This window comes from Salmonella sp. 32031103-2018-00083-FB-01-SM-01, assembly GCF_017571995.1.
Taxonomy (GTDB): Bacteria; Pseudomonadota; Gammaproteobacteria; order Enterobacterales; family Enterobacteriaceae; genus Salmonella; species Salmonella enterica.
Map to the genome: position 1 here is coordinate 57672 of NZ_JAGEQL010000001.1, position 57265 is coordinate 114936.

General features: G+C 51.3%; 52 protein-coding genes, 1 tRNA gene and 2 pseudogenes (2 of these 55 only partly in view). 27 read left to right on the top strand and 28 right to left on the bottom strand.

The genetic code is table 11. From position 1 onward, the window contains the following. From mukB to J4614_RS00240, 4 genes are all read left to right on the top strand, one after another. Positions 1-227 carry the 3' end of a chromosome partition protein MukB gene (gene mukB / locus J4614_RS00225; RefSeq protein WP_023203506.1) on the top strand. 4240 nt of this gene lie to the left of the window's left edge, so the window shows 227 of its 4467 coding nt (coding positions 4241-4467); its start codon lies off the left edge, out of view; its stop codon occupies positions 225-227. Between the two features lie 344 nt (positions 228-571). Continuing rightward, positions 572-2419, top strand: coding sequence for a L,D-transpeptidase (gene ldtD, locus J4614_RS00230; RefSeq protein WP_023215057.1), 1848 nt, complete (start codon positions 572-574; stop codon positions 2417-2419). A gap of 260 nt (positions 2420-2679) precedes the next feature. After that, positions 2680-3228, top strand: coding sequence for a YcbK family protein (locus J4614_RS00235; protein ID WP_000357052.1), 549 nt, complete (start codon positions 2680-2682; stop codon positions 3226-3228). Positions 3229-3255: 27 nt separating this feature from the next. After that, positions 3256-3903, top strand: a complete 648-nt coding sequence (locus J4614_RS00240) for an MBL fold metallo-hydrolase (RefSeq protein WP_001109471.1) — start codon at positions 3256-3258, stop codon at positions 3901-3903. A 61-nt stretch (positions 3904-3964) separates the two neighbouring features. On the opposite strand, the gene aspC is transcribed toward J4614_RS00240, so the two are convergent. The 4 genes from aspC to pncB all read right to left on the bottom strand — a co-directional run bounded on the left by aspC (position 3965) and on the right by pncB (position 9808). Continuing rightward, the gene (aspC, locus tag J4614_RS00245; protein ID WP_000462653.1) at positions 3965-5155 is read right to left on the bottom strand and encodes an aspartate transaminase; all 1191 of its coding nucleotides are present in this window, start codon (positions 5153-5155) and stop codon (positions 3965-3967) included. A 184-nt stretch (positions 5156-5339) separates the two neighbouring features. Beyond that, positions 5340-6431: a porin OmpF gene (gene ompF / locus J4614_RS00250; RefSeq protein WP_000977709.1), complete on the bottom strand. Its 1092-nt coding sequence runs from the start codon at positions 6429-6431 to the stop codon at positions 5340-5342. Positions 6432-7036: 605 nt separating this feature from the next. Continuing rightward, complete coding sequence (gene asnS / locus J4614_RS00255) at positions 7037-8437, bottom strand: asparagine--tRNA ligase (RefSeq protein WP_000117867.1); 1401 nt, start codon at positions 8435-8437, stop codon at positions 7037-7039. 168 nt (positions 8438-8605) lie between these two features. Beyond that, positions 8606-9808, bottom strand: a complete 1203-nt coding sequence (gene pncB, locus J4614_RS00260; protein ID WP_079944631.1) for a nicotinate phosphoribosyltransferase — start codon at positions 9806-9808, stop codon at positions 8606-8608. A 266-nt stretch (positions 9809-10074) separates the two neighbouring features. Here pncB and pepN point away from each other — a divergent pair, with 266 nt between their 5' ends. From pepN to zapC, 3 genes are all read left to right on the top strand, one after another. Further along, positions 10075-12687 carry an aminopeptidase N gene (gene pepN / locus J4614_RS00265; RefSeq protein WP_023215054.1) on the top strand — a complete coding sequence of 871 codons (2613 nt, stop codon included), beginning with the start codon at positions 10075-10077 and terminating at the stop codon, positions 12685-12687. Between the two features lie 207 nt (positions 12688-12894). Further along, positions 12895-13905, top strand: a complete 1011-nt coding sequence (pyrD, locus tag J4614_RS00270) for a quinone-dependent dihydroorotate dehydrogenase (RefSeq protein WP_000291723.1) — start codon at positions 12895-12897, stop codon at positions 13903-13905. Positions 13906-14070: 165 nt separating this feature from the next. Continuing rightward, entirely contained in the window at positions 14071-14613 is a 543-nt protein-coding gene (zapC, locus tag J4614_RS00275; RefSeq protein WP_001220671.1) for a cell division protein ZapC, read from the top strand. On the opposite strand, the gene J4614_RS00280 is transcribed toward zapC, so the two are convergent. Next, the gene (locus J4614_RS00280; protein WP_000224062.1) at positions 14610-15719 is read right to left on the bottom strand and encodes a YcbX family protein; all 1110 of its coding nucleotides are present in this window, start codon (positions 15717-15719) and stop codon (positions 14610-14612) included. The two genes, zapC and J4614_RS00280, sit on opposite strands and share 4 nt — an antisense overlap. 98 nt (positions 15720-15817) lie before the next feature. On the opposite strand from J4614_RS00280, the gene rlmKL reads away from it, so the two are divergent. The 6 genes from rlmKL to rmf all read left to right on the top strand — a co-directional run bounded on the left by rlmKL (position 15818) and on the right by rmf (position 23742). After that, the gene (gene rlmKL, locus J4614_RS00285; RefSeq protein WP_001086481.1) at positions 15818-17926 is read left to right on the top strand and encodes a bifunctional 23S rRNA (guanine(2069)-N(7))-methyltransferase RlmK/23S rRNA (guanine(2445)-N(2))-methyltransferase RlmL; all 2109 of its coding nucleotides are present in this window, start codon (positions 15818-15820) and stop codon (positions 17924-17926) included. 12 nt (positions 17927-17938) lie between these two features. Then, complete coding sequence (locus J4614_RS00290; protein ID WP_000053043.1) at positions 17939-19846, top strand: ABC transporter ATP-binding protein; 1908 nt, start codon at positions 17939-17941, stop codon at positions 19844-19846. A gap of 14 nt (positions 19847-19860) precedes the next feature. After that, entirely contained in the window at positions 19861-21114 is a 1254-nt protein-coding gene (pqiA, locus tag J4614_RS00295; protein ID WP_000333143.1) for a membrane integrity-associated transporter subunit PqiA, read from the top strand. Between the two features lie 4 nt (positions 21115-21118). Beyond that, positions 21119-22759 carry an intermembrane transport protein PqiB gene (gene pqiB / locus J4614_RS00300; protein WP_000433412.1) on the top strand — a complete coding sequence of 547 codons (1641 nt, stop codon included), beginning with the start codon at positions 21119-21121 and terminating at the stop codon, positions 22757-22759. Further along, positions 22756-23319: a membrane integrity-associated transporter subunit PqiC gene (gene pqiC / locus J4614_RS00305; protein ID WP_000759136.1), complete on the top strand. Its 564-nt coding sequence runs from the start codon at positions 22756-22758 to the stop codon at positions 23317-23319. Before pqiB ends, pqiC begins: the two co-directional genes overlap by 4 nt. Before the next feature lie 255 nt (positions 23320-23574). Continuing rightward, the gene (rmf, locus tag J4614_RS00310) at positions 23575-23742 is read left to right on the top strand and encodes a ribosome modulation factor (protein ID WP_001537784.1); all 168 of its coding nucleotides are present in this window, start codon (positions 23575-23577) and stop codon (positions 23740-23742) included. Between the two features lie 99 nt (positions 23743-23841). Here the strand turns inward: rmf and fabA are convergent, their stop codons facing one another. After that, positions 23842-24360 carry a bifunctional 3-hydroxydecanoyl-ACP dehydratase/trans-2-decenoyl-ACP isomerase gene (gene fabA, locus J4614_RS00315; protein WP_000227928.1) on the bottom strand — a complete coding sequence of 173 codons (519 nt, stop codon included), beginning with the start codon at positions 24358-24360 and terminating at the stop codon, positions 23842-23844. 68 nt (positions 24361-24428) lie between these two features. After that, a complete protein-coding gene (locus J4614_RS00320) occupies positions 24429-26189 on the bottom strand; it encodes a Lon protease family protein (RefSeq protein WP_000156463.1) in 1761 nt (586 codons plus the stop codon). A gap of 185 nt (positions 26190-26374) precedes the next feature. Between J4614_RS00320 and matP the strand changes: the two genes are divergently transcribed. Continuing rightward, positions 26375-26827, top strand: a complete 453-nt coding sequence (matP, locus tag J4614_RS00325) for a macrodomain Ter protein MatP (protein WP_000877172.1) — start codon at positions 26375-26377, stop codon at positions 26825-26827. 71 nt (positions 26828-26898) lie between these two features. On the opposite strand, the gene ompA is transcribed toward matP, so the two are convergent. Both ompA and sulA read right to left on the bottom strand, forming a co-directional pair. Continuing rightward, entirely contained in the window at positions 26899-27951 is a 1053-nt protein-coding gene (gene ompA, locus J4614_RS00330) for a porin OmpA (protein WP_001562588.1), read from the bottom strand. A 356-nt stretch (positions 27952-28307) separates the two neighbouring features. Next, entirely contained in the window at positions 28308-28817 is a 510-nt protein-coding gene (sulA, locus tag J4614_RS00335; protein ID WP_000288730.1) for an SOS-induced cell division inhibitor SulA, read from the bottom strand. A 216-nt stretch (positions 28818-29033) separates the two neighbouring features. On the opposite strand from sulA, the gene J4614_RS00340 reads away from it, so the two are divergent. Beyond that, complete coding sequence (locus J4614_RS00340) at positions 29034-29639, top strand: TfoX/Sxy family DNA transformation protein (RefSeq protein WP_001202375.1); 606 nt, start codon at positions 29034-29036, stop codon at positions 29637-29639. Here the strand turns inward: J4614_RS00340 and yccS are convergent. Both yccS and J4614_RS00350 read right to left on the bottom strand, forming a co-directional pair. Continuing rightward, complete coding sequence (yccS, locus tag J4614_RS00345; RefSeq protein WP_000950869.1) at positions 29626-31779, bottom strand: YccS family putative transporter; 2154 nt, start codon at positions 31777-31779, stop codon at positions 29626-29628. The genes J4614_RS00340 and yccS overlap by 14 nt on opposite strands. 18 nt (positions 31780-31797) lie before the next feature. Continuing rightward, positions 31798-32244: a YccF domain-containing protein gene (locus J4614_RS00350; RefSeq protein WP_001261222.1), complete on the bottom strand. Its 447-nt coding sequence runs from the start codon at positions 32242-32244 to the stop codon at positions 31798-31800. A 123-nt stretch (positions 32245-32367) separates the two neighbouring features. On the opposite strand from J4614_RS00350, the gene helD reads away from it, so the two are divergent. Beyond that, complete coding sequence (helD, locus tag J4614_RS00355; protein WP_079822307.1) at positions 32368-34422, top strand: DNA helicase IV; 2055 nt, start codon at positions 32368-32370, stop codon at positions 34420-34422. A 35-nt stretch (positions 34423-34457) separates the two neighbouring features. On the opposite strand, the gene mgsA is transcribed toward helD, so the two are convergent. Both mgsA and J4614_RS00365 read right to left on the bottom strand, forming a co-directional pair. Continuing rightward, the gene (gene mgsA / locus J4614_RS00360; protein WP_000424187.1) at positions 34458-34916 is read right to left on the bottom strand and encodes a methylglyoxal synthase; all 459 of its coding nucleotides are present in this window, start codon (positions 34914-34916) and stop codon (positions 34458-34460) included. 94 nt (positions 34917-35010) lie between these two features. Beyond that, the gene (locus tag J4614_RS00365) at positions 35011-35673 is read right to left on the bottom strand and encodes a DUF2057 family protein (protein ID WP_000847732.1); all 663 of its coding nucleotides are present in this window, start codon (positions 35671-35673) and stop codon (positions 35011-35013) included. Positions 35674-35846: 173 nt separating this feature from the next. Between J4614_RS00365 and J4614_RS00370 the strand changes: the two genes are divergently transcribed. Further along, complete coding sequence (locus J4614_RS00370) at positions 35847-36260, top strand: CoA-binding protein (protein WP_001537782.1); 414 nt, start codon at positions 35847-35849, stop codon at positions 36258-36260. A 44-nt stretch (positions 36261-36304) separates the two neighbouring features. Here J4614_RS00370 and hspQ read toward each other — a convergent pair whose 3' ends face one another. After that, the gene (hspQ, locus tag J4614_RS00375) at positions 36305-36622 is read right to left on the bottom strand and encodes a heat shock protein HspQ (protein ID WP_000561983.1); all 318 of its coding nucleotides are present in this window, start codon (positions 36620-36622) and stop codon (positions 36305-36307) included. A 57-nt stretch (positions 36623-36679) separates the two neighbouring features. Beyond that, on the bottom strand, positions 36680-37891 hold the full coding sequence (gene rlmI, locus J4614_RS00380) for a 23S rRNA (cytosine(1962)-C(5))-methyltransferase RlmI (protein ID WP_000140476.1): 1212 nt from the start codon (positions 37889-37891) through the stop codon (positions 36680-36682). Positions 37892-38105: 214 nt separating this feature from the next. Between rlmI and J4614_RS00385 the strand changes: the two genes are divergently transcribed. From J4614_RS00385 to yccX, 3 genes are read left to right on the top strand one after another with little or no spacing between them, the layout of a single operon-like run. Continuing rightward, complete coding sequence (locus tag J4614_RS00385; protein WP_001529183.1) at positions 38106-38654, top strand: YbhB/YbcL family Raf kinase inhibitor-like protein; 549 nt, start codon at positions 38106-38108, stop codon at positions 38652-38654. A gap of 25 nt (positions 38655-38679) precedes the next feature. Further along, on the top strand, positions 38680-39459 hold the full coding sequence (locus J4614_RS00390) for an AraC family transcriptional regulator (protein WP_000548087.1): 780 nt from the start codon (positions 38680-38682) through the stop codon (positions 39457-39459). Positions 39460-39507: 48 nt separating this feature from the next. Then, on the top strand, positions 39508-39789 hold the full coding sequence (yccX, locus tag J4614_RS00395) for an acylphosphatase (protein WP_000072884.1): 282 nt from the start codon (positions 39508-39510) through the stop codon (positions 39787-39789). Here yccX and tusE read toward each other — a convergent pair. Both tusE and yccA read right to left on the bottom strand, forming a co-directional pair. Then, positions 39786-40115 (bottom strand): sulfurtransferase TusE, encoded by a 330-nt coding sequence (gene tusE, locus J4614_RS00400; RefSeq protein ID WP_000904446.1) that lies wholly within the window; start codon positions 40113-40115, stop codon positions 39786-39788. The two genes, yccX and tusE, sit on opposite strands and share 4 nt — an antisense overlap. A gap of 86 nt (positions 40116-40201) precedes the next feature. Then, the gene (yccA, locus tag J4614_RS00405; RefSeq protein ID WP_000374046.1) at positions 40202-40861 is read right to left on the bottom strand and encodes an FtsH protease modulator YccA; all 660 of its coding nucleotides are present in this window, start codon (positions 40859-40861) and stop codon (positions 40202-40204) included. A 394-nt stretch (positions 40862-41255) separates the two neighbouring features. On the opposite strand from yccA, the gene J4614_RS00410 reads away from it, so the two are divergent. Further along, positions 41256-41343: transfer RNA gene (locus tag J4614_RS00410), tRNA-Ser, on the top strand. Positions 41344-41478: 135 nt separating this feature from the next. On the opposite strand, the pseudogene pipA reads toward J4614_RS00410, so the two are convergent. Next, positions 41479-41979: pseudogene (pipA, locus tag J4614_RS00415) on the bottom strand (type III secretion system effector protease PipA); the annotation flags it as partial. A 169-nt stretch (positions 41980-42148) separates the two neighbouring features. Continuing rightward, positions 42149-43024 (bottom strand): SPI-2 type III secretion system effector PipB, encoded by an 876-nt coding sequence (gene pipB, locus J4614_RS00420; RefSeq protein WP_001123030.1) that lies wholly within the window; start codon positions 43022-43024, stop codon positions 42149-42151. A gap of 217 nt (positions 43025-43241) precedes the next feature. Between pipB and J4614_RS21955 the strand changes: the two are divergent. Continuing rightward, a pseudogene (locus J4614_RS21955) lies at positions 43242-43563 on the top strand (hypothetical protein). 9 nt (positions 43564-43572) lie between these two features. Here J4614_RS21955 and sigE read toward each other — a convergent pair. Together sigE and sopB are read right to left on the bottom strand one after the other, a co-directional pair. After that, positions 43573-43914: a type III secretion system chaperone SigE gene (gene sigE, locus J4614_RS00425; protein ID WP_000444724.1), complete on the bottom strand. Its 342-nt coding sequence runs from the start codon at positions 43912-43914 to the stop codon at positions 43573-43575. Between the two features lie 16 nt (positions 43915-43930). Next, the gene (gene sopB, locus J4614_RS00430) at positions 43931-45616 is read right to left on the bottom strand and encodes an SPI-1 type III secretion system effector inositol phosphate phosphatase SopB (RefSeq protein WP_001166958.1); all 1686 of its coding nucleotides are present in this window, start codon (positions 45614-45616) and stop codon (positions 43931-43933) included. Positions 45617-45947: 331 nt separating this feature from the next. Here sopB and J4614_RS00435 point away from each other — a divergent pair, with 331 nt between their 5' ends. Then, complete coding sequence (locus J4614_RS00435) at positions 45948-46118, top strand: YlcI/YnfO family protein (protein WP_001111006.1); 171 nt, start codon at positions 45948-45950, stop codon at positions 46116-46118. Here the strand turns inward: J4614_RS00435 and J4614_RS00440 are convergent, their stop codons facing one another. The 4 genes from J4614_RS00440 to hprR form a co-directional block, all read right to left on the bottom strand. Continuing rightward, complete coding sequence (locus tag J4614_RS00440; protein WP_000174815.1) at positions 46119-46229, bottom strand: hypothetical protein; 111 nt, start codon at positions 46227-46229, stop codon at positions 46119-46121. It abuts the gene before it with no gap. 108 nt (positions 46230-46337) lie between these two features. Next, a complete protein-coding gene (locus J4614_RS00445) occupies positions 46338-47807 on the bottom strand; it encodes a C69 family dipeptidase (protein ID WP_000760232.1) in 1470 nt (489 codons plus the stop codon). Positions 47808-47979: 172 nt separating this feature from the next. Continuing rightward, the gene (locus J4614_RS00450; RefSeq protein ID WP_001529185.1) at positions 47980-49344 is read right to left on the bottom strand and encodes a heavy metal sensor histidine kinase; all 1365 of its coding nucleotides are present in this window, start codon (positions 49342-49344) and stop codon (positions 47980-47982) included. Then, complete coding sequence (hprR, locus tag J4614_RS00455; RefSeq protein WP_001629039.1) at positions 49337-50017, bottom strand: response regulator transcription factor HprR; 681 nt, start codon at positions 50015-50017, stop codon at positions 49337-49339. The genes J4614_RS00450 and hprR overlap by 8 nt, the downstream gene beginning before the upstream one ends. 135 nt (positions 50018-50152) lie before the next feature. Between hprR and hiuH the strand changes: the two genes are divergently transcribed. After that, on the top strand, positions 50153-50563 hold the full coding sequence (hiuH, locus tag J4614_RS00460; protein ID WP_208293021.1) for a hydroxyisourate hydrolase: 411 nt from the start codon (positions 50153-50155) through the stop codon (positions 50561-50563). Positions 50564-50895: 332 nt separating this feature from the next. Here the strand turns inward: hiuH and J4614_RS00465 are convergent, their stop codons facing one another. From J4614_RS00465 to hpaR, 3 genes are all read right to left on the bottom strand, one after another. Continuing rightward, positions 50896-51408, bottom strand: coding sequence for a 4-hydroxyphenylacetate 3-monooxygenase reductase subunit (locus J4614_RS00465; RefSeq protein ID WP_001195556.1), 513 nt, complete (start codon positions 51406-51408; stop codon positions 50896-50898). A gap of 17 nt (positions 51409-51425) precedes the next feature. Next, positions 51426-52988, bottom strand: coding sequence for a 4-hydroxyphenylacetate 3-monooxygenase, oxygenase component (gene hpaB, locus J4614_RS00470; RefSeq protein WP_000801496.1), 1563 nt, complete (start codon positions 52986-52988; stop codon positions 51426-51428). Between the two features lie 217 nt (positions 52989-53205). Beyond that, the gene (gene hpaR / locus J4614_RS00475; protein WP_000543922.1) at positions 53206-53646 is read right to left on the bottom strand and encodes a homoprotocatechuate degradation operon regulator HpaR; all 441 of its coding nucleotides are present in this window, start codon (positions 53644-53646) and stop codon (positions 53206-53208) included. A 274-nt stretch (positions 53647-53920) separates the two neighbouring features. On the opposite strand from hpaR, the gene hpaG reads away from it, so the two are divergent. The 3 genes in view from hpaG to hpaD are tightly spaced (at most 1 nt apart) and all read left to right on the top strand, a layout consistent with a single transcriptional unit that may run on beyond the window. After that, positions 53921-55210: a 4-hydroxyphenylacetate degradation bifunctional isomerase/decarboxylase gene (gene hpaG, locus J4614_RS00480; protein WP_000679210.1), complete on the top strand. Its 1290-nt coding sequence runs from the start codon at positions 53921-53923 to the stop codon at positions 55208-55210. Further along, on the top strand, positions 55207-56673 hold the full coding sequence (gene hpaE / locus J4614_RS00485) for a 5-carboxymethyl-2-hydroxymuconate semialdehyde dehydrogenase (RefSeq protein WP_000723524.1): 1467 nt from the start codon (positions 55207-55209) through the stop codon (positions 56671-56673). The genes hpaG and hpaE overlap by 4 nt, the downstream gene beginning before the upstream one ends. Before the next feature lies 1 nt (position 56674). Then, on the top strand, positions 56675-57265 hold the 5' portion of the coding sequence (hpaD, locus tag J4614_RS00490) for a 3,4-dihydroxyphenylacetate 2,3-dioxygenase (protein WP_000516978.1). Its footprint extends 261 nt past the window's final position; the window shows 591 of its 852 coding nt (coding positions 1-591); the start codon lies at positions 56675-56677; the stop codon falls past the right edge of the window.

The following is a 57265-nucleotide window of genomic DNA, read 5'->3' on the forward strand; positions in this document are numbered from 1 at the left end:
GCTCTATCGCCACGCTGTTTGAACTATGCGAACGTTTGCAGATGCAGCTCATCATCGCCGCGCCGGAAAACATCAGTCCGGAGAAGGGCACGACCTATAAGCTGGTGCGTAAAGTGTTTCAGAATACTGAGCATGTTCATGTTGTCGGGCTGCGTGGCTTTGCGCCGCAGCTTCCGGAAACGCTTCCCGGTACGCAGACGGAAGATACGCCTTCAGAAGCGAGTTAAATACGGCAGAAATAATGAAGTGCTCGATGGCGCCTCGCTTATCAGGCAAGGCCGGATAAGTCGGTTAGGCTGCCATCCGGCGCAACAAGTTCTGCTTTATCATTAGCCTGGGGCGGCGAAAGCCGCCTTTTTCTTTATCTGAAAAATCTCTCCGGGTAGTGCATTTTCTTTAAACTTCTTTACATTAGGTTAGGCAAAAACGTAACGAACTTTATATACTGGAGTTAAGCCTGACGAGTGAGCAGGCTGACTCGTCATACTAAACAAAAGCATTGGTTGCGGTTGACCCGCGCTGCGGGCAGCACAGTCATGCGGAGTATGATAACGAAAACAGGGGGCAAGGGATGTTGCTTAATAAGATGTGTGGTCGTTGTCTGTCGGCAATCAGTTTATGCCTGGCCGTAACATTCGCTCCACTGTTCAATGCGCAGGCCGATGAGCCTGAAATGATACCTGGCGATAGCGCCGTTGCCGCGACGGATCAGGCTGGGCCGCAGAAGCAATCCGCCGCGACGGCGATTATGGCCGGGATTCAGCCGCTGCCGGAGGGCGTTTCAGCCGAGAAAGTCCGGGCTGATTTACAGTCGCAGCTTCCTTCCGGCTATACGCCGGTCTATATGAGCCAGCTGACATTGCTGTATGCCGCGCGCGACATGAAGCCCATGTGGGATAATCGCGATGCGGTGAAAGCCTTCCAGCAACAGTTGGCGGAGGTGGCGATTGCCGGATTCCAGCCGCAGTTTACCGCCTGGGTGGCATTGTTGACCGATCCCGCCGTAAACGGTATGGCGCGCGATGTTGTGTTGTCAGACGCCATGATGGGCTATCTCCATTTCATTGCGAATATCCCCGTCAAAGGCCAGCGCTGGTTATATAGCAACAAACCTTACGCATTGGCGACGCCGCCAGTCTCGGTGATTAACCAGTGGCAAATCGCGCTGGAAGAGGGGCAGTTGCCGATGTTTGTCGCCAGCCTGGCGCCGCAGCATCCACAGTATGCGCCCATGCATGACGCGCTGCTGAAGCTGGTGGCGGACTCTCGCCCGTGGCCGCAGTTGACCAATACCGCGACGCTGCGCCCGGGGCAATGGAGTAACGATGTGCCTGCGCTGCGCGAAATATTACAGCGTACGGGGATGCTGGATGGCGGTCCAAAGATAGCCTTACCCGGCGATAACACTGCTGATAGCGCCGTCGTCAGCCCCTCCGCCGCGGTAGTCGAAACATCGGTGGCGCAGCCGGTCGACGAACCAACGGCCCGCCGTAGTAAGTCGGCTCCGGCGGCACGCGCCTACGATCGTGAACTGGTCGAGGCGGTAAAGCGTTTTCAGGCATGGCAAGGGCTGGGGGCGGATGGCGTTATTGGCCCGGCGACGCGTAACTGGCTTAATATGACCCCCGCGCAACGCGCAGGCGTACTGGCACTGAATATCCAACGTTTACGCCTGCTGCCGGCGGAACTCTCTACCGGTATTATGGTAAACATTCCCGCTTATTCGCTGGTCTACTATCAGAATGGCAACCAGGTGCTGGCTTCGAGGGTGATCGTCGGGCGTCCTGACCGTAAAACGCCGATGATGAGCAGCGCGCTGAATAATGTGGTGGTGAACCCGCCGTGGAACGTTCCGCCCACGCTTGCGCGTAAAGACATTTTACCGAAGGTGTGGAATGACCCAGGCTATCTGGAGCGCCATGGCTACACCGTGATGCGCGGCTGGAACAGCAAAGAAGCGATCGATCCGTGGCAGGTTGACTGGGCCACCATTACGCCATCGAATCTTCCGTTCCGTTTCCAGCAGGCGCCAGGCGCGCACAATTCGCTGGGGCGTTATAAATTTAATATGCCTAGTTCAGATGCTATCTATCTGCACGATACGCCCAACCATAATCTCTTTCAGCGTGACGCCAGGGCGTTAAGTTCCGGCTGCGTGCGGGTCAATAAGGCCTCTGAACTGGCGAATATGCTCTTGCAGGATGCTGGCTGGAACGATGCGCGGATCTCAGGCGCCCTGAAGCAAGGCGACACGCGGTATGTCAATATCCGGCAGAACATTCCAGTAAATCTTTACTATCTGACCGCGTTTGTCGGCGCAGATGGACGTATGCAATATCGTACAGATATTTACAATTACGATCTCACAGCGCGATCCAGCGCACAAATTGTGCCAAAGGTTGAACAATTAATCAGGTAAATGAAGAAGTTCTGGTAAATATGTTGTCCTAATGTTTGGCTTCAACGGGGCGTTTCGCTGTAGACCCCCCGTTGTGGCTGGGGGAGGGCCATCTTGACGCGGGCTTTATCGGCAGTTAAGGTGCCTTTCGTGCGCCAGAAGTGCATATACAACAACCTTTAAGTCGACCGGGCCGTTCAGAAGTCTGTGCCAGCCGGTATCATGTCTGCTTAAAGGTAGAAGTGTATTAACGATAACATTGACCTGTAGACCTGATTATCATGGACAAATTTGACGCTAATCGCCGCAAGCTGCTGGCGCTTGGTGGTGTCGCTCTCGGCGCCGCCATCCTGCCCGCGCCAGCGTTTGCCACACTCTCGACCCCACGCCCGCGCATTTTGACGTTAAACAATCTCCATACCGGAGAGTCAATCAAGGCGGAGTTTTTCGATGGAAGAGCCTATATTCAGGATGAATTAGCAAAGTTAAACCATTTTTTCCGTGACTATCGCGCGAATAAAGTCCGATCAATCGATCCCCGCCTGTTTGACCAACTTTACCGACTTCAGGGGCTGTTAGGGACGCGTAAACCTGTGCAGCTCATCTCGGGCTACCGTTCTCTTGATACCAATAATGAATTACGCGCCCGTAGCAGCGGCGTAGCGAAAAAAAGCTACCATACAAAAGGGCAGGCGATGGATTTTCATATTGAGGGCGTGGCGCTGAGCAATATTCGCAAAGCGGCGTTATCTATGCGCGCAGGTGGTGTAGGATATTACCCACGTAGTAACTTTGTGCATATTGATACCGGGCCGGCGCGGCACTGGTAATCAGCGAGGCTTAATCAAAGGAGCAGTATGAACTATCGTATTATTCCGGTCACCGCGTTCTCCCAGAACTGTTCATTAATCTGGTGCGAACAAACCCGGCTGGCGGCGCTGGTCGATCCGGGCGGCGACGCGGAAAAAATTAAACAGGAAGTGGACGCCAGCGGCGTGACGTTGATGCAAATTTTACTCACGCATGGGCATCTCGATCATGTCGGCGCGGCGAGTGAACTGGCGCAGCATTACGGCGTTCCTGTTATCGGTCCGGAAAAAGAAGATGAGTTCTGGCTGCAAGGGCTGCCGGCGCAAAGCCGCATGTTTGGTCTGGATGAGTGTCAGCCGCTGACGCCTGATCGCTGGTTGAACGACGGCGATCGCGTCAGCGTAGGGAATGTGACGTTACAGGTGTTACATTGTCCGGGACACACGCCGGGACACGTGGTTTTCTTTGATGAACAGTCGCAACTGCTGATCTCCGGCGATGTGATTTTCAAAGGTGGCGTCGGGCGCAGCGATTTCCCTCGCGGCGATCACACCCAGTTGATTGACGCCATTAAGCGTAAATTGTTGCCGCTTGGCGATGATGTGACCTTTATTCCTGGCCACGGCCCGCTCTCTACGCTCGGGTACGAGCGTCTGCATAATCCCTTCCTGCAAGATGAGATGCCGGTCTGGTAAGCAGAATGAAAAAGCCTGCAATGTGCAGGCTTTTTTATCGGTCACGCCAGTCGGCAGCTTTTTACAGTACCGCGACAATGGCTTCGCACAGCGGCGCCATATTATCCGGGGTCATGCCCGCCACGTTTACGCGACCAGAAGCCACGGCATAAACGCCAAACTCTTCACGCAGACGCAGCACCTGATCTTTGGTCAGACCGCTAAATGAGAACATCCCGTTCTGCTTGATAATAAAGCTGAAGTCACGGTTCGCGCCTTTTTCCTGCAAGGTATTCACGAACAGTTGACGCATACGCTGAATACGCTGGCGCATATCCGTCAGTTCCTGTTCCCAGATCGCGCGCAGGGCGTCATTACTCAGGATAGTCGCGACGATGGACGCGCCGTGCGCTGGCGGGTTGGAGTAGTTAGCGCGAATGGCGGATTTCATCTGGCTAAAAGCGCGATCCACGGTTTCCGCATCGGCGGCAACGAGGGTGCAGGCGCCGACGCGTTCATTATATAAGCCGAAGTTTTTGGAGTAGGAGCTGGCGACAATGAGCTCTTTATGCAGCGCGGCAAAGGCGCGCAGACCTTCCGCATCTTCTTCCAGGCCGCGGGCAAAGCCCTGGTAAGCGAAATCGAATAGCGGCAGCCACCCTTTTTCAACGGAAAGCTCAGCCAGAACCTGCCACTGTTCCAGAGTAGGGTCAATGCCGGTTGGGTTATGACAGCAACCGTGGAACAGAACCACATCGCCGGCCTGAGCTTCGCTCAGGCTGGCTTGTAACGCTTCAAAATCCAGCGTGTGATTTTCCGCATCGTAGTAAGCGTACTCCCGAACTTCCAGGCCGGCAGCGTTAAACACGCTTTTGTGGTTCGGCCAGCTGGGGTTGCTCACCCACACCCGTTTTACCGGAGTATTTTTTGCCAAAAAGTCGGCGGCAATGCGTAACGCGCCGGTACCGCCCGGCGTTTGCGCCGTGCGTGCGCGCTTATCGTTAATCAGCGCGCTGCCTTTGCCGAACAGCAGTTCCTGAGTGCAGCGAGCAAATTCCGGAATCCCGTCAATGCCGAGATAGTTTTTCGTCGTTTCATTTTCCAGTAAATACTGCTCGGCTTTTTTAACGCTGGTGAGCACCGGTGTTTTGCCGGTTTCATCTTTATATACGCCAATGCCAAGGTTAATTTTCCCTGGACGGTCATCGGCGCGAAACAGATCGGCCAGGCCCAAAATCGGGTCGGCAGGAGCGGCGGTTATGTTCTCAAACATGACGAGGTTCCATTATAGTTACAGAAGGGAAATCCGCTATCAGGTTAACGGCAGATTTACAAAATGCCAACCGTTAGCGCTAAAAAGCCCGCCTGTTTTTGAAAGACGCACATTTTCTCTAAGAGAGATAAAAAAACAGGACCGAAGTCCTGTTTTTGAGGCATAAAACAAAGGGGTCTGCTGATCAGAACTGGTAAGTAATACCGACAGCCGCCTGATCGTCGGTGCCAACGTAGCTGGAGCTGTAGTCGTTTTCGTCCAGCAGGTTGAAACGGTAGTCAACCCATACGTTCATGTTTTTGTTGAAGTAGTAAGTCGCGCCCGCCTGAATATATTTCGCCAGATCGGCCGAGCCGTCGGCGCCGTTCAACTGCTTACCTTTACTCTGCACATACGAGATTGCCGGACGCAGGCCGAAGTCAAACTGGTACTGAGCGACCACTTCCAGGTTCTGCGTTTTGTTTGCCATTTCCACGGTATCGGTAACCGTATTTTCAACAATGCTCATATTGCGGGTTTCAGCATATACGGCAGCCAGGTAGACGTTGTTTGCATCATATTTCGCGCCAACGGCCCATGACTCTGCGCGATCGCCATTACCATCGCGATCCTGCTGATCGTTAGTACGCTTGCTGTTGCTGTACGCTGCGGTGACGCCAAAGCCGTCGAACTCATATGCCATGGTGTAACCTACGCCATCGCCATTCTGAGAGTTAATGCTGTGGTTGTCCTGATTTTTACCCTGATACTGGATACCGAAAGAGAGACCGTCCACCAGACCAAAGAAGTCAGAGTTACGATAGGTCAACAAACCGCCAGCACGGCTGGTCATGTAGTTATCGGTATAGGCGCCGCCCCAGGTTTCGCCGGAGAAGTAGGGGGCCATATCGGTATAGGATTCAACATCGTAAACGATACCGTAGTTACGACCATAATCGATTGAACCCACTTCCGCGTATTTCAAACCCGCGAAAGCCAGACGGACCAGATTCGAGTTCTGCTGTTCGCCTTCAGCGCGGTCTGCTTTAGTACGGTATTCCCACTGACCGAAACCGGTCAGATCGGTGTTAATCTGCGTTTCCCCTTTAAAACCAATCTGGGCATAAGTCTGGTCGGCATTTTTGCTATCGCCGGTCGTTGTCCATACGTGACGACCCACGGCTTTACCGTACAGATCCAGCTTATTACCATCTTTATTATAAATTTCTGCTGCGTTTGCGGTTGCAGCAGCCAGCAGGGCAGGGATCACCGCTGCCAGGATTTTGCGCTTCATCATTATTTATTACCCTCATTGGTTTTTTTATATGACACCTGCCACTGCCGTCAATAAATTCCGTCAATAAAACTTTACAGAAATATTGATGAGAGTTTGGTGTCTTTATGTGTCTGACAGGCATCTTTCCATTCAAACTAACGTTTCGCTACCGTGAAAGTGCTACAAATATAAAAATTTAGTTTCAAAAGGAAAAAATATGTAAACAAATGTTATTTTCGCGGAACTTTGTGAACAACGTCAAACTTCCCCTGAGTTCTCGCTTTGATTTGATCGTTTTTCTTTTATCACTATGATTTTATTGCAATTATTGGCTTGTAGAACCGTTGTGTCTGAAAAAGCAGCAGGCGAGCTATTTCATAAAAATAGCCATTTGGAAGTCTTGATGTCTGAAATTGTGGTTAAAAATTGTGCTATTAGAACAGAAAAATCTAATCCGCAATAAAATTAAGGATTAATTTTTATGTGTAAATATTTTCGTGAAATATACAGTAACAAGATGTGGTAATTCAGAGGGTTGTAATTAAATTTATTTACTTATTGATAATAAAACTGACATTCAGGCGAAAAAAAGGCCAGCATAGCTGGCCTTGAGTGTGACGTAAAAATCAGAAGCTGGCGTTGCGTGGGGTCCGTGGGAACGGAATAACATCGCGCACGTTTTGCACACCCGTGACGTAAGCGATAAGGCGTTCAAAGCCCAGGCCAAAGCCGGAATGCGGTACAGTACCGTAGCGACGCAAGTCGCGATACCACCAGTAATCCTCTTTATTCAGCCCCATTTCGGCCATACGGGCATCCAGCACATCCAGACGCTCTTCACGCTGGGAACCACCGATGATTTCGCCGATTCCCGGCGCCAGCACATCCATGGCCGCCACGGTTTTGCCATCTTCGTTAAGGCGCATGTAAAATGCTTTAATTTCCTTCGGATAGTTTTTCACCACTACCGGCGCTTTGAAATGCTCTTCCGCCAGATAACGTTCGTGTTCGGAAGAAAGGTCGACGCCCCAGAACACCGGGTTTTCAAATGTCTTACCACAGCGTTCCAGAATGGCGACCGCATCGGTGTAATCCACCTGAGCGAAGTCGGTAGAGACAAAACGCTCCAGACGAGCGATAGCGTCTTTATCCACGCGTTCGGCAAAGAACTTCATATCATCCGCACGCTCTTCCAGAACCGCCTTGAAGACATATTTCAGCATGGCTTCCGCCAGACGGGCGTTGTCTTCCAGATCGGCGAACGCCACTTCCGGCTCCAGCATCCAGAACTCCGCCAGGTGGCGGCTGGTGTTGGAATTTTCCGCGCGGAAGGTCGGCCCAAAAGTATAGATTTTGGACAGCGCACAGGCATACGTTTCACCGTTGAGCTGGCCGGAGACGGTCAGGAATGATTCTTTGCCAAAAAAGTCTTTGTCAAAATCTACTCTGCCCTGGTCGTTACGCGGCAGGTTTTCCAGATCCAACGTTGAGACGCGGAACATTTCGCCAGCGCCTTCGGTATCGGAAGCGGTAATCAGAGGGGTGGAGACCCAAAAGAAACCCTGCTCATCGAAGAAGCGATGCAGCGCCTGCGCCAGAGTATGGCGGACGCGCGCTACCGCGCCAATCAGGTTGGTGCGCGGGCGCAGATGCGCGACCTCACGCAGATACTCAATGCTATGGCGTTTTGCCGCCATCGGATAGGTATCCGGATCTTCCACCCAGCCTGCGACTTCTACTTTGGTGGCCTGGATTTCGAAACTTTGCCCCTGTCCCGGCGACGCGACAACCTTACCTGTTACTACCACGGAGCAGCCTGTCGTCAGGTGTAATACTTCTTCATTATAATTGGGCAGAGAATTATTAATGACAGCCTGTACAGGATCAAAGCAGGAGCCGTCATAAACGGCGAGGAAGGAGATGCCAGCTTTTGAATCTCGGCGGGTACGCACCCATCCGCGCACGGTGACTTCTTGGTCAACGGCTACGCGGCCCTGGAGTACGTCGGCTACAGGCACAACGCTCATAATATTCTCTCTGTTAATAGTCGGAAAAAATAAACACTTGTCCACCCGAAATGGGGGTATTCCTATGTTACCTGGCATCTGCAATCAGACAAGTAGAAATCGCAGCTGAAGTGAAAGATTTCGGAAATAAACCAGAAAAAGGAGCCCAGGCAGGCTCCCTGGAAAGAATTAACTGGCTTTGCGGATTTGCGGGAGATCGAACGCTTTACGCAGCGCGCGCACAAACGCTTTATCATGACAGATCGTTTTACCGGGGCTGTCGGAAAGTTTAGCCACCGGCTTTCCGTTACATTCCACGAGTTTAATCACAATATTGAGCGGTTTTACCTGAGGGATATCGCAGGTCAGGCGGGTACCGATGCCGAAGCTTAACTGCACGCGAGAGGCGAAATGGCGATAGAGCTCGACCGCCTTTTGCAGATCAAGGTTATCTGAAAAGACCAGCGTTTTTGTCAGCGGATCAATCCCCAGCTTTTCATAATGGGCAATCGCCTTTTCGCCCCATGCGACAGGGTCTCCTGAGTCGTGGCGTAACCCCTGATAACGGCTGGCGAATTCAATGCCGAAATCGCGTAAAAACGCATCCATTGTAATGCAATCTGTCAAGGCGATACCAAGCTGGTCCGGATATTCGTTAAGCCAGGCGGCCAACGCGGCACGCTGGCTGGTCGCCAGGTCCGGACTGATTTGTTGATGCGCCTGGAACCATTCGTGCGCCTGAGTGCCCATCGGCGTCAGCGCCAGGCGACGCGCGAGATCATAGTTGCTGGTGCCGACGAACCATGACTCCTGCTGGAGACGTTTAACTATCGCCTGCTGCACTTCACGAGAGAAACGGCGGCGGGTGCCGAAGTCCATCAGGTGGAAGCGGGACATATCGAGATTGGCGGTTAACGCAGTGAAATCAACCAGCTTACTTTCCAGCGCGTCGAGCGCCTGATCAACGTCCGCGTTTGGCGAGCGGTAGTGATGAACCAGCTCACTGATCACGGCCAGCAGCGGCACTTCCCACATAATGACTTCACGCCACGGGCCGGTTAAGCGAATATTCAGCTTGCCGTTATCGTTGGTGACACAGACTTGAGCTGGGTTATAGCGAAACTCGCGTAACCAGTTCAGATAATCCGGTTTAAAAAAGGGCAGGCCGGAGAGCCACTGGAACTCGTCCTCCTGGAGGCGCAGGTGCTGCATCGCGTCCACCTGCTCGCGAATAGCATCGGCATAAATACCCAGCAGGTCGTCGCCACGGCAACGAAACTCAGCCGCTACCTGCACATCATAGTAGTGGTGAAAAACGGCTTGCTGCATATGCAACTTATAAGCATCTGTATCCAGCAACGAGTGCAGAACAGGAGAAGCGAATTGTGTCATAGGTGCGCTGTTGCGTCCTCTCACGGGAGCGTTTAGTACAATAAACAACTAAGAAAACCGCTGGAGTATACCTTGTTTAGCGATTTATTGAACCCCGATCACACCATAAGCTGTCTTTAGGGTCGAGCGCATTTCGTGCCCCATGTTATAAAAATGTAGCAAATAGGCCGTTTGTGCCTGAAAAGATGAACATTCTGCGTAGCGCGATTTGCGCAACAGGAATAGACTGGAGTCGACACTCTACACAAAGATGCGAAAGGTTTTTTATGACACAACAGCCACAAGCCAAATACCGCCATGACTATCGCGCGCCGGATTACCAGATTACTGATATTGACTTGACCTTTGACCTCGATGCCGAAAAAACCGTGGTCACCGCAATAAGCCGGGCTGTTCGTCATGGCGCGCCTGATGCGCCTCTTCGCCTTGATGGGGAAGATTTAACGCTGGTATCTATCCACGTCAACGATGCGCCGTGGACAGCATATAAAGAAGAAGAGGGCGCGCTTATCATCAGCGACCTGCCAGAGCGTTTTACGTTACGCATTGTCAACGAGGTAAGTCCGGCGGCGAATACGGCGCTGGAAGGATTGTACCAGTCCGGCGATGCGCTCTGTACCCAGTGTGAAGCGGAGGGCTTCCGCCATATTACCTGGTATCTTGACCGCCCGGACGTACTGGCGCGATTTACCACCAAAATTATTGCCGATAAAAGCAAATATCCCTTCCTGCTCTCCAATGGCAACCGTGTTGCGCAGGGCGAACTGGAGAATGGCCGTCACTGGGTTCAGTGGCAAGATCCGTTCCCGAAACCGTGTTATCTGTTTGCGCTGGTGGCCGGTGATTTTGACGTGCTGCGCGATACCTTTACCACCCGCTCCGGGCGTGAAGTCGCGTTAGAACTGTACGTTGACCGTGGCAATCTGGATCGCGCGCCGTGGGCAATGACCTCGCTGAAAAATTCCATGAAATGGGATGAAACGCGTTTTGGGCTCGAATATGACCTCGACATCTATATGATTGTCGCGGTGGATTTCTTTAATATGGGCGCGATGGAGAATAAAGGTCTCAATATCTTTAACTCCAAATACGTGCTGGCGCGAACCGATACCGCGACGGATAAAGATTATCTCGATATTGAGCGCGTGATAGGTCATGAGTATTTCCACAACTGGACCGGCAACCGCGTCACCTGCCGCGACTGGTTCCAGTTGAGCCTGAAAGAGGGGCTAACCGTGTTCCGCGATCAGGAGTTTAGCTCTGATTTGGGGTCACGCGCGGTGAACCGCATCAGTAACGTGCGTACCATGCGCGGTTTACAATTCGCGGAAGACGCCAGCCCGATGGCGCATCCTATCCGCCCGGATAAAGTAATCGAAATGAATAACTTCTACACCCTCACCGTTTATGAAAAGGGTGCGGAAGTCATTCGCATGATCCACACGTTGCTGGGTGAGGAAAATTTCCAGAAGGGGATGCAGCTTTATTTTGAGCGCCATGACGGCAGCGCCGCGACGTGTGATGACTTCGTACAGGCGATGGAAGATGCTTCTAATGTCGATTTGTCCCATTTCCGCCGCTGGTACAGTCAGTCCGGCACGCCGATTGTAACGGTAAAAGATGATTATAATCCGGAAACCGAGCAGTACACGTTGACCATCAGCCAGCGTACTCCGGCGACGGCGGATCAGGCGGAGAAGCAGCCGCTGCATATTCCATTCGCCATTGAACTGTACGATAACGAAGGCAACGTCATTCCGTTGCAAAAAGGCGGTCACCCGGTCAATGCCGTGCTGAACGTCACGCAGGCGGAGCAGACATTTACCTTCGATAATGTCTACTTCCAGCCTGTTCCGGCCTTGCTGTGCGAGTTTTCAGCGCCGGTGAAACTGGAATATAAATGGAGCGATCAGCAGTTGACGTTCCTGATGCGCCATGCGCGCAATGATTTCTCCCGTTGGGATGCGGCGCAAAGCCTGCTGGCCACATACATTAAACTGAATGTGGCGCGTCATCAGCAGGGGCAACCGCTATCGCTTCCGGTGCATGTCGCTGATGCGTTCCGTGCAGTACTGTTGGATGAGAAAATCGATCCGGCGTTGGCCGCAGAAATTTTAACGCTGCCTTCGGCCAATGAAATTGCGGAGCTGTTTGAGGTCATTGACCCGATCGCCATTGCGCAAGTTCGTGAAGCGCTAACGCGTACGCTGGCGGCAGAACTGGCGGATGAGTTCCTGGCTATCTATAACGCCAATCATCTGGATGAGTATCGTGTTGATCACGGCGATATCGGTAAGCGCACGCTGCGCAATGCTTGCCTGCGCTTCCTGGCGTTTGGTGAGACGGAGCTGGCTAATACGCTGGTCAGCAAACAGTATCGCGACGCCAATAATATGACCGATGCGCTGGCGGCCCTGTCTGCTGCGGTGGCGGCGCAGTTGCCGTGCCGCGATATGCTGATGCAGGAGTATGACGATAAGTGGCATCAGGACGGCCTGGTGATGGATAAATGGTTTATCCTGCAATCCACAAGCCCGGCGGAAAATGTACTGGAAACCGTACGCGGCCTGCTCAAACACCGTTCTTTCAGTATGAGCAACCCGAACCGCATCCGTTCATTAATTGGCGCATTTGCTGGCAGCAACCCGGCGGCGTTCCATGCGCAAGACGGTAGCGGATACCAGTTCCTGGTCGAGATGCTGACCGATCTGAATAGCCGTAACCCGCAGGTAGCATCTCGCCTCATTGAACCGCTGATTCGTCTGAAACGTTATGATGATAAGCGTCAGGAGAAAATGCGCGCGGCGCTGGAGCAGTTAAAAGGACTGGAGAATCTTTCCGGCGATCTGTACGAGAAGATAACTAAAGCGTTAGCCTGACAGTATCTGCTATAAAGAGGTAAGACATGCCCGGTAAGCGTTAGCGCTGCCGGGCATTTTTTTGCCGGACGATGACGCTCGCTGGCGAAACGTGAAGTGAGAATGAAGGAAAACGATTGCTATTTATTGCCGTAGGTCAATTCCCTTTTGCTTTGTTATCGCCCATAATACGCCCCCGGTTTGCACACCGGGAATCCAGGAGAGTTCATGTACTATCCCTTCGTTCGTAAAGCCCTTTTCCAGCTCGATCCAGAGCGCGCTCATGAATTTACATTTCAACAATTACGCCGCATTACAGGTACGCCGCTGGAAGCGCTGGTGCGCCAGAAAGTACCGACAAAGCCGGTTACCTGCATGGGACTTACCTTTAAAAATCCACTGGGGCTGGCTGCCGGTCTGGATAAAGACGGGGAGTGCATCGACGCGTTAGGCGCGATGGGGTTTGGCTCCCTGGAAATCGGCACCGTGACGCCGCGCCCACAGCCGGGTAACGATAAGCCGCGTCTTTTTCGTCTGGTGGATGCTGAAGGTCTGATCAATCGGATGGGCTTTAATAATCTGGGCGTCGATAACCTGGTCGAGAATGTTAAAAAAGCCCATTTTGATGGTATTCTGGGAATTAACATCGGTAAAAATAAAGATACGCCTGTCGAAAATGGCAAAGATGACTACCTGATTTGTATGGAAAAAGTCTATGCTTATGCGGGTTATATCGCCATTAATATTTCTTCGCCGAATACGCCAGGGCTACGTACGCTCCAGTATGGCGATGCGCTGGACGATCTGTTAACTGCCATTAAAAATAAGCAAAACGATCTTCAGGCGATCCACCATAAATATGTGCCGGTGGCAGTAAAGATCGCGCCGGATCTTTGTGAAGAAGAATTGATCCAGGTTGCCGATAGCCTGCTTCGTCATAATATTGATGGGGTGATTGCGACAAATACCACCCTCGATCGTTCTCTGGTACAAGGAATGAAAAATTGCCAGCAAACGGGGGGATTAAGTGGCCGGCCATTACAATTAAAAAGCACAGAAATTATTCGCCGTTTATCCCAGGAGTTAAAAGGACAATTGCCTATTATCGGCGTCGGCGGCATTGACTCAGTTATCGCCGCGCGCGAGAAGATAGCGGCAGGAGCTACGCTGGTACAAATTTATTCCGGCTTTATTTTTAAAGGCCCGCCATTGATTAAAGAAATCGTAACGCACATCTAAACTTTACCCTTTATCAGACAACCAGGGCTTTATTTCCGGCGCTGGTTGTTTTATATTTCTCCACTGTTGCTTATTTAGACATTTTAGGCTTTTATTATTGGGGTAATAAACGAAGCGGCGAAAGGACAATGCTGTTACGAGTTGCTTAAAAGCGGGAGAGAGGTAATGCGAATTAAACCTGACGATAACTGGCGCTGGTATTATGATGAAGAGCACGATCGTATGATGCTCGATCTCGCCAATGGTATGCTTTTTCGCTCGCGCTTCTCTCGTAAAATGCTTACGCCGGACGCGTTTTGCCCGACCGGTTTTTGTGTGGATGATGCCGCGCTCTATTTTTCCTTTGAAGAAAAATGCCGGGATTTCGAATTAACTAAAGAGCAACGCGCGGAGCTGGTGTTGAATGCGCTGGTGGCGATTCGCTATCTCAAACCGCAGATGCCAAAAAGCTGGCATTTTGTGGCGCATGGCGAAATGTGGACCCCGGGAACGGGCGATGCCGCAAGCGTCTGGTTAAGCGATACGGCGGAACAGGTTAATTTGCTGGTCGTTGAGCCGGGAGAAAATGCCGCGTTGTGTCTGCTGGCCCAGCCGGGCGTGGTGATAGCAGGCCGAACCATGCAGCTTGGCGATGCGATTAAAATTATGAACGACAGGCTGAAACCGCAGGTTCACTGTCACAGTTTCAGCCTTGAACAAGCGGTTTAATTTTCCAGTCGTAACGCGGTCTTAGGCACGCAGCTACAGCTCAGAATCGTACCATCGTCACCCATAGCCGATTTTTTCAGCGGACTTACTTCGCCTTCCAGCAAACGTATCCGGCAGCAACCACAGATACCTGCCCGGCAAGAATACGGAATACGAATTCCCTGATTCTCCAACTGTTCCAGTAGTACCTGTTGATTATTCCCACAGAAGGTTTGCCCCTGCCAGTCGATGGTTACACTCGCGTCCGGGTGTTTATCTGGCGTAACGCTGTCGTCGACCGTTGTGGCGCCATAAGCTTTTGCCGGGGCTGTCGCCAGAATCTCCACTTCATCGCCGACGCGAATGACGCCGCTATTGCGGGCAATCAGATTCTGACCGAAATCCACATCGCCATTGTCCTGGGCGGTACGAAAAGCTTGCAGTGTCGCCAGCGGTTCTCCGGAAGGATGTTTTTGCCCCTTTTCAGGGCTGACGGTTGTAAAAATACAGCGGCTACAGGGCTTCACGACGTCAAAAATCACATCGCCAATGCGAAGCACTTTCCAGCTATCTTCCTCCCAGGCCGCTACGCCGGAAACCACTAAGTTTGGGCGGAATTGTTCCATTTGTACGCCTGCTGGACAACGCTGTTGCAGATCGCGCAGCGAGGCTTCGTTGGTCAATAAATACGGGTAGCCATCGGCAAATCCCAGCGGCACCGCGTTATGTCGTTTGACCCGGCGCGTCAACTGCGGCCCAACCCAGCGCAACTGGACATCGCGGGAGAAAAAGCCGCTCAACCATTGATTAATCGCCGTCGGGGCGACGCGAGCGGTAAAATGGTTTCCCCAGACCTCGGTCGGCGCATCCTGCGGGGTGAAATCCGTAAAGCGAACCAGCGCGCTACTGCCGTCTGGCGCGGTCAAATGGAGGCCGTCGTGTAAGGGAGAAGGGGTAAAACGTACCATTTGTGGAAACTGGCGGGCGGTAATAAATGTGCCGTCAGGCTCGGTTATCATGAAGATGCGATCAAAAGCCAGACCGCTGATATCTGCCAGCGCATGAGTCAGACCAATGCCGCGCATGGATTTGACCGGATGAATAAAGAGCCGTGATAACGTCGCCACCGTACAGTCCCTCAAATGAAAATAAGCCTTCAACTTTATGACATGGGCGTGAGATTAGCTATAATGCGCAACAATTTTCTTAGCGTAAAAGTGACAATATGAATTCTCTGTTTGCCAGTACGGCCCGCGGGCTGGAAGAGCTGTTAAAAACTGAACTGGAAAAACTGGGCGCCGTAGGGTGTCAGGTTGTTCAGGGTGGGGTCCATTTTCAGGGCGACACGCGGCTTATTTACCAGAGCCTGATGTGGAGCCGCCTGGCCTCGCGTATTATCCTGCCGATGGGTGAGTGCAAGGTCTACAGCGATCTCGATCTTTACCTCGGCGTTCAGGCGATAAACTGGACAGAGATTTTTAATCCTGGCGCGACGTTTGCGGTGCATTTCAGCGGCCTGAACGACACCATCCGTAATAGTCAGTATGGCGCGATGAAAGTTAAAGACGCGATTGTCGATGCATTTACGCGGAAAAATCTTCCGCGTCCAAATGTGGACCGCGAATCACCGGACCTCCGTATTAACGTCTGGCTGAATAAAGAAACTGCCAGCATTGCGCTGGATCTCAGTGGTGATGGCCTGCACCTGCGCGGTTATCGCGATCGCACCGGGCTGGCGCCAATTAAAGAGACGCTGGCGGCAGCGATTGTTATGCGTTCCGGCTGGCAACCAGGAACCCCGCTGCTCGACCCTATGTGTGGTTCGGGGACTCTGTTGATTGAGGCCGCGATGTGGGCGACCGATCGCGCGCCGGGACTGCACCGTGGTCACTGGGGATTTAGCGGCTGGGCGCAGCATGACGAGGCTATCTGGCAGGAAGTGAAAGCCGAAGCGCAGACCCGGGCGCGTAAGGGGCTGGCGGAGTATTCCTCTCATTTCTACGGTTCCGACAGCGATGCGCGCGTCATTGAGCGGGCGCGCAGCAACGCCCGTCGCGCCGGTATCGGGGAGCTTATCACCTTTGAAGTGAAAGATGTGGCGCAACTGAGTAATCCATTGCCGAAAGGCCCGTATGGTACGGTGATCAGTAACCCGCCTTACGGCGAACGTCTGGACAGCGAACCGGCGCTGATTGCGTTGCACAGCCTGCTGGGCCGTACCATGAAAAATCAGTTTGGCGGCTGGAACCTGTCGCTGTTCAGCGCTTCGCCCGATTTGCTGGGCAGCCTGCAATTGCGTGCCGACAAACAGTTTAAAGCCAAGAATGGCCCGCTGGACTGCGTGCAGAAAAACTATCATATTGCGGAAACCACGGCGGACAGTAAACCGGCGACGGTGGCGGAAGATTACGCTAATCGCCTGCGTAAAAATCTTAAAAAGCTGGAGAAATGGGCGCGCCAGGAAGGGATTGAATGCTATCGCTTGTATGATGCCGACCTGCCGGAATATAACGTGGCGGTAGACCGTTACGGCGACTGGGCGGTGATTCAGGAATATGCGCCGCCGAAAACGGTGGATGCGCAAAAAGCGCGGCAACGTCTGTTCGATATTATTGCGGCAACCTTGTCAGTGCTCGGTATTCCGCCGAATAAACTGGTGTTAAAAACCCGTGAACGACAAAAAGGAAAAAACCAGTATCAGAAAATGAGCGAGAAGGGCGAGTTCCTTGAGGTCAGCGAATATAATGCGCGCTTATGGGTAAATCTGACGGATTATCTCGACACCGGTCTGTTCCTCGATCACCGTATTGCCCGCAGAATGCTGGGAGAAATGAGCAAAGGCAAAGATTTCCTGAATCTCTTTTCTTATACCGGCAGCGCCAGCGTACATGCGGGTCTGGGCGGCGCGCGCAGCACCACAACGGTGGATATGTCCCGCACCTATCTGGAGTGGGCCGAACGTAATTTGCGTCTGAACGGACTGAGTGGCCGCGCGCATCGCCTGATTCAGGCCGACTGCCTGGGCTGGCTGCGCGAGGCGAATGAACAGTTCGATTTGATCTTTATCGATCCGCCGACGTTCTCTAACTCAAAACGTATGGAAGAGTCGTTTGATGTTCAGCGCGATCATGTCGCGTTAATGAAAGATTTAAAACGCCTGCTGCGTAAAGGCGGCACCATCATGTTCTCAAATAATAAGCGCGGATTCCGTATGGATCTGGAAGGGCTGGCGGAACTGGGGCTTACCGCACAAGAAATTACGCAAAAAACGCTCTCCCCGGATTTTGCCCGTAACCGTCAGATTCATAACTGCTGGCTGATCCGCGCCGCCTGAAAGGAAAAGTAAATGTCATTAATCAGTATGCATGGCGCATGGCTGTCGTTCAGCGACGCGCCGCTTCTCGATAACGCAGAGTTGCATATCGAAGATAACGAACGCGTCTGTCTGGTGGGGCGTAACGGCGCCGGGAAATCCACCTTGATGAAGATCCTCAACCGTGAACAGGGTCTGGACGATGGGCGTATTATTTATGAGCAGGATCTGATCGTCGCGCGTCTGCAACAGGACCCGCCCCGTAATATTGCGGGCAGCGTCTATGACTTTGTCGCCGAAGGTATCGAAGAACAAGCGGAATACCTCAAGCGCTATCATGAGATTTCCCGTCTGGTGATGACCGATCCCAGCGAGAAAAACCTCAATGAAATGGCGCGCGTACAGGAACAGCTCGATCATCATAATCTGTGGCAGCTGGAAAACCGTATTAATGAAGTGCTGGCGCAGCTTGGACTCGATCCTAACGCCGCGCTGTCGTCGCTCTCTGGCGGCTGGCTGCGTAAAGCCGCGCTGGGTCGGGCGCTGGTCAGCAATCCGCGCGTATTGTTACTGGATGAACCGACTAACCATCTGGATATCGAAACTATCGACTGGCTGGAAGGGTTTCTGAAAACCTTTAACGGAACGATTATTTTTATCTCTCACGATCGTTCGTTTATTCGCAATATGGCAACCCGCATTGTCGATCTCGATCGTGGCAAACTGGTCACCTATCCGGGAAATTACGATCAATACCTGCTGGAGAAAGAAGAAGCGCTGCGCGTAGAAGAATTACAAAACGCGGAATTTGATCGCAAACTGGCGCAGGAAGAAGTCTGGATTCGCCAGGGTATCAAGGCGCGCCGCACCCGTAATGAAGGGCGCGTGCGGGCGTTAAAAGCGATGCGTCGTGAACGCAGCGAGCGTCGGGAAGTGATGGGCACGGCGAAGATGCAGGTCGAGGAGGCGACGCGCTCCGGTAAAATCGTTTTTGAGATGGAGAATGTCGATTACCAGGTAGAAGGAAAACAACTGGTAAAAGATTTCTCCGCTCAGGTACAGCGTGGCGACAAAATTGCGTTAATTGGCCCGAACGGCTGCGGTAAAACCACGCTACTGAAACTGATGCTGGGACAGCTTCAGGCTGACAGCGGGCGCATCCACGTAGGAACGAAGCTGGAAGTCGCCTACTTCGATCAGCATCGCGCCGAACTTGACCCGGAAAAAACCGTGATGGATAACCTTGCGGAAGGCAAGCAGGAGGTGATGGTAAACGGTAAGCCGCGCCATGTACTGGGCTATTTGCAGGACTTCCTGTTTCATCCCAAACGGGCGATGACGCCCGTTCGCGCGCTTTCCGGCGGCGAACGTAACCGTCTGCTGCTGGCGCGACTGTTCCTCAAGCCGAGCAATCTTTTAATTCTCGATGAACCAACGAACGATCTTGACGTCGAAACGCTGGAACTATTAGAAGAATTAATTGATGGCTATCAGGGCACGGTACTACTGGTCAGCCACGATCGGCAATTTGTCGATAATACCGTGACGGAATGCTGGATTTTCGAGGGCGGCGGCAAAATCGGACGTTATATCGGCGGCTACCATGATGCGCGTGCGCAGCAAGAGCAGCATCTGGCGACGAAACAGCCGATGGCGAAAAAAAATGAGGAAGTTATTGCCCCTAAAGCAGAAATTGTAAAACGTGGCAGTAGCAAACTAAGCTATAAACTGCAGCGCGAGCTGGAGCTGTTACCCGGTCAGCTTGAAGACCTGGAAGCGAAGCTGGAAGCGCTACAGGCGCAGGTTGCGGATGCGGCCTTTTTTAGCCAACCCCATGAGCAAACGCAAAAAGTTCTGGCCGATTTAAGTCAGGCGGAGCAAGAACTTGAGCAAGCCTTCGAACGTTGGGAGTATCTTGAAGGCCTGAAAAACGGGGCATAACGAAAGGAGCGCCTATGTGTGAACATCACCATGCTGCGAAGCACATATTGTGCCCGCAATGCGACATGCTGGTGGCTTTACCCCGCCTCTCGCATGGGCAAAAAGCAGCATGTCCACGATGCGGCGCAACGTTAACGACCGAGTGGGACGCGCCCCGGCAGCGTCCTACCGCCTATGCGTTAGCGGCACTATTTATGTTGCTGCTTTCTAACCTTTTTCCCTTCGTGAATATGAATGTCGCGGGCGTCACCAGCGAAGTCACGCTTCTGGAAATCCCCGGCGTCATGTTTTCTGAAGATTACGCCAGCCTCGGCACGTTCTTTTTATTATTTGTCCAACTGGTGCCGGCATTTTGCCTGGTGACCATTCTATTACTTGTCAACCGCGCCAATCTGCCGTTGTCGGTAAAAAAAACGCTGGCAAGGATCTTTTTCCTCCTCAAATCGTGGGGAATGGCGGAAATATTTCTCGCCGGGGTGTTGGTCAGTTTTGTTAAGCTGATGGCCTACGGCGATATCGGCATCGGCAGCAGTTTTATTCCCTGGTGCTTATTTTGTCTCGTTCAACTGCGGGCGTTCCAGTGTGTCGATCGCCGCTGGCTGTGGGATGATATCGCCCCGCAGCCTGCACTGGCGCAGCCGTTAACGCCGGGGATTACCGGTATCCGGCAGTCTTTGCGTTCTTGCGCCTGCTGCACGGCGATCCTGCCTGCGGAGAGTCTCGTCTGTCCGCGTTGCCATACGAAAGGCTATGTCCGGCGTAAAAACAGTTTGCAGTGGACGCTGGCGTTATTATTTACCTCGATCATGCTTTATCTGCCCGCCAATATTTTGCCGATTATGATTACCGACTTACTGGGCTCTAAAATGCCGTCGACCATTCTGGCTGGCGTGATTTTGCTGTGGAGCGAGGGGTCTTATCCGGTGGCGGCGGTTATCTTTCTCGCCAGTATTATGGTGCCGACGCTAAAAATGATCGCTATTGCCTGGCTTTGTTGGGATGCGAAGGGCCACGGTAAGCGCGACAGTGAACGGATGCATTTTATTTATGAAGTAGTGGAGTTTGTGGGGCGCTGGTCAATGATTGATGTCTTTGTCATTGCCGTACTCTCTGCGCTGGTGCGTATGGGAGGGTTAATGAATATTTATCCTGCGATGGGTGCGTTGATGTTTGCTTTAGTCGTCATAATGACAATGTTTTCTGCGATGACCTTTGATCCGCGTCTGTCGTGGGATCGTGAATACGAACCAGGCCATGAGGAGTCCTGATAGCATGGAACCTAAAAAAGGGGAAGCCAAAGTACAAAAGGTGAAAAATTGGTCGCCTGTCTGGATATTCCCGATTGTTACTGCGCTTATCGGAGCCTGGATTCTGTTTTATCACTACAGCCACCAGGGGCCGGAAGTTACCTTAATTACCACCAATGCGGAAGGTATTGAAGGCGGAAAAACGACGATCAAAAGTCGCAGCGTGGATGTTGGCGTGGTTGAAAGCGCGACGCTGACTGACGATCTGACCCATGTACAAATCAAAGCGCGGCTTCATTCCGGTATGGAAAAGTTGCTGCATAAAGACTCGGTATTTTGGGTCGTAAAACCGCAGGTGGGGCGTGAAGGCATCAGCGGGCTTGGGACGCTGCTATCAGGCGCGTATATTGAACTACAACCAGGAAGTAAGGGCAGTCAGCCGGAAAGCTATCAGCTTCTTGACTCACCGCCGTTGGCGCCGCCCGATGCCAAAGGTATTCGTGTGATTCTGGACAGCAAAAAGGCCGGTCAGCTCAGTCCTGGCGATCCCGTTCTGTTCCGGGGCTATCGGGTAGGATCCGTTGAAACCAGCTCTTTCGATCCGCAAAAACGGACAATGAGTTATCAGTTGTTCATTAAGGCGCCAAACGATCGATTGGTTACCAGTAATGTCCGATTCTGGAAAGATAGCGGTATCGCTGTGGATCTGACATCGGCGGGAATGCGCGTGGAAATGGGATCGTTGACGACATTGTTTGGCGGCGGCGTGAGTTTTGATGTGCCGGAAGGACTTGAGCAGGGGCAACCTGTCGCCGAAAAAACGGCGTTTAATCTCTACGACGATCAAAAAAGTATTCAGGATTCGCTGTACACCGATCATATCGATTACCTGATGTTCTTTAAAGATTCGGTGCGCGGATTACAACCTGGCGCGCCGCTGGAGTTCCGCGGTATTCGTCTGGGGACGGTAAGCAAAGTGCCTTTCTTTGCGTCTAAAATGCGCCAGGTATTTAACGATGATTACCGTATTCCTGTGCTGGTGCGCATTGAACCGGAGCGTCTGAAAGCGCAACTGGGAGAAAATGCGGATGTTGCCGCGCATTTGGCGGAGCTGCTTAAGCGCGGTCTGCGTGCATCGCTTAAAACCGGTAATCTGGTGACCGGAGCGCTGTATGTCGATCTGGACTTTTATCCTAAGGAACCGCCGATTACCGGGCTACGCGAATTTGATGGTTATGAAATTATTCCCACCGTCAGCAGCGGCCTGGCGCAAATTCAACAGCGACTGGTGGAAACGTTGGATAAGATCAACAACCTGCCGCTGAATCCGATGATTGAACAAGCGACCAATACGTTGTCTGAAAGCCAGCGTACTATGCGTCGGCTGCAAACCACGCTGGATAATATGAACAAGATTACCTCCAGTCAGTCGATGCAGCAGCTTCCGGCGGATATGCAAACGACGTTACGCGAACTTAACCGCAGTATGCAAGGCTTCCAGCCTGGATCGGCGGCGTATAACAAAATGGTGGCGGATATGCAGCGTCTCGATCAGGTGCTTCGTGAGTTACAACCGGTGTTGAAAACTCTGAACGAGAAGAGCAACGCGCTGGTATTTGAAGCGAAGGATAAAAAAGATCCTGAGCCTAAGAGGGCGAAACAATGAAAAAATGGCTAGTCGTGATAATGGCGTTCTGGCTGGCGTCATGTAGCTCCGGCGGAGAGAATAAAAGCTATTATCAGCTCCCGATAGCGCAAAGCGGTGTGCAAAGCACCGCAAGCCAGGGCAACCGTCTCTTATGGGTAGAGCAGGTTTCCGTACCTGACTATCTGGCAGGTAACGGCGTGGTGTATCAAACCAGTGATGTTCAGTATGTGATTGCCAATAACAATCTGTGGGCCAGCCCGCTGGACCAGCAATTACGTAACACGCTGGTGGCGAATCTTAGCGCCCGGCTTCCTGGCTGGGTCGTCGCTTCCCAGCCGTTGGGAACCACCCAGGATACGTTAAACGTTACCGTAACCGGATTCCATGGACGCTACGATGGTAAGGTTATCGTCAGCGGGGAGTGGTTATTAAACCACAATGGACAGCTGATTAAGCGGCCTTTCCATATCGAAGCCAGTCAGCAGAAAGATGGCTATGATGAGATGGTCAAAGTACTGGCAAGCGCATGGAGTCAGGAAGCAGCCGCTATCGCAGATGAGATAAAGCGCCTTCCCTGAGATAAAAGTAATGTAAATTTAACCGCTTCAGGTCGTGCGCCTGAGGCGGTTTTTTTATTTTTGACGCCGGAAAAATAGTTGTTATGGCTCACATTTTTTGTACAAATGATTTACCGTATAGCTCACAAATATGACATTGGTGTGAATTTTGCGCATTGACGGGCGATCCATTTAGAGGTATTCGTGTAGTGTGATTGCACATTTTGTAATCACTGTTTTCTTTTCCACCAGATACAAATATGAGGGAAACGAGGCATGAAGAGACAAAAACGAGATCGCCTGGAACGGGCACATCAACGTGGATATCAGGCCGGCATCGCCGGACGATCAAAAGAAATGTGTCCCTATCAGACGCTGAATCAACGGTCATACTGGTTGGGAGGTTGGCGACAAGCCATGGAGGACAGGGCGGTAATGGCCTGATTCTGTCTCTTTAGAAAAAGAAACCTCCGCACTGCGGAGGTTTCGCCTTTATGGGCTTTGCAAGCATGATACCGATAGCGCGGAATATCAATTCAACACTTAGAACGCGGAAGTATCCTGGAACAAACCGACTTTCAAATCGTGTGCGGTATAGATCAGACGACCATCCACCAGAACCTCACCGTCCGCCAGGCCCATGATCAGGCGACGGTTTACGATACGTTTGAAATGAATACGATAGGTGACTTTCCTGGCTGTCGGCAGAACCTGGCCGGTAAATTTCACTTCGCCCACGCCCAGAGCGCGGCCTTTGCCTTCGCCGCCCAACCAGCCCAGGTAGAATCCCACCAATTGCCACATAGCATCCAGACCCAGACAACCGGGCATCACCGGATCGCCGATAAAGTGGCATCCGAAGAACCATAGATCCGGATTGATATCCAGCTCGGCTTCGACATAGCCTTTGTCGAAATTGCCGCCCGTTTCGGTCATCTTAACGACGCGGTCCATCATCAGCATGTTCGGCGCAGGGAGTTGCGGCCCTTTAGCGCCAAACAGTTCACCACGACCAGAGGCAAGAAGGTCTTCTTTTGTATAGGATTCGCGTTTATCTACCATGTTTTATGTAAACCTTATTTTATTGAAGCACGCAGGATAGCTAACACGTGTACGCTGAACAAGTCCGATCAGTTCGGAATAAAAGCGTTCAGCCAACGTAATGGCCACGGGAAACGATGACGGCCTTCCTGTTGCGTCGCCTGCGCGATACGCTCCTGGATAGTCTGCATCAACGTCGTTTGACCTTCGCCATCCCACACCAGATTTAACAGTAGCGGTAAGGCGTCGGTCACGTCGTCTACCGCCCAGATAGTGAACTTCTCTTCTTTAACCGCTTGCAGCAGTTCAGATTTAAGACTGAGATGGCGGACGTTGGCGGCAGGGATAATTACGCCCTGTTTACCGTTTAATTCCCGCTGCTCGCAGATGGCGAAGAAACCTTCAATTTTTTCGTTTAGCCCGCCCACCGGTTGCGCGCGACCAAACTGATCGACCGAGCCGGTAATCGCAATGTTTTGATTCACTGGCACATTGGCCAGCGCGCTGATGAGCGCACATAATTCCGCCATTGAGGCGCTATCGCCATCCACTTCGCTGTAGGATTGCTCAAAGGTTAACGAGGCAGAGAAGGGAATTTGTTGCTCCAGCTGCAACTCCGACATCAGGAAGGCCTGCATAATCATCATTCCCTTAGCGTGGATATTTCCGCCAAGTTCGGCCTTGCGCTCAATATCGTTAAATTCGCCATCGCCGATATGCACAACACAGCTAATTCGCGACGGTTCGCCAAAGGCGCGCGGATGCCCGGGAAACTCAATGACGGAAAGCGCATTGATTTGTCCAACGCGTTCGCCTTCGGTTTCAATCAGGATCTGCTCTTGCAGAATCTCATCCTGCATCCGTTCCGCCAGAAAGCCTTCTCGCCATTCGCGTCGGGCAAGCATCAGACTGAGCGCTTCTGCGCTGCAGGTATCGCCTTCGCATAAAGGCGATGCCTCCTTAAACTGGCGGGCTATCCACAGTGGGCAAAGAGGCAGCGTATCCTGTTCGCCGGTATAGCGCACAGCCTCGCGTATCAGGACGGGCCAGGCGTCTGGTGCCGGAGGGGGCAAATTATCGCGTAAAGCGATACGCGTCACCCATTGACACCATAGGGTCATAGCTTCTGCGTCCGCTATCTGTAAATTGTCTTCAAATTCACTGTAGATAGCCTGTTCCGCGAGCTCCGGTTCCATCTCCTGAAAATCAGCCAGTGATTCACGTTCGCCAACCAGAATCACCTTCAGTTTGAGCGGCATTGATGGCACGGAGACCGGTAATGGACGCGACTCGTCAAAGGCCACCCAGTCAAAACGCTCGCGGCTAACGATGGCTTTCAGACGCATCCACAGTAACGGCTGCGCCAGAAGGGTTCGTAAGGAAATAATCAGCACGCCGCCGTTTGCCTGATGAACCAGTCCCGGCTGCAGGGTAATGTCGCCGTTATACTGCCGCAGGCAACCAAAGAGCTGTTCGGCTTCGACCCAGTCCGCGCTGACGACTTGTGTGACGGTGGCAAAGTTGTCTTGCGCATTCTGCGCGGCGCGGTAATGAACAGTATGCCCGGAAACGTCATAATGTCCGCCGGTTAATTGTCCGGCATCGGTTTGCAGAGCGCGGACGGCATCTGAAAGTAAAGTGAGATACTCTTGCTCTTCAGGCGCTTTAGTCAGCATAAAAGAGGATGAGGTCCACGGCTGAATAAGTTGCTCAAGCGCAAATTGCAGTCGTGGCTGAGTATCACTGAGTAAGGTGTCGTTTTCGTCAGTCGCGTGTGGCTGTGCAAATATCTCCTGATAGCTTTCGCTATCCGGAACCAGATCACGCCATGCAAGTTTCGTAATGGTCAAAGTTGAGGTTTTTTAGTCTGTTGTAAAAGGGGGGATTATAGCCTAACCCGTCACGCTGCACACGCGGAAAGCGAATGCAAAGTAATATGAAGACGTGTAACCATTCACAGGTTCGAGATTCTTTTCTTCAGATGGCTAAAAAACTGATATTCTGATAACAGTTACACGGTAACATTGGGATCACAATGAAATATCAACAACTTGAAAATCTTGAAAGCGGTTGGAAATGGAAATATCTGGTGAAAAAGCACCGCGAAGGGGAGTTGATCACCCGCTACGTGGAAGCCAGTGCTGCCCAGGAAGCCGTCAATTTGTTGTTGGCCCTCGAAAATGAACCGGTGCGGGTAAATGTCTGGATAGACAGGCATATGAATCCTGCCTTGCTTAATCGGATGAAACAAACCATTCGGGCAAGACGCAAACGACACTTCAATGCGGAACATCAGCATACGCGCAAAAAATCTATCGATTTAGAGTTTATGGTCTGGCAGCGTCTGGCAGGCCTTGCGCAGCGACGCGGTAAAACATTATCCGAAACGATAGTGCAACTGATAGAAGACGCGGAGCATAAAGAGAAATATGCCACGCAAATGACCACGTTAAAGCAGGATTTACAGGCGTTATTAGGCAAGAAGTAACGCTGAAAGGCGTTGTCATCCAGACCAGAGCAAAAAACCCCGCGACGCGGGGTTTTTTATCAGACGGAAACTTAAGCCTGCGGCTGAGTTACCACGTCTTTAACGCCTTTAACTTCGATCTCTACGCGACGATCCGGAGCCAGGCAATCGATCAGGGCAGCGCGAGGTTTCACGTTGTCACAGGTGTTGCCGGTAACCGGGTTAGATTCGCCCATACCACGTGCGGAGATTTTGTCAGACGGAATACCTTTGGAGATCAGGTAATCAACAACAGACTGAGCACGTTTCTCGGACAGACCCTGGTTGTAAGCGTCAGAACCGATACGGTCAGTGAAGCCCAGAACGACGACGGAACCGTCTTTCGGATCCAGGTTGCTCAGCTGGCTGTACAGCTGATCCAGAGCCTGCTGGCCTTCTGGTTTCAGAGTTGCTTTGTTGAAGTTGAACAGTACGTCAGACTTCAGAGTGAAGTGCTTGGTCTGTACTTCCGGAGCCGGAGCCGGTGCCGGAGCTACTACCGGAGCAGCTTCTTGCTGGCCGAAACGGTAGGAAACACCTACGCTCAGCAGGCCGTTGTCCGGACGGGTGCCGATGGTGTTGGCATCACCGATGTTGTTAGTCCACTGGTATTCCAGACGGGTTGCGATTTCAGGGGTGATAGCATACTCGATACCGCCCGCGAATACCGGGGAAACGCCGGTGTCGTGGTCTTTAGTAGACGCGCCGCCAGGGACGTTAGACTTGGTGTCTGCACGCCATACCATACCACCCAGACGGGTATAAACGTCCAGATCGTCAGTGATTGGATAACCCAGTTTAGCGGTCAACTGAACGCCCTGAGCTTTATAAGCGCCATTGATGTTGTCGCCTTTGTACGGCATACGGCCTAACCAGTCGTAGCCCATTTCAAAGCCAACGTACGGGTTAACCTGGTAACCACCAAAAGCACCTGCGCCCAGTTGGTTTTCATGAGTCGGGCCATCATTGTTAATGAAGCCGGTGTCATGGTACTGAGACCAGCCCAGTTTAGCACCAGCGTACCAGGTGTTATCTTTCGGAGCGGCCTGCGCTACGGTAGCGAAACCAGCCAGTGCCACTGCAATCGCGATAGCTGTCTTTTTCATTTTTTGCGCCTCGTTATCATCCAAAATACGCCATGAATATCTCCAACGAGATAACACGGTTAAATCCTTCACCGGGGGATCTGCTCAATAGTTACTCTACCGATATCTACGGCTTATGCTGAGCACCCCTGGCGATGTAAAGTCTACAACGTAGTTGGAAACTTACAAGTGTGAACTCCGTCAGACATGTGAAAAAAACATGATGGATATACACATCATTTAACAGTTTCAGATGATAAATCGTACAGCAAAAATTGCGGAAACCGCTTCTGGCAAGCTTTCTCGCAAAAAAAACGTTACCACTCAAAGGAGATGCGTTCGCGTAAAAAAAAGTCCAGGATAAATCCTAATTTTACTTAATGATACAAATTAGAGTGAATTTTTAGCCCGGAATGCTGTCTCCTGGGTAAAGCGTGCGCACGTACAGGGCGCATGATAAACCCTACCGCATTACCTACCTTCGCTGCTTCAACCAGGCTGGCATGTTCTTCTTCTGTCAGTTCTTCAGTCAACCAACCAATTACCACGCTGTAATTTCCTGTACGCAAAGCGCGGATCATCGACTCCAGCGTATGACGAGGCGCAAGCTGGCTAATTTGCATCACTTTCGTTAATGGCAAACCTGAAGACTGTACCCATTCACGGCTGAGCTTTTGCTGCGGCGTGAGCCAGAGCTGCCAGCGTGATTGTTGGCCTAACTGACGGAGTAAAGGCAAAAGCAGGAGCTGCGCCATCATGGGCTGGTCTTCGTGGTAGACAACTTCACTGACCAGTCCTGCCGCGGCATTTTCCGTAGCGGTGCGCGCAGCGTTGTGGGTAGTGGTAGGAAATGACGAAGAACGATTTGCATAACCTGAAGTGTACATAATCAATCCAGCCCTGTGAGTTACTGTATATTCATACAGTACCCCTGTGGCGATGAAAGATCAACTCTATTTTCGGAAACTGTCTCGCAATTTTTATTCTTAGTGGCGTCAAAAATAAAAATCATCTTGCTCGCGGAGTATAAGTTGCCTATTTTCGTCATTAACGGATCCGTTACTGCAAATCATTCTTTTACTTTATGATTTAAAAGGAATTTTATGAGAGCACTCTCTTATGACAGGATCTATAAATCGCAAGAATATTTGGCCTCTTTGGGGACGATCCAGTATCGATCTTTATTCGGTAGCTATAGTCTGACCGTGGAGGATACCGTCTTTGCGATGGTGGCTAATGGCGAGCTTTATCTCCGCGCCTGTGAAGAAAGCGTACCCTACTGTGTGAAGCATCCTCCCGCCTGGCTCATGTTTATGAAATGTGGACGTCCCGTTATGCTCAACTATTACCGGGTGGATGAAAGCCTGTGGCGCGATCAGCAGCAGCTGGTACGTTTATCGAAGTATTCTCTTGACGCGGCAATGAAGGAAAAACACAGCCGTATTTTACAGCACAGACTCAAAGATCTCCCCAATATGACCTTCCATCTGGAAACATTGCTCAATGAGTCAGGGATAAAGGACGAAAATATGTTACGCATACTGGGCGCGAAAATGTGCTGGCTAAGGTTGCGACAAAGCAATCCCTTGCTGACGGTGAAAGTTTTGTATGCCCTGGAAGGCGCAATTGTCGGCGTACATGAAGCGGCGCTCCCGGCGAGTCGTCGCCAGGAGCTTGCCGACTGGGCTCATTCGCTTACGGCTGGGTAATTAATGTAGAAGTCGGCGGTGAAATTTGCCGTTGCAAGCGTCCAATCTCGGGCAGTAAGGCAATGAGCAAACCAATTTGTTGAACAACCAGAGGTTCTTTGCTGTCCGGACGTGTTTCCAGCGACTGAACTCGCTGCTTTAAACCCTCCAGCGCCTGGTGTACGCGCTGTTCGTCTTCAGGTTGATGATGAAGCGCATCATCAACGTAGCAGACCGCGTCATCCAGAAGCCCCAACACGTCCGGATTACTGAGCTTTTCGCGGTGCGCGCCGAGGGCGGAGATATAGCTGGTAAAAGTGTGATTGAGGCAAAGCAGCCTGAACGCCGCCTCCCGGGTTTCGGCCGTGACGTCGGGTTCGCTCGACATATTAGAAACCACGGATGCCAGTTCTGCATCGCGGTTGTGCGCGTCGCGTCTGGCAATGCGATAGGCCAGGCGGTTATCCCGTCCCTGGTGATATTGCTCAAGGATCGCATCAAGGTAGCGGCAATTAGCATCGGTGGCGCGCTGGAGTACCCGGGGAAGGTTGCGAAAGCGCCAGTCCGGCCAAATAAAGCTGACCGCAGCCCAGGCGATAGCGCAGCCAATTAACGTGTCGACGACGCGCGGTAACGCTACCTCAAAGCCTTCGCCCAGGAGGTTAAAGCAGAGTAATACCAGCAGGGTGATGAACATCGTCGCATGGGCATACTGCACATTACGGAATGCGAAGAAAAGCACGCCGGTAATCACCAGCAGAACTAACTGTCCTTCAAGCGAAGGGACAAACCATAAAATCGGCAGGCCGATCGCAACGCCTACCAACGTACCGATAATCCTGAGCGCAAGGCGATGGCGGGTCGCGTTATAGTTAGGCTGGCAAACAAACAGGCTGGTGAGCAATATCCAGTACCCGTGGCGCATCCCGGTAATTTGGATGAGAGCATAACCGATGCACAATACCAGCGACATGCGTACCGCATGGCGAAAGAGAGCGGACTCCGGGGTAAAATTACGGCTCAGACGCAGCCAGATGTCGCTAAACCCGTGCAGGCTATCATCAGCCAACTGGTTTTCTGACTCATTGCGCGGCATTGCCTGGGCCTGCTCCGACTCGATCGTCGCCAGTTGCGCATCAATGGCGCGTAGGTTGGTTAATAAGAACCCAAGCGTATTTAACAGCTCTAAAGAAGCGCCGCTGGCGCGCATACGTTCAAGCGCGGCGTCAATGTGGGTAAAGACGCGTTCAAAGCGCGGATCATGCTGGTACGGCGTACGCAGTAAGATACAGCGCGCCAGCTGCGTACAGGCCTGCGCCTGCATCGACATCAGACGTTGAAAGCGGAACATGACGTCGCTATGGCGAAAATAATCGCGCAGCGTCTGGTATTGAATATGCGAAGAACTGGCGCGTTCATGAATATCCTGCGCCACAAAATAGTAATGGAGGGTGCGGCGCGTACCGCGTTGACCGCGATCGCCGCGCAGGCGAGTCAACAACGACACTTTCGTTTGGTTCAGCGTCGCCATTAACTGCCCGTTCGCTAACGCTAAATCATAGAGCGGCGCCTGGCTTTCATCTTCAATATCAGGATCAAACAGACGTGATTTCAGTTCCAGATAGTGCGCTAACTGTTCGTAACTGCGTGCCAGATTATCCTGCAACGGGCGGATCGGAAATAGCAGATGCCCGGTTAGCGTCAGTAGGTTATACCATACTGCGCCTGCCAGCAGGAGCAGTGGTTGCTGATACCAGTGATCGTATAAAGAAGCGCCCAGCATCGTATAGATGGCAATGAGTAACGCGCCGAACGCGATGGTGGCATAGCGTTGCCCCAGTCCTCCCAACAGAATAAACCCGCTGGTGGATAACGTTAAGCCCAACGCAAATAGCCACGGCCAGGGAAAGAGCAGCTCCACAGAAGCCGACGCGATAAAAAAGCAAATTAAGGTAATGATTAAATTACGCAAGCGTCCGGCAAGGCGATCGTCGAGATCGGTTAGCGCCGCGGCAACCATACCGAGCGTGAGCGGGATGGTCAGTTTGACGTCGCCCAGCCACCAGGGCAGGGCGGTGGTGCCGCACAGAGCGATAAAAATGCGGATGTAATACAGCCAGGTACTGTTCCAGGTATAACGGCGAATCAACGGACTTAACATAAAGGCTATTTGTCCCGATCATTCAAAACGGCGGCGCGCGTTAGCTTCTCGCGCGGCGCGAGCGGTTTCTACAGAGACGACGCGGCGACCGACAGGCCAAAGCGCAATCGCGGCAATTTTAAAGTTCGCAATACCGACAGGTATCCCGATGATAGTGACACACTGCGCGATACCGGAGGCAATGTGCATCAGGCATAGCCACCAGCCGAAAAAAAGTAACCAGAAAATATTCAGCAAGGTACCGCCAGTATTCATTAATACGCTTTTCGCCGCCGGATTAAGTTCGTCAACGTGAATGGCTTCATTACCGTAAGGGAACAGGGACAGTTTGGTTATCTCCCAGCAGGAGCGGGTCAACGGCAGGGTGAAAATAAGCACAATACTGACCAGCGTCGCCAGCAGCCAGGCCAGCGTAGTGGCAAAGCCGCCCAGTACAAAGTTTAAAATATTCAGAACGGTACGCATAAACCCTCAGTTCATTCCGGTTTTCTATCACTGCGGGCAATTGTAACGTTTTTTTAGACTGGAGCACGTTTTCTCTGGCGGTTACACTGATAAGCACATCTTTACGTCTGGATTCGCTGAGTCATGGAACTGAAAGCAACTTCTCTTGGAAAACGTCTGGCGCAACACCCGTATGATCGTGCCGTGATCCTCAACGCTGGGGTGAAAGTGTCTGGCGACAGGCATGAATATCTTATTCCATTCAATCAGTTATTGGCGATTCACTGTAAGCGTGGGCTGGTATGGGGCGAGCTGGAGTTTGTCCTGCCGGAGGATAAAGTCGTGCGTTTGCACGGTACCGAGTGGTCGGAAACCCAGCAATTCCATCGCTATCTGGACGCGCACTGGCGTCGCTGGAGCCAGGAGATGAGTGATGTCGCCGCGCAGGCATTACAAGAGCAATGGGCGCGTATTAGTGAGCGAACGGGCGAAAACCAATGGCTTACCCGTGAACGCGTTCGGGGGCTGGAACACGAAATTCGCCAGACGTTTGCCGCCTTGCCGCTACCGGTCTCACGTCTGGAGGAGTTTGCTCACTGTCGCGAGATATGGCGTAAGTGTCTGGCCTGGTTACAGGATAGCGAGGGAAGTCGGCAGCAGCATAATCAGGCGTATGCTGATGCCATGCTGGAAGCGCATGCCGACTTTTTTACGCAGATAGAATCCTCTCCGCTTAATCCCTCCCAGGCCAGGGCGGTGGTTAATGGCGAATCATCGTTACTGGTACTGGCGGGGGCGGGAAGCGGCAAAACCTCGGTGCTGGTGGCGCGCGCGGGTTGGCTGTTGGCGCGCGGACAAGCCGATGCGGGGCAAATTCTTTTACTGGCGTTTGGCCGCAAGGCGGCAGAGGAGATGGATGAGCGTATCCGCGAGCGCTTACATACGGAAGAGATTACTGCCCGTACGTTCCATTCGCTGGCGCTATATATTATTCAGCAAGGCAGTAAAAAAGCGCCGGTTGTCAGTAAGCTGGAAAGTGACGCCACCGCGCGGCATCAGCTATTTCTGCACACCTGGCGTCAGCAGTGTAGCGAGAAAAAAGCGCAGGCCAAAGGCTGGCGTCAGTGGCTGGAAGAGGAGATGCAGTGGGCGGTGCCGGAAGGGAATTTCTGGGACGATGAGACATTGCAGCGGCGTCTGGCCCCTCGCCTGGATCGTTGGGTCAGTTTGATGCGTATGCACGGCGGCGCGCAGGCTGAAATGATCGCTGGCGCGCCAGAGGAGTGCCGCGAGCTGTTTAGCAAACGCATTAAGCTGATGGCGCCGCTGCTAAAGGCCTGGAAAAGCGCGTTGAAAGCGGAAAATGCCGTTGATTTCTCCGGGCTGATCCATCAGGCAATGGTGATCCTCGAAAAAGGGCGTTTTATCAGCCCGTGGAAGCATATTCTGGTCGATGAATTTCAGGATATTTCCCCGCAACGGGCGGCGCTGTTAGAGGCGCTACGCAAGCAGAATAGCCAGACTACGCTGTTTGCCGTTGGCGATGACTGGCAGGCAATTTACCGTTTTAGCGGGGCGCAGCTCTCCTTAACGACGGCGTTTCATCAGACGTTCGGCGAGGGCGAGCATTGCCACCTGGACACCACGTACCGTTTTAACAGTCGGATTGGCGATATTGCCAATCGCTTTGTACAGCAGAATCCGCACCAGCTTAAAAAACCGTTAAATAGTCTGACCCCAGGCGATAAAAAAGCGGTGACGTTATTGGATGAAAGCCAGTTGGACGCGTTACTGGATAAATTATCCGGCTATGCGAAGGAAGATGAACGTATCCTGGTGCTGGCGCGCTATCACCATCTGAAACCCGCGAGTCTACAAAAAGCGGCGACTCGCTGGCCAAAGTTACAGATAGATTTCATGACTATCCATGCCAGCAAAGGCCAACAGGCCGATTACGTGATTCTTGTCGGATTGCAGGAGGGTAACGACGGTTTCCCCGCCCCGGCGCGAGAGTCCATTATGGAAAGTGCGCTTCTTCCTCAGGTTGAGGATTTTCCGGACGCTGAAGAGCGGCGTTTGTTATATGTGGCGTTGACGCGCGCGCGTGCGCGGGTCTGGCTGCTTTTTAATAAAGATAATCCCTCGCGCTTTGTGGAGGCGCTTAAACAGCTGGATGTGCCGGTGGCGAGGAAGCCCTAAAGCGCGGGCGGTACAGCATCCCGCCCGCGTAGCGGTTATTTCAGGCGCTCGGCCAGATAACGCGCATAATCCGGAATAAGAATATCTACAGCGTCATTAAAATGCGGGGACTGGATGATAAAGTCCGCCGTTGAGACGTTAGTGGCGACAGGGATATTCCATACGGTGGCCAGACGCAGTAGCGCTTTGACATCGGGGTCGTGCGGTACCGCGTTAAGCGGGTCCCAGAAGAAAATCAACACGTCGATTTTCCCTTCTGAAATGAGCGCGCCAACCTGCTGGTCGCCGCCCATCGGGCCGCTCAGCATCGCATTAACGTCCATACCGGTTGCGCGCTGGATCAGATTCCCCGTGGTGCCGGTTGCATAAAGAACGTGTTTTTCCAGCAACGGCTGATGGCGTTCCACCCAGTTCATTAACATCTGTTTGCAGTGGTCGTGAGCAACCAACGCGATATGTTTGCGCGTCGGCAAGGTGCGAGTCGTCAGTTCCATAATTCGATTCCGTAGTTAACCTGTCTACAGATTACTGGAAGCGCTTGATGCTGCAAGAGAAAGACAAAAAAATTGCGCGCTGGGACAACTCATATCAAGAGGGCGGCTGTTTTTCCGCCCATTGCAGAAAATGATGGCGTGTCTGCGGGTCGGCCAGTCGGAACCAATATTTCAGCCGCTGTTCTGTCAGAGTTTGTGATTGCGGCGGTACGGTATCAAGCTCTGAGACGTCGGAAAGTAATGTGCTGTCGTCTGCCATCATCGTGGCGAACTGAGGAAGCGAGGCGCGTTTCGCCGATTTATTATAACGCTCGGTCTCTATTTCATAATCGACCACTTTAGCCGTAGAAGTAATGGCCAGAATATCGAGTTTTACCGGAATGGGCATGGCGTCGCCGTCCAAAAGCGCCAGACGCGGCGCCGCGTTAAAATGCGAGGCTTCGCGCTCGTTTTCCAGCCGCGGGAGCTGGAAATTGACCTGACTTATCAGCTGGGTATCGAAACTTATCACCAGCGGCGGAGAAATATAAAGCCGCTCTTCATTACCGGGCAGGCGGATGGTTTTTTCCACCCGGAAAACGAGTTGATGCGGCCCGTTTTCCAGTTCGATGCTCTCTGCGCCGCGTAATAAAGAGCTGGACACCTTTTTACCGTCCAGCACCAGCAGATCAACCTCATTCGACAAACGGAGCGTTGTGGCAAAAACAGTCACCGGCAAACAGAGAGCAAGGAAGGTGGTTAGCGCGCCGGTTTTCATAAGGTTCTCCTGTCCAAAGGCCGTCTGGCTAATAATGTATCGAAATTTTTCTTAGATCATGTTTACTAACATATAGACATATTTTGGCGTTTTGCTCTCATACATCGGTATGGGATGAATGGTTGCTATGTCAGGTTTGTCGTACACTTTGCAAAACAGCCAGGAGAAAGATGATGAAAGAGACCGATATTGCTGATGTATTGACGTCCACTCGCACTATCGCGCTGGTAGGTGCGAGCGATAAACCCGATCGTCCAAGTTATCGGGTAATGAAATACCTGCTTGAGCAGGGTTACCATGTGATTCCGGTTGCGCCAAAAGTCGCGGGTAAGACATTGCTGGGGCAACAGGGGTATGCCACGCTGGCGGACATTCCAGAAAAAGTCGATATGGTGGATGTTTTTCGCAACTCTGAAGCTGCATGGGGCGTTGCGCAGGAAGCTATCGCTATCGGCGCAAAAACGCTGTGGCTACAGCTTGGCGTGATCAACGAGCAGGCGGCGGTACTGGCGCGGGATGCAGGCATGACCGTGGTGATGGATCGCTGCCCGGCGATTGAGATCCCTCGCCTGGGGCTGGCGAAATAAAAGTTTAAATGGCCGGATATCGCCCTCCGGCCTTTTAAATACAATCAGTTACGTAGTCGCGGCGCCTGAAGCTGTTTGCGAATGGTACGCGCCAGTTCATCCATCGATGGCTGTTCTGGATGCTCGTCCCGCATTTCGCTTCGCAACTGGGCCTCGGCCAGATAAGTATGCACTGGCTGACCATCATCATCTTCCATTACCACGTGGTACCACGGAGCGGCGCGAAGTTCGTCGTTAACCGCCAGTTCATCAGGCGACGGCTCATCAAGCGAATATTCCGGGTCGATATCGACGACCACTCCGAGGTAACCTAACAGGGAATGGCGGACCTGTTGGCCGATACCGAATTTGCTGGCTATCATAGTCACCTCCCGGGAAATAGATACCCTTTATATGAGGATACTATTCCACTTTTCAAGTTACATGACGCGACAGGCAAACCCTTTCAGATACAGCCCTTCCGGGTAGGTGGCGATCACCGGGTGATCGGCGGCCTGACGGAACTGCTCTATAAATTGTACATCACGACCGGCATCTATTGCGGCATCGGCAATGATTTTCTGAAATAAATCGCTGGTCATCAGTCCGGAGCAAGAGAATGTCAGCAGTATGCCGCCCGGATTGAGCAGTTGAATCGCTAACATGTTAATGTCTTTATAGCCCCGGCAGGCACCCATTAACTGGCTTTTATTTTCGACGAATTTGGGCGGGTCCATGATGATGACGTCGAATTTTTCGCCGTGTTCACGGTAAGCGCGCAGCAACTTAAACACGTCGTCGCGCACGAATTCGGCTTTGCTCAAGTCCAGTTGGTTCAGTTCAACGTTTTGCCTGGCGATATCCAGCGCATCCTGTGAGGTATCCACGCTGACAACCTGGCGACAACCGCCCATTAATGCCGACACGGCAAAACCGCCGGTATAAGAGAAGCAGTTCAGTACCCGCTGATTTTCCACGTAGCGGCGCGTCGCCAGACGACTGTCGCGCTGATCAAGATAATAACCGGTTTTGTGGCCGCCCTGGATATCGACCAGCAATTTCATACCGTGTTCTTCAATTGGCAGAAGCGCAGGCGGCAGTTCGCCAGTGACCGGGCCTTGCGTCAGCGCCATCCCTTCTTTTTTCCGCACGGCGACGTCGCTGCGATCGTAAATAGCGCAATCCGGATAGCATGTTTGCAGAGCGCTAATTAATGCGGCGCGTTGATATTCGGCCCCGGCGCTGAGCAGTTGCAGCACCAAAAAATGACCAAAACGATCGATAGTGACGCCAGGCAGGCCATCGGACTCACCGGCGATCAGACGATAGCTATCCAGGCCGTCTTTTTTCGCCAGCCAGTCGCGCCACTGCTGCGCCTGGCGCAGGCGGCGGGTGAAAAACGCAATATCAATGAATTCTGCTTTATCAAATGTCCAGACGCGCGCGCGGATCTGGGATGCTGGCGACCAGGCGCCGCGTGCTAACCACTTTCCCTGATGGTCGACGATATCGATAGTTTCACCGAGGTTGGCTTTGCCTTCCAGGCGGGATACGGCGCCGGAAAAGACCCATGGGTGGCGGCGGAGTAAAGATTTTTCTCGCCCTTTGCTGAGGACTAAACGGGGATATTGCGGAAATGTAGATTCAGTCATGCGGAGTAACCTCTCACAAACAGTAACGCGAGCCGGATGATAGCTCCAGCCAGGGACCGTGAAAACGAAATGGCGCGTAGGGTAGCACAGATAAGAGGGGCAATCATCAGCGTATGGTGGTGAGCGTTTCTGCACAAAATAGAATCGTAAAGGCACAGTTTCTTCATCGGGCGCTTTTTATAGTGTTATTTCTTTATATGAAGAAGGAAATACAATGAAAACAGTCTTCTCTTTGACCGCAGCCGCAATGATGGCATTGAGTGGCAGCGTATCTGCCGCATCGGCGTTTAGCCTCAGTAGCGCGGATATTCCGGCGGATTTTCGTTTAACGCAACAGCACGTCTTTAAAGGATTTGGTTGTAGCGGAGAAAATATTTCGCCGCAGCTGAGCTGGCGCAATCCGCCTGCCGGAACCAAAAGCTACGCTATTACCGTCTTCGATCCTGATGCGCCCACCGGAAGCGGCTGGTGGCACTGGACGATGGTGAATATTCCTGCGCAGATTCACGACCTGCCGACGGGGGCTGATAAAAAAACGTTACCCACTGGAGTGGTGCAGGGACGTAATGATTTCGGTTATGCTGGCTTTGGCGGCGCCTGTCCGCCGCCGGGCGATAAGCCTCATCGCTATCAGTTTACTGTGTGGGCGCTGAATACGGCAACACTGCCGCTCGACAGTGAGTCGAGTGGCGCGTTGGTAGGGTTTATGCTTAACGCGCATGTGATTGCGAAAGCACAATTCACGGCCACATACGGAAGATAAAACAGAGGACGGCACGGTGCAGGAGATGCATATTCGACATCAGGATCTTACGACGGCAGAGGTGCGTTCCAGTCATCTGCACCGTTTGCATCGTGTTACGCTTTTTTCCGCCGCTATTTGCCATATTACGCAGGGCAGTAAAGTCATCATTCAGGATGATAGCCGCCTTGTCGCCGGGCCGGGCGAGTTGATTATTATCCCGGCGAACACGCCGCTGGAGATTATTAATCAGCCTGCGCAGAGTGGTTTTCGCTCCGACCTGTTGTTACTTTCACCGGAGATTATTGCTCGCTTTAAAACGATGTACGTTCAGGATTATCCACCGGCAAACCTGACATCGCTGTGTACCCCGATGAGCCGTAGCCTGACATTTATGTGGGAGAACGTGTTGGATGCTGTGCGCCAGGGTTTACCCGTTGGGCTACAGGAACATCAGGCGATGGGGTTACTGTTAGCGCTTTTACATGATGGCGCGGCGGGACCGCTGCTTATTGAACGGCGTTACACCCTCACGGAGCAGGTGCGGCAACTGATTATGCTCTCACCTGCTAAGCTATGGACAGCCCAGGAGATAGCCCGCCGCCTTGCTATGGGAACATCGACGCTGCGTCGACGTTTGCAGCGCGAATCGCAGAGTTATCGACAAATTGTTGAAGAGGTGCGCATGTCCTGCGCGCTTTCTCAACTGCAATCGACGACGCTGCCGATCGGCGAAATAGCGCTACGGTGCGGCTACCTGTCGGGGTCGAGATTTACGGCCAGATTCCGCCAACATTATGGGTGTCTGCCCAGTCAGGTACGTTAAGTATGTCCTGTATGAGCCTCCACCACTGATTATGAAAGGAGAACCATCATGTCGAACGTCTGCATTATCGCCTGGGTTTATGGTCGCGTTCAGGGCGTCGGGTTTCGCTATACCACGCAGCATGAGGCGCAGCGGTTGGGGTTAACCGGCTATGCGAAGAATATGGATGACGGAAGCGTAGAAGTAGTGGCCTGTGGCGACGCGGCGCAGGTGGAAAAACTCATCAAGTGGCTGAAAGAGGGCGGGCCGCGCTCTGCTCGTGTGGACAAAATCCTCACTGAACCGCACAGCCCTCGCGAGACGTTAACAGGCTTCAGTATTCGGTATTAAATACACTTTACCGGCTTGGGCAGACCGGCGATTTTGGTCGCTTGCTTTGCCGGGCCTTTCGGGAACAGACGATACAGATAGCGGCTGTTGCCTTTTTCTTCGCCGAACTTATTCGCCATCGCCTTTACCAGCATTCGGATGGCGGGAGAGGTATTAAACTCCAGGTAAAATTCGCGCACGAAGCGCACGACTTCCCAGTGTTCCGCAGAGAGCTCAATGCCTTCATTGGCGGCGATAGCGACTGCCAGCGCTTCACTCCACTGCGTCGTCTCTTTCAGATAGCCTTCGCTATCAGTACTGATTTCTTTACCTTCAAAGATCAACATAACGTTTCACTGCGTAATCAACACGGACGGCAGTGTAGCAAAAAATAAAGCCCTGCATAAGCAGGGCTGGAAGAGGGGAATGTCGATTAGTCGCGGCTGGCGAAGCCCAGGATGCTGAGCAGGCTGACAAAGATGTTGTACAGCGAAACGTACAGACTGACGGTCGCACGAATATAGTTGGTTTCACCGCCGTGAATGATGTTACTGGTTTCATACAGGATAGCGCCCGAGGAAATCAGGATAAACACCGCGCTAATCGCCAGGTGCAATGCAGGCAGTTGCAGGAAAATATTCGCCACCATACCAATCAGCACGACGACGATCCCGGCCATTAACATACCGCCCAGGAAAGACATATCCTTACGGGTGGTCAGAACGTAAGCGGAGCAGCAGAAAAATACTAACGCGGTACCACCCAGCGCCAGGCCAATGACATCGCCCATGCCTGCTGACAGATAGGCGTTAAGAATCGGGCCCAGGATATAGCCGAGGAAGCCGGTAAACGCAAAAGCAGACAGGATACCGACCGGCTTATTGGCGGTTTTATAGGTCAGGAACATCAGCCCATACATACCGACCAGCGTCAGAATCAGGCCGGGGGAGGGCAGCATCAGTACCGTACTGGCTGTCGCGGTAATTGCGGAGAAAGCCAGCGTCAGGCTCAACAGAAAATAGGTGTTGCGCAGTACTTTGTGCGTACTCAGTAGCGAGCTACGATCACGCGATGATGTAATGATACGATCCATTAGTCACTCTCTTATGACAGATGTAATTAATAAAGGAGAATAATAAAAACAGTCACTGTCACCCAGTGGTTTTACCCATCTTTACGCATTCGTTTACGTTTAGTTTCCTTAAGAGATTTCAGGTGATTACCGTCGTTAAAACGGTCTGCTCATGCCTGGCGCTACGCCATAAAACAGGCGGCAGCGCCAACTACGCGCTACCGATAAAAAATTGATAATCACAGAGGTAAAACAGTGGGGACGATCAACACGTATTAAGCCAGTTTTTGTGTTGAAGAAATGGTCAATGTGCCGCTATTTCAGGCAATTAACGAAATTTTGCCTGTTTTTCACGCAAACGAACACATTCGGTCTTTACATGACGCACCGGGATGTTTATAGTGCGCCTCATTCCGGAAGTGTGGCCGAGCGGTTGAAGGCACCGGTCTTGAAAACCGGCGACCCGAAAGGGTTCCAGAGTTCGAATCTCTGCGCTTCCGCCAGATTAAACAAGGGGTTACCGAAAGGTAACCCCTTGTTTTTTGGGCGCTTAGAATATAGTTAGAAAATACTACTAGAACATTTCCCGAAAAAACGGACTACGTGGGTTTTTAGTTTCTTTTCGTTTCCTGATGTGTCTATTTATTGAAGATGTAGACCATTCCAGGAGGTGAAGGATGCCCCATCTCTTTCAGAATAATGTTGGTATATTCGACAACAGGGCCTCCTGGATGATTTTCTTCTTTATCCTGAAGATGGCTCAGTGCATGTACAACTTCATGAATAAATGAACGTTTTGTGTCAAAAAGTTGTCTTCCTTCGTTACTTTCATAATGTTCGGTATATGAATCATCAGAATCGTCCAGATTGAGACAAATAACTTTCCTGCCTTCTGAAAGTTTGAAGTGTTCCTGAGCCACGGTAGTTTCAAAGGCTTCGCCTGCCCCCAGTAGCCAGCGCTGCTCCACATCATGTAGTTCTTTTTCATATGCGTAATTCATCAGTCTGCGGAATGTTTCGCTTTGGGTATACGCATTTTGAAGTACGGAGGATAGTTCATCGTAGCATTCGTCATAAGTGTCGTCATCAATTTCTGTATCAGGGTCTATTCCACCCGCGCCTAAGATAAGGTACTCCACAGCCTGGATATTTTTAATCAAAGAGCTTATTCTGCTACGCTCTCATATCAACAATGTAAAAATACGCTGAAAATGTTATTTATAATGAAACTTAGGGGCGGGGTTTATTTAATAAAACAAGGGGGCTTCTGTTTGAATACTTCTTGTTTATAAAATCCCTTTATCTCGACTAAAATATTGGATGGGGGAAAAGCGTTTTATCATTGTAATCCGGGAGTGGAGTAGGGGTATGTTGACTACCTGTCAGATCGGCTCCTGTTAATGCTTTCGCTAAAGTTAGAGCTATCTTATCTAATTTTGCACCATTTAGTTTGGTGTCAGTTAAGTCTGAGCCGAATAGAATTGCAGCGGTTAAGTTTACACCGGACATGTTAGCGCAAGTCAGGTCTGCGTGAGTCAGGTTTGCTTTAGTCATGTTTGAACCCATTAGATTTACAGCGTGTAGATTTGCACAACACAAATTTGCACCGACTAAATTTACATTAGAAAGAGTTGTTTCACGGAAATCTGCATTAGAAGCATCTATTTTTGACAAATCTTCCCCCTGGAAATCTTTATGAGCCAGGTTTACTCCGCGCAGGTTCAGAAAACCATCCTCGGTTATAAGTGAATCAGGCTGTTGTATATTATGTTTACTCATCAGCTTTAACATTCGACATACATTCCAAAATCTCTCACTATCAACGTTATCCGTTACAGTTTTTCCATTTTTGTTCACTTCAATAATGACCATGGGATCCGTATTTTCGGATGCTGCTCCACATGACAGACATATAGTACACCCGTTGACATCCTCCAGAAATATTTTATTACCATCGAAGAAAGCATCTTTATTTACATATAATAATGATGTGGTCAGTTTTCCAATTACCTCCTGAAAGCATCTTTCATTGCTTCTTCTTACTCCACCACAGGTAAAAAAATTGACAAACCATTCCAGTATACCGCGTGGTGAAGTTGCACTTTTCATTGCTTCTTTCGTACCGGTACCGGCCGCATGCAAATATCTTAATATATTTTCTGGGGACGCGTTAGTTATTGGCATTTTGATTCCTTCTTATGGAAGTGAGTCGATTCCTTATAGGTGTGAGTCAAGTCACATTTATACAAGGAATAATAAAAAAAGATATAAGGTGATTTTTGTATTTAGAGCTTTGGTTGGGTATGAGTAGGTGTCTGGCATCTGACAAGAGGCGATGATATCTGCCATAACGGTGAAGCAGAAGTAATATCACCCGTGAATAATAAGATTATCCTTACTATTGACTTCCTTCATTTCCAGCATAGCTTACGCTTCATCATCAATGAATAAACAATTAAGTTTGTTGAGCGAAAATTTACCTAAAGAAAAAATAATAAGCCTTAATATTTTTTTGCAGTATTTCAACTTATAGCAGAATAAATGTGCGTAGATGGCGTAAAAACCTGACGAGCAGAAATACTTACACACTAAAAATGCTCCCGCAAACAGAGCAAAATGAGAAAGAGGAACGTTTGCCCCTTACATTTCCACCAAAGATTATGGTTTTGTCTCTTGTAAAGGGCATACGTATCGCGTTTTATCTCATTAAGAAAGTATGTTGACGTATTAAATTAAGCATAATGCTCTTTCAATTGCTTCACGTTTGAAATGAATAATTCAAAACCAGTGAGCGCCTCTTCTTCGGTACTGGTTTGCGGCAAGCGATAAAGCGCCACTAAAGCAGTATTGTCTGCGTCAGCGCCGATAGTAACGGCGCTGGTGTAGTTCAGACGTAAAAAATGCTGCAAAGTCAGGATGTCGTCAGGCAATGGCATAAAGGGACAGCACATTTCCAGTGTATGATCGGATTCATTAAAATAAACCTGTATCCCATCATCAATGATGAGAAGTGGCTCATCTTCTGGCGCATCCAGGCCTAACGCGTCATATAAACGATTTAATAGACTTTCCATATAGTTACCTCAAGACTCAAGATGTGATTAATGAAGAAATGCCTTTTACTGACTGCCAAATATTTTCATCCCCAACTCGTTTTTGATAGGAAAGATTGAGCACCTCTGGCGATAAATTTTTCATTACTTTGTTTCCCGCCCCGCCCGTATTTTGTTTCTGAATCTCCAGGTTGCCGCTATTCAGTAATACTTTTTGGAAAATTTTCTGTCCACCGCTATCCGGAAGACTACCAGGCGCACTTAACATATGGGTCTGATGTAAAGAAATGTGCTCTCGCTTGATTTCTGAATCCATCATCCCTGTACGATCTTTGCCGCTTTTACAATTCCAGGCGGGCACCGCGTCAATTTCATGGGCTAACATGGCAAGGCGTTGTGCGAGTTTATAGGGTTCACCGCCATCTTTATGATGTAGGTTATTTTTCCAGATATCCTTAATCTGGCGCGCTAATGTATTGACGACCTCATAATTATCCGGGTATTGCGCCAGCCATTCGCCAACCCAGCCACCAGGTCTGGCTTCAGGGCGTAAATCATTGCCTAATAACTGATGTAGCGCTTCGGCATTATATCTATCCGATGCCTTAAGGCCAAAGCCGAGCTTGAGCGCCAGCTCATTAACACCCACATTAAATGCGGCGACGTCCGGTTTTATTTTTACCGTCTGTAGATCGCCATCTTTATTGCGGATTTTTAAATGAATCATTTTTCCCGGCTGGGTCAACGATTGCCATGCGCGCATTTGATCCTCGACCATCGTTCCCTCTTTGCCGAAAATATTCGACGCGGTGAGTAACCCGACGGATACCAGTTTCAGGCTTACCGCTTCGCCCTCTAAGGCTCTGTTAAGCAACTCAGGTTTACTAAAAAGTGCCGCAGTTAATACTTCTTTGGCTTTGTTTTCAGCGCCGACCTGACGCAGAAGCGGATCTTTTTCATGATAGGGGGAAAGCACGCCATGACGTATCCCGCAAAAGAGCGTTTTATCTTTACCGTCCTCATGCACACTCACCGTGGACATCCACAAATTGTTGGCGTGATGAATATTCCTGGTATCCCAACTGCATACGCCCTTTCCCTGATAAGCACTGGGAAAGATATCTTTTGCGCCAATTTTCATCTCTGCGGCAGGGAGCTGCGTGTTGGTATAGTGATGCCCGTTATGCGTGAGTGTATTTTTTATGGTTTGCCAGGGCTGGTTATTAAGCTGCTTGACCTGAGCATCTCTAAACGCTACTGCCGCAAAGCGATGAGCTTCTTTTGCAGGTAGGCCATTTTGCTGCTGAGTGCGTGCTGCAATAAGTTCGATAAGATTTTTCTTCAATGCTTTTGCCGCGGCTTCTTCTTGTTTTGTTGCTGGCCGGTCCGCTTTAACTTTGGCTAACTCCATTTGGTTTGCCATTGACGTTAGAACCGGGTCTTGTTTACCCAGAACGGTTGCCGCGACGGTAAGAAGATCGCGCTGTAAGTTATAGAGGTTATGCAGCGAGTGGTTAGACGTCTTCTGATGCTGTAGATAATTCCCCCATGTCGCGCCGGGTTCTCGCAGGACAATAATTTCCGGGCGAACGTCGGGCGCTTTAGCCGGCGCTTTGCCCTGGCCTGAGAGAATCTGCATTCCGTTGTATAAGGTTTTTTGTAGGCTTTTAAAAGCCTCCTGGGTTTTTAGTGAAGCTGAGTGATAGAAGCTCTGTATTTGCATAGCGTTTTTAGTATTCCTGAATAGGGGAGTGGGAACATTCAACAGGGTTAACAACCCTTTAAAAGAATGTGACTTTTATGCGCCAGGAACTTTAAAAAAATGTCCTTTTTAATGAGGAAACGCTTCTGATCAGGCGGGGAGGTGTCCTGACGTGCATACGTAGTGGCGATCATGGGGGGGAACGGCGCATCAAATGTTCATAAAATCTACAAACTTCACAATTTAGGGCACAACTTTTATTGAAAACCCACCTTCTTGACTCAGATCAAATTCACCGATTTACTCCTGCGTAAAGTAACGGCGTTACATCAAATGTTATACAGGTGTGTGTATGCCAGCAAAGCCCCGGACAAGTAAGACCGTGACGAAGAATATTCGTTTTTCCTATTCCATGCTTGAACAGATAGAATTCGCGTTGAAATCTGAAAAGACGCGGAATTTTTCAGCGTGGGTAAAAGAGGCCTGTCGGGAAAAGTTATGTAACACGGGACATAAGTTGTAGTTATCGTTTTATGCGAGAGGAGGCGGCCATTTTGAAAAGAACAACGTGCTTATATACCTCCTGGGTTTTTGCCGCTTTTGTCTCTCTGCTGATATTTGCCTGGAGTGTCATAAACTATCCTCTCTATGAATCCATAATAATTATTGTCTTTTATATCTGGCTAATTCTGGTGCCGCTTTATCTTATTGTGTATGAGTGGCTAATAGATTGTCATTAAATTTATGGTTGCGTACTTGAAAAGTGATATTTCATATCTGTGCGGTAAGTCATTGTCGTAATAATATTATTGGTCAGGCGACGGGCGAGCGTCTGCGCATTTTGCATCGTTTTATCTTCAAAATTTTGCAGTAAGCGTTGCGCTTCTTTCGGATGCGACGCATATAATCTCAGATAGCTCTGTTCCATCTTATACTGCTGCTTAGCTGTTTGCTGTTCAAATGTTTTCCAGGCGTGTTGCACATCTGGCGCAAACGCATTGTAGTCCTGCATAACCAGCGTTTGCAGCGTGCGGAATGTCCAGTAGGTAGAGTCGTTGCTCGCCCGATCGGTTCCTTTATCATCTCCGGGTTGATAATGACGCATCCCCTGATAATAGGGGAGATAGACGCTAAGAGATGGCATTCCATAGGCGATGTATTCTACGTTGCCGATAGCCTGCGGTAATTTCGGTCTGACCTGTAAAATATGTGACTCCTGGGTACGAAAAACGGATATAGGTCGCCATGGTTCTTGTGGATTATGACTGGCATAAGGGTCGTGCGACGTTCCCTGATAGTGATTGCGTAACGCGTTTTTTACTGCCGCCACGCTAATTTTCGTTATTGGCGTTAAAAAAACAGGAAATGTTTCTCCTTCGCTAACGGCCGTATCCAGATGCGGATTAAACTGGTGTTGTAGCGTCCAGACGCGCGGATAATTATAGGTGGTATCGTTTTTGTTATCCTGCGAATAGGCTTGATGAAAGTCGAATTCGCCACGGGCCGGATCATATAATCCCTGCTTTTTCGCAAAGCTTACTAACGTTGGTGACGCCATATAATTCGCGTTATCATTCGGATCGTAATGGCGTAAACGTCCCTGATTGGCGGAAACGAAATAGCTATCTGCCGGAAGTCGTACTGCCAGCCATTGATGACCGCTTCCCGTCTCCAGATACCATATCTCTTTGCTATCAATAAACGCGACGCCGAAACCTTCGCCTGCGCCTTTTTGTTCAATAATGTCTCCCAGTAATTTGGCGCCCTGACGCGCCGATTGCGCCACTGGCAGGATCACGGACTCAATGGCGTCTTCCGTGATTCCCGTTTTTGTCACGTAAGGATCGGCAGCCAGCGCCGCTCTGCCGTTATAAATGGTTTCCGTTGCGCTCATTCCGACGCCCGCCGAATTGAAACCGGCTTCACCCATGGCGTTATCGTTAGTATCAAAGTCATGAATCGCCGTATAGCGCATCGCTGTCTCCGGAAGCGGCCAGCTAAAATTGTTCCGATGTGCTTTATACTCGCCTTGTTGATGAAACGCGACGGGATGAATAACCTTATGCTTGGCGTTATTTGCCGAGCCATCCTCGTTGCGCGCGATAATAAAGGAGCCGTCAGCCGAAGCCTGATTGCCTACCAAAAGGGTAGTACAGGCGATGACTTTACCCATACCCAGCAGCGTAACGGCGAATGCAAGATACTTTTTCATAAAGGTTCCCACTGAATAACGCGTTATGGGATGAATTGACCCTGGATTGGAAACCGAGAAAGTGATCGAGCCAGCAATATTCTTTGCCGGCATCCTTTATTTTCTCTTTATTGAGGTTGTATTGATAACCACAGCCCTGTGGCAGGGAAGGGGAACAGAACCTGTACTGACCTTAGCTATCACCGCTATCAGGCAGACGAACCGAAAAGATATTATGTTCATCGGCATAGCGGTAAGATGCCGAACCACCGTGTAATAGAGCAATCGCGTTAACTAACGATAACCCCAGGCCGAAACCGGCAGTGTGGCGGGCATTATCTCCTCGCCAAAAACGCCGGAAAAGCTTATCCGCATCGGCGGGGTGGCTGCCCGGATTAGCGACCCGAATTTCTGCAACGTTATCATCATAAGCGCTTTCAATACGTATCACGGCGTTTTCATCAGAATAACGGATGGCATTCGTCAGCAGGTTTGAGAGCACTCTTTGTAATAATATTTCGTCAGCCCATACCGTTCCCTGACATTGATTTATAAAACAGATGCGCTTCTCCTCGGCAAGGGGGCTAAGATAATCCAGCATATTTTCGACCAGCGCATTGAGCGAAACAGGCTGTTTTTTTACCGCTATATTCTGGTGCTCCGCGCGTGCCAGAAAGAGAATATTTTCTGTTAGTCGCGACAGTCCCTCCAGCTCTTCAATATTATCGACAAGGGCTTGTTGATACTCTTCGGCGCTGCGTTCCTGACTCAGCATCACCTGATTCTTCCCCAGTAAAATATTAATCGGCGTGCGCAGCTCATGCGCCAGATCGTCAGCAAATTGGTTCAGGCGTTCAAAATCGTCGGAAAGCTTCTGGCGCATGGTATTTAGCGCTTGTCCAAGCGGCCTGAGCTCGACGGGTAACGCCTGTTCCGCCAGCGGCTGGCGAAGTGTGCCGCTATCTGTCGCCGCGGTGAGTCGGCTGAGCGACGTAATGGCCCGCAGCCCGTTTCTGATGACTAATGGACTGAGCGCCGAACAGACGAGGATCGCGATAAGGCTAATCAGCAAACTGTTGCGGCGATATTGCGTCAGCATTTGCCGCCTTTCCGTCGCCAGCCTGGCAATAGTAAGGGTCAGCGGGTCATCGCCGCTTCTGGCGTTTACTCGTACCGCGGTCAGCTCCGTGCCTTGTACCGCCTGGCGAAATAAGGTTTCGCGGGTGATGTTTTTAGCCAGCGGAATCTCGTTAAAGCGTTGGTCGGGGATGCCGCTATGATTAATCGCAACATTGTGGCCTGTTGCTGAATGGATCAATAAGATATCCTGCTTCGTATCCACCATCCGATTGAAATAGAGCGGCAGATTTTCCGGCCTGGCGCCATCCAGTAACAGTTGCTGCATTTGCGCCGCCCGATTTATTAGCGTCATATCATCCCGATACGTTAATTCTTTGCTCAGCGCGTTATAGAGCGTCCAGCTAATGCCGGTACAGGCGAGGATAAGTATGGCGATAAAAGAAATTGTCAGGCGCAGCGTCATTGATAACTTAACCATTCTGCGACGCTTCCGCCTGTAATCGATAACCCATCCCCCGGACGGTCATAATGAGCTTATTTTCAAATGGATCGTCTACTTTGGCGCGCAGCCGACGAATCGCGACATCAACGGTGTTGGTTTCACTATCAAAGTTAATTCCCCAAACTTCGCTGGCGATCGCGGTTCGGGGCACGATTTCTCCTGCCCGGGACGCCAGTAACCAGAGGAGCAGGAATTCTTTGCGGGTCAGGGAAATCGGTTTGCCATTTCGTAACACCGATTGCTTTGTGGCATCCATGTCCAGACCATTGATCGTCAGTCGGGTAAAGACCGGGACATGCTGTCTGAGTTGAGCTCTCACCCGGGCCAGCAGTTCGGCGAAGGAAAAAGGCTTAACAAGGTAATCATTAGCGCCCGCCTCAAGACCTTTGACGCGATCCTCAACCGAGTCACGCGCCGTCAGGCAAATAACAGGGGACTGATGCGCAGTGCGTAACGCGCGTAAAACCTGCCATCCATCAAGCCCCGGCAGCATAATATCAAGAATAATCAAAGAATAATGTTCCTGAAGGGCCAGGTGTAATCCGTCTCGTCCATCACAGGCATAATCAACCACATAGCCTGCTTCCGTGAGTCCCTGACGTACCCACTCAATGGTTTTCTGGTTATCTTCAATCAATAAAATCTTCATCGACGCAGTATGCCATAGGCTTGGTAGCGAATCCGTAAATCTCCAACAAGATGACATAATTGTCATGTCCGTGTAAGGTTAATCCTGGACGCGCCAGATATATTTTCCTGCATCAATACCGTAAAGGAGTGAAGCATGAAACGATATATACTGGCTACCGCGATAGCATCTCTTGTTGCAGCCCCGGCAATGGCGCTGGCCGCTGGCAACAATATTCTCAGCGTACATATTCTCGATCAGCAAACAGGCAAACCGGCGCCCGGCGTGGAGGTGGTACTGGAGCAGAAAAAGGATAACGGATGGACGCAATTAAATACCGGGCATACCGACCAGGATGGACGTATTAAAGCACTGTGGCCTGAAAAAGCTGCCGCGCCGGGGGATTATCGCGTTATTTTTAAAATCGGCCAGTATTTTGAAAGTAAAAAACTGGATACGTTTTTCCCGGAGATTCCCGTCGAGTTTCATATCAGCAAAACGAATGAGCACTATCATGTGCCGCTGTTATTAAGTCAGTATGGTTATTCAACCTATCGCGGGAGCTAATTTAGAGCCTATCCCATTAGGGCTATTTTACTTGCCATTTTGGACCTGGGCAGTGCTCGCCAAAACGCGCTAGCGTTTTGAACGCCGCTAGCGGCGACTCGAAGGGCGAGCGTAGCGAGTCAAACCTCACGTACTACGTGTACGCTCCGGTTTTTGCGCGCTGTCCGTGTCCAAACTGGCTGCGCCAATAACGCCTGGTGGGATAGGCTCTTAGATTGTATTAATCGCCGCGATTTATGGCGATCAAACATCGCGGCGGGAATAAAAATCTTCAGCGTATCGACTCTTCTCCCACAAGCGGTGGTTATCCCGCTTGTGGGCATGAGTGACGGTTAAACAGGCGCTTCCATCTCAAGTCTGACCGGATGAAAACGGCGTTTGAAATAAATCAGGCCATGCCCATCCTGGCTAAGGATAATATTTTTGATCGCCACCAGATACACCAGATGCGTGCCAATGGTTTGTACCTCGCTGATCTCGCCTTCAAGACCGGCCAGCGCGCCGTTAAGTACCGGCTGGCCCAACGGTCCGTTTTGCCAACATGGCTGGTGAAAACGCTCCTCCATCGCCATCCCCGTCATACCGGCAAAGTGGCGCGCCATCAGCTCCTGCTCATGGTTAAGTACATTAATGCACAGCCTGCCGTTGCCCTGAAAGACGGGGTTCATGGCGCTATTGGCATTAATACATACCATCACGGAGGGCGGCGTATCGGTGACGGAACAGACCGCTGTTGCGGTGATACCGCAGCGTCCGGCGTGACCCGCCGTGGTTACGATATTGACCGCTGCCGCCAGACTTGCCATCGCATCGCGAAAACGCAGACGTTGTTCATCTACTTGCATGAGAACCTCCTGCCGCGTTATTTCAGCAGCTTATCCAGTTGATTGATGTCGTCGTTATTGTGCAAATGCGAAACCGTCCAGCCATTCTGATCGTATTCGGAGAGGCAGCGATCGACCATTGCCATCATCTTATCCATATTGCCGGAGCTCTGGGCCTGACGCAGGCACTGCAGACGAATTTCATCCTGGCTGCCCGAGTAGTTAATCTCGTACAGCTCATGGCGACCGCCAAACTCGCTGCCGATGGCATCCCACATCAATTTAAGAATTTTGATACGTTCAACATGGTCCATTCCGTTAGAGCCACGTACGTATTTCGCCAGGTACTGGTCGATTTGCGGATTATTCAGATCGCGGGCGCTGGAAGGCAGGTAAATCAGGCCGCTGGTAACGTTACGTTCAATAATATTTTTAATTTTCGCGTAGGCCATTGGGGCCATCACACGATAGGTTTGCAGTGCGGCGTGGTCCGGTAGCCAGGCGCCGTTTACCCACGGGGTTGCTTCAGAACACATAGAATCGCTCAATGCCCAGAACATATTGCGCCAGGCCACGACTTCGCCGAGATCGGCCTGCACGCCACGGAACTCTACGGTACCCGTACATTCGAGCGATTTTTTCAGCAGCGCGGTAATGAAATCAAGTTTAACCGCCAGACGAACACAGGCTTGCAGTGGATACATACGGGCAAAGCCGCCTTCCATCGTCCAGCGACGGCAACGATCGAAATCACGGTAAATCAACACGTTTTCCCACGGGATCAGCACCTTGTCCATCACCAGAATGGCATCGTTTTCATCAAAGCGGCTGGAGAGGGGATAATCAAACGGCGAGCCCGTCGCGCCCGCGACCATTTCATACGAGGCGCGCGAAATAAGTTTTACGCCTTCGGCATCCATTGGCGCGACAAACATCAGAGCAAAATCCGGGTTTTCGCCCATCACCTGGGCTGAGCCGAAACCAATCATGTTGTAGTGAGTCAGGGCGGAGTTAGTGGCGACAACTTTCGCCCCGCTGACAATAATCCCGGCGTCCGTCTCTTTCTCCAGCTTGATATAGACGTCTTTCACTTCGTCGGCAGGTTTGTGGCGGTCAATGGGCGGGTTGACGATAGCATGGTTAAAGTACAGGCCGGTCTCCTGAATACGGGTGTACCAGTTACGGGCGTTCTGCTCAAACTGGCCGTAGAAAGCTGGGTTAGCGCCCAGAGCGCAGCCAAAGGCGGCTTTGTAATCCGGTGTGCGTCCCATCCAGCCGTAACTCAGGCGTGACCACTCGGCGATAGCATCACGCTGTTGGCGCAGATCGTCTGCGCTTTTCGCCACGCGGAAAAATTTATGCGTATAACCGCCGCTGCCGGTATCGGTATTCCAGCACAGGGTATCTTGCATCGACGGTTTATGTAATGCGTCATACAGTTGTGCGACAGAGGCTGCGGCATTGCGGAATGCCGGATGTGTCGTAACATCTTTAACGCGTTCACCGTAAATATAAATTTCCCGCCCGTCCTGCAGGCTTTTTAAATACTCTTCGCCCGTTAACGGACGCTTGTTATCAGTACGAAAATCTTCAGGTTTCATTGCGGCCTCTTCCTCGTTAATCGGAATGTTTTGTTAATAATATGTTTCTTATTTGTTGTTTAATTGAATAGGCAGAAGCGTAAACTGTGAAGAGACTTTCAGGACAACGGCGGGTACTTTTCAGATGAACGTCGAAGAAGAAGAGTAAAATGCGATCGCCGTCAACGTTGTAAGCGGGAGGGGATTCCCGTGTCGGCGGCGAGGGAAGGTAAGAATACTATGCTTCCGCTTCGCTATCAGGATGCTGGCGTCCCAGGGCAATAAGATCGTCCAGCAGCAGCATCAATTGCTGTGTTTTTTCGGGCGTGAAATCGGCCTCAATTTTTCGATAAGCCTCTTCTACCTGGCTCCGGGCACGGGCGTACAACGTTTGTCCCTGCTCCGTCAACATGACATATAACTTACGCTGATCGTTAACCGGCTTGAGTCGCAACACCAGTCCGTCTCGCTCCATGCGCGTCAATATTCCGGTCAGACTTGGACGCAAAATACAGGTACGAAATGCCAGCTCGTGAAAATCCATAGAGGGGCTATCGGCCAGAATTCGCACAATGCGCCATTGCTGGTCGGTCAGATTGTGGCTTTTAACGATGGGGCGGAAATAGGTCATTGCCGCTTCGCGCGCCTGAAGCAATGCGATGGTTAATGAATCATGCATAAGCGTTTCTCTTTTGCAGAATTATTAATACCTGAATAATCGTGTTTACCGATGTGAGCTATGACATCTGTTTTATGTCCAAAGTTTAACAGAAACAAGGGGTTTTATTTAACTATTTGATATATTTGTATTTAATTATTATTTTGTGAAAATATTGTTAATCACATCACAAATACTTTACTTCAGCTTGCTAAATGTACAGCGAAAGCATAAATCTAATCATTAATATATTAATGAAATCACAGCCCGTTAAATCGGCCTGAGGAGTTTATGTATGAAGGGTACTGTTTTCGCCGTTGCGTTAAACCATCGCAGCCAGCTTGATGCCTGGCAAGAGGCTTTCTCTCAGCCTCCCTATAATGCGCCGCCTAAAACCGCAGTGTGGTTCATCAAGCCGCGTAATACGGTGATTCGTCACGGCGAACCCATTCCTTATCCGCAGGGAGAAAAGGTACTGAGCGGCGCGACAGTGGCGCTCATTGTGGGGAAAACCGCCAGCCGGATACGCCCTGAAGCGGCGGCGGACTATATCGCCGGGTATGCGCTGGCTAACGAGGTCAGCCTGCCGGAAGAAAGCTTTTATCGCCCGGCGATTAAAGCGAAATGTCGCGATGGCTTTTGCCCTCTGGGTGAAATGGCGCCGCTGAGTGATGTGGATAACCTCACCATTATCACTGAAATCAACGGACGAGAAGCGGACCACTGGAATACTGCCGATTTACAGCGTAGCGCCGCACAGCTGCTTAGCGCGTTAAGTGAGTTCGCTACGCTTAACCCTGGCGATGCGATCTTACTCGGTACGCCGCAGAATCGCGTTGCGCTGCGTCCCGGCGATCGGGTGCGTATTCTGGCGAAAGGTTTACCCGCTCTGGAAAATCCGGTTGTCGCAGAAGATGAATTCGCCCGCCACCAGACGTTTACGTGGCCGTTGTCAGCAACGGGAACGCTATTTGCGCTGGGGTTGAACTACGCCGATCATGCCAGCGAGCTGGCATTTACGCCGCCGAAAGAGCCGCTGGTATTTATCAAAGCGCCAAACACCTTTACCGAACATCATCAAACGTCGGTGCGCCCGAACAACGTCGAATATATGCACTATGAAGCCGAACTGGTCGTGGTAATTGGCAAAACGGCGCGTAAGGTGAGCGAAGCCGAAGCCATGGAGTATGTGGCCGGTTACACCGTCTGTAACGACTACGCGATCCGCGACTATCTGGAAAACTACTACCGTCCAAATCTGCGGGTAAAAAGCCGCGACGGCCTGACGCCGATAGGCCCGTGGATTGTGGATAAAGAGGCGGTTTCTGATCCGCATAACCTGACGTTACGCACCTTTGTCAACGGTGAGCTGCGGCAGGAAGGGACGACCGCCGATCTGATCTTCAGCATCCCGTTCCTGATTTCTTATCTGAGCGAATTTATGACGTTGCAACCGGGCGACATGATTGCCACCGGTACGCCGAAAGGGTTGTCCGATGTGGTGCCGGGGGATGAAGTTGTCGTGGAAGTAGAAGGCGTGGGTCGCCTGGTTAACCGAATCGTCAGTGAGGAGAGCGCAAAATGAAGAAAATAAATCATTGGATTAACGGCAAAAATGTTGCAGGTAACGACTACTTCCAAACCACTAACCCGGCGACTGGTGACGTGCTGGCGGAAGTGGCCTCCGGCGGTGAAGCAGAAGTGAACCAGGCTGTCGCGGCGGCCAAAGAGGCGTTCCCGAAATGGGCCAACCTGCCGATGAAAGAGCGTGCGCGCCTGATGCGCCGCCTTGGCGACCTGATTGACCAGCATGTGCCGGAAATCGCGGCGATGGAAACCGCCGACACCGGCCTGCCTATTCACCAGACTAAAAACGTGCTGATTCCGCGCGCCTCGCATAACTTCGAATTCTTCGCCGAAGTGTGCCAGCAGATGAACGGCAAGACCTATCCGGTTGACGATAAAATGCTCAATTATACGCTGGTGCAGCCCGTCGGCGTCTGCGCGCTGGTGTCGCCGTGGAACGTGCCGTTTATGACCGCGACCTGGAAAGTCGCGCCGTGCCTGGCGCTGGGTAACACCGCGGTGCTCAAAATGTCCGAGCTGTCGCCGTTGACTGCCGACAGGCTGGGCGAGCTGGCGCTGGAGGCAGGAATTCCGGCAGGCGTGCTGAACGTGGTGCAGGGCTACGGCGCGACGGCGGGCGATGCGCTGGTACGCCACCATGATGTGCGTGCGGTGTCGTTTACCGGCGGTACCGCCACCGGTCGCAATATCATGAAAAATGCCGGCCTGAAAAAATACTCGATGGAGCTGGGCGGCAAATCGCCGGTGCTGATTTTTGAAGATGCCGACATTGAACGCGCGCTGGACGCCGCGCTGTTCACCATCTTCTCGATCAACGGCGAACGCTGCACCGCCGGGTCGCGCATCTTTATCCAGCAGAGCATTTACCCTGAGTTCGTGAAGCGCTTTGCCGAACGCGCGAATCGCCTGCGTGTCGGCGATCCGACCGACCCGAACACCCAGGTCGGCGCGCTGATTAGCCAACAGCACTGGGAAAAAGTCTCTGGCTATATTCGCCTCGGCATTGAAGAGGGCGCAACGCTGCTGGCGGGCGGTGCGGAAAAACCCACTGACCTGCCTGCGCATCTGAAAGGCGGTAACTTCCTGCGCCCAACCGTGCTGGCCGATGTCGACAACCGTATGCGCGTCGCGCAGGAAGAGATCTTTGGGCCAGTCGCCTGTCTGCTGCCATTCAAAGACGAGGCGGAAGGGTTACGCCTGGCGAACGACGTGGAATACGGTCTGGCCTCTTACATCTGGACCCAGGACGTGAGCAAAGTGTTGCGCCTGGCGCGTGGGATTGAAGCCGGCATGGTCTTCGTCAACACCCAGAACGTCCGCGACCTGCGCCAGCCGTTCGGCGGCGTGAAAGCCTCCGGTACCGGGCGCGAAGGCGGCGAATATAGCTTCGAAGTGTTTGCGGAAATGAAAAACGTCTGCATCTCAATGGGCGACCATCCTATCCCAAAATGGGGAGTTTGATATGGGCAAGTTAGCGTTAGCAGCAAAAATTACCCACGTGCCGTCGATGTATCTTTCTGAACTGCCGGGAAAAAATCACGGTTGTCGTCAGGCAGCCATTGATGGGCATATTGAAATAGGCAAGCGTTGCCGCGAAATGGGCGTTGACACCATTATCGTATTCGACACCCACTGGCTGGTGAATAGCGCTTACCACATTAATTGTGCCGACCATTTCCAGGGCGTCTATACCAGCAACGAATTGCCGCACTTTATTCGCGACATGACCTATGACTATGACGGTAATCCGGAGCTCGGCCACCTGATCGCCGACGAGGCAGTCAAACTGGGCGTGCGCGCTAAAGCGCATAACATCCCGAGCCTGAAGCTGGAGTATGGCACGCTGGTGCCGATGCGCTACATGAACAGCGACAAGCACTTCAAAGTGGTCTCCATCTCGGCGTTCTGCACTGTGCATGATTTTGCCGACAGCCGCAGACTGGGTGAAGCCATTCTCAAGGCGATTGAGAAATATGACGGTACCGTAGCGGTATTCGCCAGTGGTTCTCTGTCACACCGTTTTATTGACGACCAACGGGCGGAAGAGGGGATG

Bases quoted from the DNA above. Each gene is read 5' to 3' on its own strand.
- ldtD (WP_023215057.1), top strand. From the start codon at position 572: ATGTTGCTTAATAAGATGTGTGGTCGTTGTCTGTCGGCAATCAGTTTA.
- J4614_RS00235 (WP_000357052.1), top strand. From the start codon at position 2,680: ATGGACAAATTTGACGCTAATCGCCGCAAGCTGCTGGCGCTTGGTGGT.
- J4614_RS00240 (WP_001109471.1), top strand. From the start codon at position 3,256: ATGAACTATCGTATTATTCCGGTCACCGCGTTCTCCCAGAACTGTTCA.
- aspC (WP_000462653.1), bottom strand. From the start codon at position 5,155: ATGTTTGAGAACATAACCGCCGCTCCTGCCGACCCGATTTTGGGCCTG.
- ompF (WP_000977709.1), bottom strand. From the start codon at position 6,431: ATGATGAAGCGCAAAATCCTGGCAGCGGTGATCCCTGCCCTGCTGGCT.
- asnS (WP_000117867.1), bottom strand. From the start codon at position 8,437: ATGAGCGTTGTGCCTGTAGCCGACGTACTCCAGGGCCGCGTAGCCGTT.
- pncB (WP_079944631.1), bottom strand. From the start codon at position 9,808: ATGACACAATTCGCTTCTCCTGTTCTGCACTCGTTGCTGGATACAGAT.
- pepN (WP_023215054.1), top strand. From the start codon at position 10,075: ATGACACAACAGCCACAAGCCAAATACCGCCATGACTATCGCGCGCCG.
- pyrD (WP_000291723.1), top strand. From the start codon at position 12,895: ATGTACTATCCCTTCGTTCGTAAAGCCCTTTTCCAGCTCGATCCAGAG.
- zapC (WP_001220671.1), top strand. From the start codon at position 14,071: ATGCGAATTAAACCTGACGATAACTGGCGCTGGTATTATGATGAAGAG.
- rlmKL (WP_001086481.1), top strand. From the start codon at position 15,818: ATGAATTCTCTGTTTGCCAGTACGGCCCGCGGGCTGGAAGAGCTGTTA.
- J4614_RS00290 (WP_000053043.1), top strand. From the start codon at position 17,939: ATGTCATTAATCAGTATGCATGGCGCATGGCTGTCGTTCAGCGACGCG.
- pqiA (WP_000333143.1), top strand. From the start codon at position 19,861: ATGTGTGAACATCACCATGCTGCGAAGCACATATTGTGCCCGCAATGC.
- pqiB (WP_000433412.1), top strand. From the start codon at position 21,119: ATGGAACCTAAAAAAGGGGAAGCCAAAGTACAAAAGGTGAAAAATTGG.
- pqiC (WP_000759136.1), top strand. From the start codon at position 22,756: ATGAAAAAATGGCTAGTCGTGATAATGGCGTTCTGGCTGGCGTCATGT.
- rmf (WP_001537784.1), top strand. From the start codon at position 23,575: ATGAAGAGACAAAAACGAGATCGCCTGGAACGGGCACATCAACGTGGA.
- fabA (WP_000227928.1), bottom strand. From the start codon at position 24,360: ATGGTAGATAAACGCGAATCCTATACAAAAGAAGACCTTCTTGCCTCT.
- matP (WP_000877172.1), top strand. From the start codon at position 26,375: ATGAAATATCAACAACTTGAAAATCTTGAAAGCGGTTGGAAATGGAAA.
- ompA (WP_001562588.1), bottom strand. From the start codon at position 27,951: ATGAAAAAGACAGCTATCGCGATTGCAGTGGCACTGGCTGGTTTCGCT.
- sulA (WP_000288730.1), bottom strand. From the start codon at position 28,817: ATGTACACTTCAGGTTATGCAAATCGTTCTTCGTCATTTCCTACCACT.
- J4614_RS00340 (WP_001202375.1), top strand. From the start codon at position 29,034: ATGAGAGCACTCTCTTATGACAGGATCTATAAATCGCAAGAATATTTG.
- yccS (WP_000950869.1), bottom strand. From the start codon at position 31,779: ATGTTAAGTCCGTTGATTCGCCGTTATACCTGGAACAGTACCTGGCTG.
- J4614_RS00350 (WP_001261222.1), bottom strand. From the start codon at position 32,244: ATGCGTACCGTTCTGAATATTTTAAACTTTGTACTGGGCGGCTTTGCC.
- helD (WP_079822307.1), top strand. From the start codon at position 32,368: ATGGAACTGAAAGCAACTTCTCTTGGAAAACGTCTGGCGCAACACCCG.
- mgsA (WP_000424187.1), bottom strand. From the start codon at position 34,916: ATGGAACTGACGACTCGCACCTTGCCGACGCGCAAACATATCGCGTTG.
- J4614_RS00365 (WP_000847732.1), bottom strand. From the start codon at position 35,673: ATGAAAACCGGCGCGCTAACCACCTTCCTTGCTCTCTGTTTGCCGGTG.
- J4614_RS00370 (WP_001537782.1), top strand. From the start codon at position 35,847: ATGAAAGAGACCGATATTGCTGATGTATTGACGTCCACTCGCACTATC.
- hspQ (WP_000561983.1), bottom strand. From the start codon at position 36,622: ATGATAGCCAGCAAATTCGGTATCGGCCAACAGGTCCGCCATTCCCTG.
- rlmI (WP_000140476.1), bottom strand. From the start codon at position 37,891: ATGACTGAATCTACATTTCCGCAATATCCCCGTTTAGTCCTCAGCAAA.
- J4614_RS00385 (WP_001529183.1), top strand. From the start codon at position 38,106: ATGAAAACAGTCTTCTCTTTGACCGCAGCCGCAATGATGGCATTGAGT.
- J4614_RS00390 (WP_000548087.1), top strand. From the start codon at position 38,680: ATGCATATTCGACATCAGGATCTTACGACGGCAGAGGTGCGTTCCAGT.
- yccX (WP_000072884.1), top strand. From the start codon at position 39,508: ATGTCGAACGTCTGCATTATCGCCTGGGTTTATGGTCGCGTTCAGGGC.
- tusE (WP_000904446.1), bottom strand. From the start codon at position 40,115: ATGTTGATCTTTGAAGGTAAAGAAATCAGTACTGATAGCGAAGGCTAT.
- yccA (WP_000374046.1), bottom strand. From the start codon at position 40,861: ATGGATCGTATCATTACATCATCGCGTGATCGTAGCTCGCTACTGAGT.
- pipB (WP_001123030.1), bottom strand. From the start codon at position 43,024: ATGCCAATAACTAACGCGTCCCCAGAAAATATATTAAGATATTTGCAT.
- sigE (WP_000444724.1), bottom strand. From the start codon at position 43,914: ATGGAAAGTCTATTAAATCGTTTATATGACGCGTTAGGCCTGGATGCG.
- sopB (WP_001166958.1), bottom strand. From the start codon at position 45,616: ATGCAAATACAGAGCTTCTATCACTCAGCTTCACTAAAAACCCAGGAG.
- J4614_RS00435 (WP_001111006.1), top strand. From the start codon at position 45,948: ATGCCAGCAAAGCCCCGGACAAGTAAGACCGTGACGAAGAATATTCGT.
- J4614_RS00440 (WP_000174815.1), bottom strand. From the start codon at position 46,229: ATGACACTCCAGGCAAATATCAGCAGAGAGACAAAAGCGGCAAAAACC.
- J4614_RS00445 (WP_000760232.1), bottom strand. From the start codon at position 47,807: ATGAAAAAGTATCTTGCATTCGCCGTTACGCTGCTGGGTATGGGTAAA.
- J4614_RS00450 (WP_001529185.1), bottom strand. From the start codon at position 49,344: ATGGTTAAGTTATCAATGACGCTGCGCCTGACAATTTCTTTTATCGCC.
- hprR (WP_001629039.1), bottom strand. From the start codon at position 50,017: ATGAAGATTTTATTGATTGAAGATAACCAGAAAACCATTGAGTGGGTA.
- hiuH (WP_208293021.1), top strand. From the start codon at position 50,153: ATGAAACGATATATACTGGCTACCGCGATAGCATCTCTTGTTGCAGCC.
- J4614_RS00465 (WP_001195556.1), bottom strand. From the start codon at position 51,408: ATGCAAGTAGATGAACAACGTCTGCGTTTTCGCGATGCGATGGCAAGT.
- hpaB (WP_000801496.1), bottom strand. From the start codon at position 52,988: ATGAAACCTGAAGATTTTCGTACTGATAACAAGCGTCCGTTAACGGGC.
- hpaR (WP_000543922.1), bottom strand. From the start codon at position 53,646: ATGCATGATTCATTAACCATCGCATTGCTTCAGGCGCGCGAAGCGGCA.
- hpaG (WP_000679210.1), top strand. From the start codon at position 53,921: ATGAAGGGTACTGTTTTCGCCGTTGCGTTAAACCATCGCAGCCAGCTT.
- hpaE (WP_000723524.1), top strand. From the start codon at position 55,207: ATGAAGAAAATAAATCATTGGATTAACGGCAAAAATGTTGCAGGTAAC.